Raw genomic sequence first — 57,671 nt, forward strand, 5'->3', positions numbered from 1 at the left:
AGCGGCACCGCCGACATCGGCAGCACCCGTCCCTGCACCCGGAGCAGGGCGGCCACCATGTCGAGGCCGGCGACCGGGTCGTCGATGTACTGCCACAGTCCGGCGATCAGCAGATTCCCGATCGAGTGACCGCCGAGCGGGCCGTCGCCGCTGAACCGCGACTGCAGCACCTCGGCCCAGGTGCGTTCGATGTCGTCGTCCCCGCAGAGCGCCGCGAGCGCCATCCGGAGGTCGCCCGGCGGCAGGACGTTGAACTCCTGACGCAGCCGGCCGGAGGAGCCGCCGTCGTCGGCCACCGTCACGATCGCGGTCAGCCGGTTGGTCAACCGGCGCAGTGAGCCGAGACTGGCCGCCAGGCCGTGCCCGCCACCGAGGGCGGTGACGGCGGGTTGACGCGATCCCGGGACGCTCATTCCAGCCCCAGATCCCGGTGCCGCACCGTGACGGCCAGGCCGTCAGCACGCAACCGGCCGGCGAACTCCTCGACGATCGCCGTCGAGCGGTGTTTGCCGCCCGTGCAGCCGAACGCCATCGTGACGTGCTGTTTGCCCTCCCGCCGGTAGCCGGGCAGCACGGTGTCGACGAGTTGCCTGAGGCTGGCCAGGAACTCGGCCGCCGCAGGCTGGGTCAGCACATACTGCGCGACCGCCTGGGCCAGGCCGTTCTGGGGCCGCAGTTCGGGTACCCAGAACGGGTTGGGCAGGAACCGGAGGTCGAACACCATGTCGGCGTCGATCGGGACGCCGTTCTTGAAGCCGAAGGACATCAGGGTGAACACGATCCGGTCGGGCCCGCCGCCGGCGGCCAGCTCGACCACCCGGTCGGTCAGGTCGTGCACGTTCAGGTCGGTGGTGTCGATCACCACGTCGGCCCGGGCGCGCAGATCGCCCAGCAGCCTGCGCTCGCGCCGGATGCCGTCCAGCAGCCGGTCGGCGCCCTGCAGCGGTAGCGGCCGGCGAACCGATTCCTGCCGCCGCACGATCACCTCGTCGCTGGCGTCGAGGTACAGGATGGTCGGCAGCACACCGGCCCGGCCGAGTTCGGCGAAGGCCGCCGGCAGCTGCTGGAAGGCCGACCGGGTACGGACATCCAGCACTACCGCCACCTTGGTGAAGTCCCGGTCGCGGGCGATCTGGAGCAATTGGGGCATCAACTCCGGCGGCAGGTTGTCGACCACATACCAGGAGTGGTCCTCCAGGGCGTGCGCGGCGGTGCGCCGGCCGGCCCCCGACACCCCGGTGATGACCAGAAACTCCACTGCTTCGGCGACCGGCTCCATGCCGTCATGATAGGGCCGCGCGCAGGCCCCGGCGCGGCCGACTACTGTTCGATGATCTCGCCGGTGGCGGTGTTGATCGCCTCCCGCGCGGGTTGGGCGGCGACCGCGTCATGGATCGCCTGCGCGGTCTTCAACCCGATCCCCGGCACCTCGGCGATCTGCTCGACCTGGGCCGCCCGGAGCTTCCGCAATGAGCCGAAGTATTTCAGCAGGGCCTTGCGACGCACCTCGCCCAGCCCGGGGACATCGTCCAGCAGCGACTCGACCATGGACGCCGAGCGACGGCCGCGGTGGTGGGTGATCGCGAACCGGTGCGCCTCGTCCCGGATGCGCTGCAGCAGATAGAGGCCTTCGCTGGTGCGCCGCAGGATCACCGGGTACTCCTCTCCCGGTAGCCAGACCTCCTCCAGCCGTTTGGCCAGCCCGCAGACCGCCACGTCGGTGACGCCGAGTTCGGCCAGCGCGGCCTGGGCGGCGGCCACCTGGGGCGCGCCACCGTCCACCACCACCAGGGCGGGGGTGTAGGCGAACCGGCGCGGGGCGCCGGTGGTCGGGTCGATCAGCAGCGGCCCACCCTCGTCCTCGTCGGTCAGGGAAGCGCGGTCGTCCCGCAGCCGGGAGAACCGCCGGGTGATCACCTCGTGCATGGCTGCGACGTCGTTGGACTCCTGGTTGCGGATGACGAACCTGCGGTAGTCGCCCTTGCGCGGCAGGCCGTCCTCGAAGACCACCATCGAGCCAACCACCTCAGTACCCTGCAGGTGCGAGATGTCATAGCACTCGATCCGCAGCGGCGCCTCGGGCAGCCCGAGGGCGTTCTGGATCTCCTCCAGCGCCCGGTTGCGGGTGGACAGGTCGCTGGCCCGGCGGGTCTTGTGCAGGATGAGCGCCTCCTGGGCGTTCTTCGCAACGGTCTCCAGCAGGGTGAGTTTCGGGCCGCGCCGCGGCACCCGAACGCGCACTTTCGAACCGCGCTGCTCGGTGAGCAGCTCGGCCAGTACTCCCCCGCTCGCCGGCTCGACCGGCACCAGGATCTCTGGCGGGATCGCTGCGGCCACCTCGGACTCCGCCACCGCCTCGCCGTAGTGGTAGAGCAGGAAGGACTCGACAAGCTGGGCGGTGTCGGCGTCGTCGGTGCGATCGGCCACCCAGCCGCGCTCGCCGCGCACCCGTCCGGCCCGGACGTGGAAGATCTGGACGGCGACCTCCAGCGGGTCCTCGGCCAGGGCGATCACGTCGGCGTCGGTGCCGTCGGCCAACACGATCGCATTCGACTCGGTGGCAGACGTGAGCGCTGCCAGCCGATCACGCAGCACTGCTGCCTTCTCGTACTCCATCGCCGCCGAGGCCTGCCGCATCTGGTGCTCGACCCGCCGGGTCAGCGCCGCGGTCTTGCCAGCCAGGAAGTCGCAGACATCCTGGACGAGTTCGCGGTGGTCGGCGGCGTCGATCCGTCCGACGCAGGGGGCCGAGCACTTGCCGATGTAGCCGAACAGGCAGGGCCTGCCACTGGCTTTCGCACTGCGGAACACCCCGGTCGTACAGGACCGCATCGGGAAGACGTAGAGCAGGGTATCGATGGTCTCCCGGATCGCCCAGGCCTGCGCGTACGGGCCGAAGTAGCGGTTGCCCTTGCGCTTGGCGCCACGGCCGACGAACACCCGGGGGAACTCCTCGGCCCAGGTCACCGCCACCCAGGGATAGGACTTGTCGTCGCGGTACTTCACGTTGAACCGCGGGTCGAACTGCTTGATCCAGGTGTATTCGAGCTGCAGCGCCTCGAGTTCGTTGCGGACGACCGTCCACTCGACCTTCGCGGCGGTACGCACCATCGTCTGGGTGCGGAAGTGCAGGGTGGCCGGGTCGGCGAAGTAGGAGGTCAGCCGCTGCCGCAGGTTGACCGCCTTGCCGACATAGATCACCCGTCCCTGGGCGTCGCTGAAGCGGTACACCCCGGGGTCGGTCGGGATCGAGCCGGTCTTCGGCCGGTAGCTCTGCGGGTCAGCCATCCAATCGTCCTGTCATCGCGTGGTCAGCATAGGACGCACCTCCACCAGCGGGGCGCTGCCAGGTGGACCGCGAGCTGGCGGCCCGCTGGTGCCGACGGCCTCAGCCAGGAGCGCCACAGCTCACAGCCGGTTGACAGCCAGCGTGGTTAGGCTGCCCGCCAACCCGATCAGGAGGTTCCGATGGCGTCCGACACTGTCCTTTCCCGCCGTGCCGTGCTGATCGGTGTCGGCGGCGGCGCGCTGGCGCTCTGTCTGGCCGGCTGCGGTGCCGCGACCGGCCCGCAGGACAGCAGTTCGGCCGGATCCAGCGCTGCCGCCGGCACTGCCACGATCGAGGTCGCCGACGTTCCGGTGGGCAGCGGCGCCATCGTTGGACAGTATGTGGTGACTCAGCCCACGCAGGGCACCTTCGTGGCGTTCAGCTACCTGTGCACCCACCAGAACCTCCCGGTGCAGGAGGTGAGCGACACCGCGATCGTGTGCGGCCGGCACGGCAGCACCTTCTCACTGGCCGACGGTTCGGTGATCACCGGCCCGGCCACCGAACCGCTCGCCGCGGCCACCGTGACCCGCACCGGCGACACCCTGACGATCAGCTGACCTGGGGCAGGGCCTCCTGCTCCTCCACCTCCACCGGCGGATGGGCGGCCAGCACCGGCTTGAGGAACTGCCCGGTGAACGAGTTCGGGTCGGCGGCCACCTGTTCGGGCGTGCCCTCGCAGATCACCAGGCCACCCCGTGAGCCGCCTTCGGGGCCCATGTCGATCACCCAGTCGGCGGTCTTGATCACGTCGAGATTGTGCTCGATCACCACCACCGTGTTGCCGGTGTCCACCAGCCTGCCCAGCACTTGCAGCAGCTTGCGGATGTCCTCGAAGTGCAGACCGGTGGTGGGCTCGTCCAGGACGTAGATGGTGCGCCCGGTGGAGCGCTTCTGCAACTCGCTGGCCAGCTTCACCCGCTGCGCCTCACCACCCGATAGGGTGGTGGCCGGCTGCCCGAGCCGGACATAGCCCAGCCCGACGTCCACCAGGGTGCGCAGGTGCCGGGCGATGCCCGGGATCGCCGCGAAGAACTCCACCGCCTCCTCGATCGGCATGTCCAGCACCTCAGCGATGGTCTTGCCCTTGTAGTGCACCTCCAGGGTCTCCCGGTTGTAGCGGGCACCGTGGCAGACCTCGCAGGGCACGTAGACGTCCGGCAGGAAGTTCATCTCGATCTTGATCGTGCCGTCGCCCGCGCAGTTCTCGCACCGGCCACCCTTGACGTTGAACGAGAACCTGCCCGGGCCGTAGCCCCTGACTTTGGCCTCCGGGGTCTCGGCGAAGAGCTTGCGGATCCGGTCGAAGACGCCGGTGTAGGTGGCCGGGTTCGACCGCGGGGTGCGGCCGATCGGCGACTGGTCGACGTGGATGCTCTTGTCGATGTGCTCGATCCCGGTGATCGAGGAGTGTTTTCCCGGCACTGCGCGGGCACCGTACAGCTGCTTGGCCAGGGCGGTGTAGAGGATGGCGTTCACCAGCGACGACTTGCCCGAGCCCGACACCCCGGTCACCGCGATGAACTGCCCGAGCGGGAACGAGACTGTGACATCACGCAGGTTGTTCTCCCGGGCGCCGTGCACGGTGATCTCGCGGCCGGTGGACGGCCGGCGGTGGGACGGCATCGGGATCGCTCTGCGGCCGGCCAGGTAGGCACCAGTGAGCGAGGTGGGGTGTTCCAGCAGCTCGCTCACCGGGCCGGAGACCAGCACCTCGCCGCCGTGCTCGCCCGCACCCGGGCCGATGTCGACCACCCAGTCGGCGGTCCGGATGGTGTCCTCGTCGTGCTCGACGACGATCAGGGTGTTGCCGAGTTCGCGCAGCCGCACCAGGGTCTCGATCAGCCGGTGGTTGTCCCGCTGGTGCAGGCCGATCGAGGGCTCGTCCAGCACGTACAGCACGCCGACCAGCCCGGAGCCGATCTGGGTGGCCAGCCGGATCCGCTGGGCCTCACCGCCCGACAGGCTGCCGGCCGAACGCGAGAGCGTCAGGTAATCGAGCCCGACGTCGAGCAGGAAGCGCAGCCGCTCGCGGATTTCCTTGATCACCCGCGCGGCGATCTGCGCCTCGCGCGCGGTCAACTCCAGGCTGCCCATGAACGCCGACAACTCGTCGATCGACAGCGAGGACAACTCGGCGATGTTCTTCTCGCCGATCGTCACCGCCAGCGAACTCGGCTTCAGCCGTGCCCCATTGCAGGTGAGGCAGGGCACCTCGCGCATGTAGCCGCCGTAGCGCTCACGGGCGTTGTCGGATTCGGCTTCGGCGTGCCGGCGCTCGATGTAGCCGATCGCACCCTCGTACTTGGCGTTGAAGGTGTGCTCGCGGCCGTGCCGGGTACGGGTGTGGACGGTGATCGGGTGCTTCAGCCCGTTGAGCAGCAGGCCCTGGATCCGGCCCGGCAGGTCGCTCCAGGGGGTGTCGGTGGCAAAGCCCTCCTGCTCGGCCAGCGCGGTGAACAGGGTCTGGAAGTAGCCGCCGATGTACGGGCTGGCCCAGACCGAGATCGCGTTCTCGGCCAGACTCTTGCTGCGGTCGGGCACCACCAGGTCGGGGTCGACCTCCAGCCGGACGCCGAGCCCCGAACAGGCCGGACAGGCGCCCCAGGGGGCGTTGAAGGAGAACTGCCGCGGTTCGAGTTCCTCGATCGAGATGTCGTGCTCGTTGGGGCAGGCGAGCTTCTCGGAGTACCGCCGTTCGCGTTGTGGATCGTCCGCCGGCCGGTCGACGAAGTCGATCGACACCACCCCGGAGGCCAGGCCGAGCGCGGTCTCGACCGAGTCGGTCAGTCGCTGTTTGATGCTGGGCTTCACAGCGAGCCGGTCGACGATCACGTCGATGTTGTGCTTCTTCTGCTTGTCCAGCGTCGGTGGCGAGGTCAGCTGGTGCACCTCGCCGTCCACCCGGACACGGCTGAGACCCTGACCGGCGAGCTGCCGGAAGAGGTCGACGTACTCGCCCTTGCGTCCGCGGACGACCGGCGCCAGCACCTGGAAGCGGGTGCCGTCGGCCAGCGCGAGCAACCGGTCGACGATCTGTTGCGGGGTCTGCCGGCTGATCAGCTCGCCGCACACCGGGCAGTGGGGATGGCCGATCCGGGCGTACAGCAGACGCAGATAGTCGTACACCTCGGTGATCGTGCCGACCGTCGAGCGCGGATTGCGAGAGGTCGACTTCTGGTCGATCGACACTGCCGGGGACAGCCCCTCGATGAAGTCGACGTCGGGCTTGTCCATCTGGCCGAGAAACTGCCGGGCGTAGGAGGACAGGCTCTCGACATAGCGCCGCTGGCCCTCGGCGAAGATGGTGTCGAAGGCCAGGCTCGACTTGCCGGAGCCCGAGAGCCCGGTGAAGGCGATCAAGGAGTCACGCGGCAGGCTGAGGTTCACATTGCGCAGATTGTGCTCGCGGGCGCCCCGGACGATCAGACGGTCATTCACGCCGAACATGGTAGATCGCGACGACGACAGTTCCGTCGCGAGCTTGCTCGCGGTCGAACGGAGGAGGAAGCGATCTGGAGCCGCAGGCGACAGATCGCCCTTCCGACAGTTCCGTCGCGGCACCCCGTGGACACGGGCGATCCGCGCGGACAGGTGGCACGGACCCCGCACTGGGACGTAGTTTGATCCCCATGACACAGCTCGGCGGTTCCCTCGCGTCCGAGGAGGTCCGCCTTCTGGAGCGCGATGCCAACCAATTGCTGCTCCACGACACCATCGGGATCCCCGAGGAGGTCTGGCGTGGTCAGAGCCTGTTGCCCGGCTGGTCACGCGCGCATGTCGCCACCCATGTGGCGCGCAATGCCGACCGGCTGCGACGGCTCACCGAAAGCGCGATCTCCGCAGAGCGGCCTGCCGAGCCTGGCCCGGAGGAGCGGTTCGAGGCACTGGAACGAGGAGCCGAGCGGTCGGCCCTCGAACTCCAGATCGACCTGGACACCTCGGCCGCCGCGCTGGAGGCGGTCTGGCACGACCAGACCGACTGGCACCGGCCGATCAACTTCCTGGGCCGCGTCCGTCCCCTCTCCTGGCTCCCGGTGGCCCGGCTGCACGAACTCTGCGTCCACCATCTCGACCTCGACATCGGCTTCACCGCCGACCAGATCAACCCCGAAACAGCCCACTGGCTGCTGACCTGGGTCTGCCAGCGGCTCGGAAGTCAGGCGGCTCCGGCGCTCGCCATCCAGAGCGATTCCGGCCAGCACGCGGTACTCGGCCAGGGCGAACCCACGATGACCGTACGCGGTAGCGACGCCGGGCTGTGGGCCTGGCTCGCCGGACGCGCCCCGCTGGTCGACCCGGACGGCATCGAACTTCTCCCTCGCCCCCTGCTCGCCTGAGGAACATCACCCGGCCGGTGGTGGCCCGTCGGTCCGCCCCGCCGCCCGGGCGTCGTGCCGGGACTTCGCCAGACTGGCCACCGTGGTGACTGCCAGGGTCGCCACGATGAACGACAGCGACACCCAGATCGCGATCTCGCCGTTGAAACCCAGTCCCACGTCCCAGCCGTACTCGTGCATGGCGTGCAGGACGAGCTTGACCCCGATGAACGCCAGAATGACCGACAGCCCGACCGAGAGGTAGACCAGCCGCTGCAGCAAGCCGCCGATCAGGAAATAGAGCTGCCGCAGCCCCATCAGCGCGAACACCGTCGCCGCGAAGACCAGGTACGGCTCCTGGGTCAGGCCATAGATCGCCGGAATGGAGTCGAGCGCGAACAACAGGTCGGTGCTGCCCAGCGCAACGATCACGATCAGCATCGGGGTGATCACCCGGCGTCCGTCCACCTTCGCCAGCACGCTGGTGCCGTGGTACTCGTCGGTGGACGGGAAGGCCCGCCGCACCCAGCGCAGGAGCAGGTTGTCGGTGGCCTCGTCGTCGCTGGAGTCCTGACTGCGATAGTCGAGGTAGAGCTTGACGGCGGTGTAGATCAGGAACGCGCCGAAGAGGAAGAACACCCAGCTGAACCGCTCGATCGCCGCTGCCCCGAGGGCGATGAAGATGCCCCGGAAGACCAGTGCCAGCACGATGCCGACCATCAGGGCGAACTGCTGCAACTGCCGGGGCACCCGCAGGTTGGCCATGATGATCACGAAGATGAACAAGTTGTCGATCGACAGGCTGTACTCGGTCAGCCAGCCGGCGAAGAACTCCGCGGCGTAGCGCGGGCCGCTGAAGAACCAGACTCCCAGCCCGAACAGGATCGCCAGCCCCGAGTACGCCCCGATGGCGATGCCGCACTCCTTCATCGACGGCTCGTGCGGGCGCCGGCCGATGATCAGCACGTCGACGACCAGGACCGCCACCAGGACCGCGATCGTGATGAGCCAGGCCTCAGCGGTCACATGCATGAAGGACGCCTCCCAGGGCGATCAGGTCGGGTCGCCGCAGCGACGACAGGATGCAACTGCCTGATTGTGACAGCCGTGACGCCACCCGCGCCAACCCACCGACACCGCTGGCCTTACTTGGTGGCCGCGAGCAACTGCCGCAGCATCTTCTTGATCTCCGACACCTCGTCCCGCAGCCGGGCTGCCACCTCGAACTGCAGCTCCGCGGCAGCGGCGTGCATCTGGTCGGTGAGTTCCTGGACCAGGTTGGCCAGCTCGTAGGCGGGCAGGGCGGCGAGGTCGCGGTCCTCGGTCAGTTCGGACGGCACCGGCGATGTCGGACGGCGGCCCGGCACTGTCTTCACCAGGTCCACGCTGTCTGCCTCCTCGCGGGCGAGCAGGTCGGTGATGTCGGCGATCTTCTTGCGCAACGGCTGCGGGTCGATCCCGTGCTCGGTGTTGTAGGCGACCTGCTTGGCCCGGCGTCGATTGGTCTCGTCGATCGCGGCGGCCATCGAGTCGGTGATCCGGTCGGCGTACATGTGCACCTGGCCGTCGACGTTGCGGGCCGCGCGGCCGATGGTCTGGATCAGCGACCGTTCGGAACGCAGGAAACCCTCCTTGTCGGCGTCGAGGATGGCGACCAGGCTCACCTCGGGCAGGTCGAGGCCCTCGCGCAGCAGGTTGATGCCGACCAGGACGTCGTACTCCCCCAGCCGCAGTTCACGCAGCAACTCGATTCGCTTCAGGGTGTCAACCTCGGAGTGCAGGTAGCGGGTCCGTACTCCGTTCTCCATCAGGTAGTCGGTGAGATCCTCGGCCATCTTCTTGGTGAGGGTGGTGACCAGCACGCGCTCGTTGCGTTCGGTGCGCAGCCGGATCTCACCCATCAGGTCGTCGATCTGGCCCTTCGTGGGCTTCACGATCACCTCCGGATCGACCAGCCCGGTCGGGCGGATCACCTGCTCGACTACACCGTCGCTGCGGGCGAGCTCGTACGGCCCCGGTGTGGCGGACAGGTAGACCGTCTGGCCGATCCGGTCGACGAACTCCTCGAACCGCAGCGGCCGGTTGTCAGTGGCGGACGGCAGCCGGAAGCCGTGCTCGACCAGGGTGCGCTTGCGCGACATGTCGCCCTCGTACATACCGCCGATCTGCGGGACCGTGACGTGCGACTCGTCGATGACCAGCAGGAAGTCCTCCGGAAAGTAGTCGAGCAGGCAGTTGGGCGCCGAACCGGGCCCGCGGCCGTCAATGTGCCGGGAGTAGTTCTCGATACCCGAGCAGGTGCCGATCTGGCGCATCATCTCGATGTCGTAGCTGGTGCGCATCCGCAGCCGCTGGGCTTCCAGCAGCCGGCCCTGCCCCTCCAGGTCGGTGAGCCGCTCGGCGAGTTCGGTCTCGATCGCGCCGAGCGCGCGCTCCATCCGCTCCGGGCCGGCGACGTAGTGCGAGGCCGGGAAGACGTAGAGCTCGGTGTCCTCGCTGACCACCTCGCCGGTGAGCGGGTGCAGGGTGGTCAGCGCCTCGATCTCGTCGCCGAACATCTCGATCCGGACGGTGTTCTGCTCGTACATCGGGAAGACCTCGATGGTGTCCCCGCGGGCGCGAAAGGTTCCCCGGGTACCGGCCAGGTCGTTGCGGGCGTACTGGATGTCGACCAGCTTGCGCAGCAGGGTGTCCCGGTCGATCTCGTCGCCCACCCGCAGCCGGACCATCCGGTCGACGTACTCCTGCGGGGTGCCCAGGCCGTAGATCGCCGATACGGTCGCGACCACGATCACGTCCCGCCTGGTCAGCAACGAGTTGGTGGCCGAGTGGCGGAGCCGCTCGACCTCCTCGTTGAGCGAGGAGTCCTTCTCGATGTAGGTGTCGGTCTGCGGGATGTACGCCTCGGGCTGGTAGTAGTCGTAGTACGAGACGAAGTACTCCACCGCATTGTCGGGGAAGAACTGCCGCAGTTCGTTGGCGAACTGGGCTGCCAGGGTCTTGTTGGGCTGCATCACCAGCATGGGGCGCTGCAGCCGCTCGGCGAGCCAGGCGACCGTGGCAGTCTTGCCGGTGCCGGTCGCACCGAGCAGCACCATGTCCGGTTCGCCGGCCAGGACACGCCGCTGGAGGTCATCGATGGCCGTCGGCTGGTCGCCTGCGGGGGCGAAGTCGGCGTGGACGACGAAGGGTGCCAGCTTGCGCTGCACATCGGTGACCGGACGCATGGAACCCAGCCTATGTCGGCCCGCTGACAGTCCGGCCGCCCCGGTGTCACGGGACGGCCGGACGGTGTCGGCGTGCTAGGAACTTGCCTGCGAGGACAGCGCCCCGTTCAGGATGAGGTTGATCCCGTCGAAGGACTCGTCCGGGGTCTTCTCGGTGAACAGGGCGGTCGCCAGCACGGCGAGCCCGTCCGAGGTGCGCACCGAGGCGAAGGTGATCACCCCCATCTGGAAGCTCTTGCCGCCCTGGGTCTCGGTGTAGGAGGCCGGGCAGGAGGCGACCGCCAACCGGTCGGTACCGACCTTTTCCGGCGAGGGGTCACCGATCTTGGCGTTCGGCACATCCTTCAGGACCGATTGGTTGAAGACCGTGCACAGCTCCTGGGGGTCGGTCTTCTTCTCCGCCTTGACGGTGCGCACCACCATGATCGCCTTGCCGTCGCTCAACGAGACGGCTCCGGGCGCCTGCTCGTCGACCGACCAGCCCTTCGGCACCGGCACCGCCACACCGGAGCCGAGGTCGATGCCGTCCGGGCCCGGCTCGGGCGCCCCGGTGGTCGGTGCCGGTTCCGGTGTTTCGCTGGTGGGCGCTGGCTCCGCGGTCGACGACGTCGGATCCGGTGCCGGGCTGCTGCTGGACGGCGTGGGCTCGGCCGGCGCCTGGCTGGCGGTCGGGGACGGGTCCACCGGCGGCGGGGTCGGAGCCGCGCGGTTTCCGGAAAGGGCGAGGAACACGCCACCGGCGATCGCCAGCAGTGCCACCGCGCCGACGACGATCCCGATCAGCGTGGCCGGAGACTTGCCGGACGCCGGCGGAGGCGTCACGTAGCCCTGAGGCGGGTAGCCACCACGCTGCGGGTAGGTCTGCTGGGGTGCGGTGTAGCCCTGCTGCGGGTACCCCTGCTGGACGTAGGGCTGCTGCGGGTAGCCCTGCTGACCTTGCGGGGGATACCCCTGACCCGGCTGGGGCGGATACCCCTGCGGCGGCTGGCCCTGACCCGGCTGGGATGGGTAACCCTGCGGCGGCTGAGGCGGATAACCCTGACCCGGCTGAGGCGGATAACCCTGTGGCGGCTGCTGACCTTGGGACGGCTGGCCCTGACCTGGCTGCTGCGGCTGGCCCTGACCTGGCTGGGGCGGGTAGCCCTGCGGTGGCTGCTGGTTCTGCGGACCGGGAGGCGGTGTCTGGCTCATTTCTCCTCCTCCGGGGTCTCGATCACGGTGGTCGCCTCGTCATCGGGGACCGGCGGTGGTGCCGACGCCGCGGGCGCGGGTGGTGGCGCCGGGGAGGCTGCCGCCGGGTCTGGCTCCGCCGCTGGGGCCACTGTCGCGGCTGCCGCCGTCCTGGCCCGGGGTGCGGCGGCAGCTGCCGCCTTCGGCCGGGCCCTGGTGGAGGCGCCACAGGCGCTGCAGAAGGCAGCCGACTCGATCAGCGGCATCTCGCACTGCGGGCAGAAGTCGAGCGAGGTGGTTTCGCCGCTGCCGCCGAGCGTCTCCGAGCGGGCAGCCGCCTCCAGCGCGCCCTCCATCAGGCCGACGTGGAGCACTGTCCGCAACCGCAGGATCAGCAGGCCGAGCAGGATCATGCCCCAGAACAGCTGGAGAACGACAGCCAGGTTGGGGTTGCCGACGAAGCCCAGCAGGTAAACGCCGGTGGCGTAGACGATGTTCGCACCGACCGCCAGCGCGACACCGACGTAGTAGCGCGGGGTGAAGCCGTCGTAGCCCTTGCCGAGGCCGGAGAACTCCGCCACGGCGAGGCCGGTCGCGGTACCCATCACGAGCGGCTTCACAAAGCCCTCCAGCAGGACCAGGGTGGCCCAGGTGCCCGGCTGCGGTTCGACCAGGCCGCCGGTCAGCAGCGCCCAGTGGCGGACGACGGTGTCGAAGGCCGCGTAGGCAACACCGCTGGCGATGCCGAAAGTGACCCCGTCCATCAGGTCGTCGAAGGCGGGACGGGAGGCGAGCATCACCGGCCCGAGTTGCCGGATGGCCTCACCGACGATGGGCACCAGGATCGCGATGATCAGGAACCCGCCAACGCTGGGGCCGGTCACGGGGGCACCGGTGACGGTGTCGCGCAACGAGGTGGAGACCGGGATCCACAGCTGCCACAGCCAGGTGAACAGGGCCGCCAGCACTCCTGTCATCCCGAACGCCAACCCGGTGACCGGCAGCGGGGAGTCCTCCCAGAGGTTCACGTCGTAGAGGTAGACCAGGTACACCACCGGAATCGCGAAGGCGGCGATCAGCACGGCGATCGGCAGCGCACCGAAGACCGCGGCGATCAGGGCCGCGGCCAGCGTGATGCCGAAGGCCAGCCGGTAGGTCTGCGGGTGGCGTCCGGCCTCCCGCGGCATGATCGACGAGATCAGCGCGAAGGACGCGATCGGCTCGTTCGGCTGGGCGGCGAAACGCTTCTTGCCACGTTCGCCGGCGGGAACGAGGTCCTGGCCACAGACCTGGCAGTAGTGAGCCACTTCGGGGACGCTGGATTGGCAGCGTGGGCAGATCATCGGGGTTCTCCTCCCTCACGAATGGCGTCAGCATAGGGCTCACAGGGGCAGACAGCCGAGAGGCCGGAGTCGATCAGGTGGGCACTGATCGCGTGGGGACCGGCCAGCTGAGGGGGGATCCAAGGGTGGATCGGTGAGGAATTATGCCGAACCGCGAACCCTGCGCCACAGCCGTGCCACCTGCGGAACCAGCCGGTTCCACGGACCGTTGTTGTCGATCACGGCGTCCGCCGAGGCCAGCCTTTCAGCCCGGCTGGCCTGGGCCTGGATCCGGGCCCGGGCCTCCGACTCGGGCAGGCCGTCCCGGGTGACGATGCGGCGCAGTTGCGTCGCCTCGTCGACGTCGACCACGACCACGAGATCAAAGGATCCCTGCTGTCCGGTCTCGACCAGCAGCGGGATGACGTGGACCGCCACCGCGGACGGCGACAGTGCTGCTTCGCGCTCCGCCGCGAGCCGGCGCACCTGGGGGTGCACGATGCCGTTCAACTGCGCCCGGGCGTCCGCGTCCGCGAACACCAGCCGTCCCAGTGACGGTCGGTCGAGCCCGCCGTCCGGGGCCAGCACTCCCGGCCCGAAGGCGTCCACTACTGCTGCCAGCCCGGGAGAGCCGGGCGCCACCGCCTCACGGGCCAGCAGGTCGGCGTCGATGATCACCGCGCCGTGCCCCGCGAGCAGCTCGGCCACCGCACTCTTGCCCGAACCGATCCCCCCGGTCAGCCCGATCCGCACCCGCCCTCCTGCCCTCAGTTGGCCCCACTCTGCCACACCCACCCCCGGCGCCACCGCTTGTGCGGAGTTCGGCGGGATTTGACGGGACTGTAGCCGTCCGAACCCCGCACAAACGGGACACAGAAACGCGCCCCCAGCCGAAGGGTGGGGGCGCGTTTCTGGGTGGTGCGTTAGCCGGCGCTGCCGGTCAGCTTCTCACGCAGGGCCTGCAGGGCCTCATCGGACGCCAGCGAACCTTCGGCGGGGGTGTCCTCGCCGGCAGAGTAGGTGGCGGTATTGGCGGCGGCCACCGCAGCCTCGACATCGGCTGTCTTGGCCTCGGCGATCTGCCGCTTGTGCGCCTCCCAGCGGGCCTGGGCCTCGGCGTACTGCTGCTCCCAGGCGCGCTGCTGCGCCTCGTAGCCCGGCTTCCACTCCTGGGTCTCCGGATCGAAGCCCTCGGGGTAGATGTAGTTGCCCTCCTCGTCGTAGGAGGCGGACATGCCGTACAGCGCCGGATCGAAGTCCTCGGCCTGGATGTCGACACCCTCGTTGGCCTGCTTGAGGCTCAGCGAGATCCGGCGACGCTCCAGGTCGATGTCGATGATCTTGACCATGACCTCGTCGTTGACGCTGACGACCTGCTCGGGGATCTCCACATGGCGCTCGGCCAGCTCGGAGACGTGCACCAGGCCCTCGATGCCCTCCTCGACCCGGACGAACGCGCCGAACGGCACCAGCTTGGTGACCTTGCCGGGCACGATCTGGCCGATCTGGTGGGTACGGGCGAAGGTCTGCCAGGGGTCTTCCTGGGTTGCCTTGAGCGACAGCGAGACCCGCTCGCGATCCAGGTCGACGTCCAGCACCTCGACGGTGACCTCCATGCCGACCTCGACCACCTCGGACGGGTGGTCGATGTGCTTCCAGGAGAGCTCGGAGACGTGCACCAGACCGTCCACCCCGCCGAGATCGACGAAGGCGCCGAAGTTGACGATGGACGAGACCACGCCCTTGCGGATCTGGCCCTTGGCGAGCTGGTTGAGGAAGGTGTGGCGCACCTCGGACTGGGTCTGCTCCAGCCACGCCCGGCGGGACAGCACCACGTTGTTGCGGTTGCGGTCCAGCTCGATGATCTTGGCCTCAAGCTCCATCCCGACGTAGGGCTGCAGGTCGCGGACCCGCCGCATCTCCACCAGGGAGGCGGGCAGGAAGCCCCGCAGGCCGATGTCGATGATCAGACCGCCCTTGACGACCTCGATCACCTTGCCGGTGACGACGCCGTCAGCCTCCTTGATCTTCTCGATCGTGCCCCAGGCGCGCTCGTACTGGGCGCGCTTCTTGGACAGGATCAGCCGCCCCTCCTTGTCCTCCTTCTGCTGCACCAGGGCTTCGATCTCATCGCCGACCTGGACGACGTCGAACGGATTGACGTCGTGCTTGATGGAGAGTTCCTTGGAGGGGATGACCCCTTCGGTCTTGTAACCGATGTCGAGCAGGACCTCGTCCCGATCGACCTTGACGACGGTGCCGGTGACGATGTCGCCGTCATTGAAGTACTTGATTGTCGCGTCAACCGCTGCCAGGAAGGCTTCCGGCGAACCGAGGTCGTCCACCGCGACGAGAGAGGCCTCAGAAGAGGAGGTCATGTAGTAGGGCTCCGATTGGTTGGTATCTGGGGTTGTGTCACACTCCGACCTGTTGGCTGAGAAACGACACGACCGAGATCCGACGGATACCAGCCACTGCCCGACCCACTCCGTCCGAGGACAGGCCAGTCGCAGTGCCCAAACAGCCTAACGACCACGTGCTGAGACGGTCAAACCGAAACAGGTCACGATACGGACACAATCCGCGGCGCTGCAGCCCGCTGCGCGCTGCGTCAGTGCGCGGCCTCGTGCCAGGAGCCTCCGGTCCCCACCGAGACCTCCAGCGGGACCGCGAGGTCGACAGCGTGGCCCATCTTGTCGCGCACCACGGTCTCCAGGGTGTCCTTCTCCCCCGGCGCCACCTCGAAGACCAGTTCGTCGTGCACCTGCAGCAGCATCCGGCTGGCCATGCCCTGGTTGACCAGGGCGGTTTCGACATCGAGCATGGCCACCTTGATGATGTCGGCGGCCGAGCCCTGGATCGGGGCGTTGAGCGCCATCCGCTCGGCCATCTCGCGGCGCTGCCGGTTGTCGCTGCGCAGGTCAGGCAGGTAGCGCCGCCGTCCGAGGATGGTCTCGGTGTAGCCCGAGATCCGTGCCTTTTCGACGATGTCCTGCAGATAGTCGCGGACGTGGCCGAAGCGTTCGAAGTACTCCTCCATCAGGCCGCGGGCCTCGGTCACCTTGATCTTCAACTGCTGGGAGAGCCCGAAATCGCTCAGGCCGTAGGCCAGGCCGTAGTTCATCGCCTTGATCCGGGCGCGCTGGGCAGGCGTCACCTCGTCTGCGGCCACCCCGAAGACCCGCGACGCCGTGACGGTGTGGAAGTCGATACCGGAGGCGAAGGCCTCGATTAGCCCGGCGTCCTGACTGGCGTCGGCCATGATCCGCATCTCGATCTGGGAGTAGTCGGCGGTCAGCAGGGTTTCATAGCCCGGGCCGACGACGAAGGCCTCGCGGATCCGCCTGCCGTCCTCGGTGCGGATCGGGATGTTCTGCAGGTTCGGGTCGGTGCTGGACAGCCGGCCGGTGGCAGCGACGGTCTGGACATAGGTGGTGTGGATCCGGCCGTCGTCGGAAACCGACTTCAGCAGGCCGTCCACGGTCTGCCGCAGCCTGATCTGGTCGCGGTGCCGCAGCAGGTGTTGCAGGAAGGGGTGCTCGGTGCGCTCGTAGAGGTTCTCCAGCGCCTCGGCATCGGTGGTGTAGCCACCGCTGGAGGTGCGCCGGGTCTTGGGCATCGCGAGTTCGTCGAACAGCACCGTCTGCAATTGCTTGGGTGAGCCGAGGTTGAGCGAGTGACCGATCACGGCGAAGGCATCCGCCTCCGCCCGGGAGACCTCGATGTCGAAGTCGGTGCGCAGCCGGTCGAGCCGGTCGGTGTCGACCGCCACGCCCACCTTCTCCATCGTCGCCAGGGTGCGCAGCAGCGGCAATTCGACGTCGCGGAGCAGCCCGGCCTCGCCGGACTCCTCCAGTTCGGCCTCCAGCGCGGCCGCAAGGTCGATCACGGCGCGGGCGCGTACCATCGCGTCCTGACCGGTGGTCTCGTCGAAGGCGAAGGCGAGCTGGTCTCCCGCGCCGGCTCCGCTGGCCTCCACGGCCAGTTCGCGCTTCAGGTGACGGGCGGTCAGGTCCCCCAGGTCGTAGACCCGCTGGTCGGGACGCAACAGGTAGGCCGCCAACTGGGTGTCGCTGACCAGACCGCCGAGTTCCCAGCCTCGCGCCCAGACGGCCAGCAGCGGGCCCTTGGCGTCGTGCATCGCCTTCGGCAGCGCCTCGTCGGCCAGCCAGGCCGCCAGCGCCTGGTCGTCGGCCGGGCTCAGGATAGCGGTGTCGATCCAGCAGGCGGCGCCGTCGGCGGCAGCCAGTGCCAGGCCGGTGAGGTCGCCCGTCCCGGCGCGCCAGCTGCCGTTCGGGTCGATCCCGACCACGCCGGCGCGGCCGTGGGCGTCCAGCCAGGCGGGAACCTCGTCCGGACCGAGGACGGTGCCGGCCACCGCGAAGCCGCCGGAGGGCCCGGTCTGTTCGGCCGGCAGGCTCTCCAGCAGCCGATCGCGCAGCACCTTGAACTCCAGGCTGTCGAACAGGGTGTGGACGGCCTCGCGGTTCCAGTCCCGCCGTTCGAGTTCGGGCACGGACACCGGCAGCTCCAGGTCGCCGACCAGGGCGTTCAGCCGGCGGTTGCGGGTGACATCGTCGAGGTGCTCGCGCAGCGAACCGCCCGCCTTGCCCTTGATCTCGTCCACCCGCCGCAGCAGGTTCTCCAGACCGTCGTAGCTGGCCAGCCATTTCGCCGCCGTCTTCGGGCCGACACCGGGCACGCCAGGCAGGTTGTCGCTGGTCTCACCGACCAGGGCGGCCAGCTCGGGGTAGCGCTGCGGCGGCACCAGGTACTTCTCCTCCACCGCTGCCGGCGTCAGCCGGGCCAGGTCGGAGACCCCCTTACGCGGGTAGAGCACGGTCACCTGGTCGGTCACCAGTTGCAGCGTGTCCCGGTCACCGGTACAGACCAGTACCTTCAGGCCCGCCTGGGCGCCCTGCCGAGCGAGCGTGGCGATGATGTCGTCGGCCTCGAAGCCGTCCCGCTCAACGTGGACGATGTTGAGCGCGTCCAGCACTTCCTTGATGAGGTCGACCTGACCCTTGAACTCCGCCGGTGAAGTAGCTCGGTTGGCCTTGTACTCGACGTACTGCTCGCTGCGGAAGGTCTGCCGGGAGACGTCGAAGGCGACCGCGAGGTGGGTTGGCTGCTCGTCACGCAGCACGTTGATCAGCATGGAGGTGAAGCCGTAGACGGCGTTGGTGTGCTGGCCGGTGGTGGTGGAGAAGTTCTCCACGGGCAGGGCGAAGAAGGCCCGGTACGCGACCGAGTGCCCGTCGATCAGCAGCAGCACACCCTCGTCGCTGGCACGCCCGGTTTCGGCTGAGGTCGTCACCCCATGAACCTTAGCGACCTCCGCCGACGGTTCGCCCGTTCCAGCCGGCCGGCGGAGCCGTGACCACGGCGACGGTGAGCTGGCCGGGCGGTTATCCTCGGTCGTTATGAACGTGCCCGACTGGTTCGCCGAGCTGTCCAGCGCTCTGGACACCAAGATGGGGATGGTGCTGGACGAGGTCACGGCCACCCGCGCCGTGGGCCGCTATCCGGTAGCGGGCAACACCCAGCCCTTCGGGCTGTGGCACGGTGGCGCGTCCTGTGTGGTGGCCGAGACGCTGGCCTCCCTGGCGGCGGCCGCCGAGGTGGGGCCGCAGGGCAGCATCACGGGGGTGGACATCAACGCCACCCACCTGCGTCCCGTCCGGGCCGGGTGGGTGACCGGGACCGCCACCGCGTTGCGGATCGGCGGCTCGCTGGCCACCTACGACGTGGTGCTCACCGACGATGCCGGCGAGCAGGTCTGCGCGGCCCGGATCACCGTCTTCCTGAAACGTCCGCCGACCGGTTAGGCGGCCTCGGCGTCGACCGCCTGGTTCCGCGCCACCAGGAACAGCCGCCAGGATCCGGTTCCCCATCACCACCCGAGGGGGATATTCCCTCGCCGGCCGGTCTGGGACCGGATATGGCGCCGGCCTGCGCCCAACTCAGGCGAGCGGCTTGTGCTTGCCGCCGGCCTTGGAGTGATCGATGACGCCCTCGGCGACCTCGCGCATCGACTTGCGGAGGTCCATCGCGGTCTTCTGGATCCAGCGGAAGGCCTCCGGCTCGGTCAGGCCGAGCCCCTCCTGCAGCAGGCCCTTGGCCTGGTCGACCGCCTTGCGGGAGGCGAACCGTTCCTCCAGGTCGGCGACCTCGGCCTCGACGGCGCGAATCTCCTCGAACCGGGCGCGAGCGATCTCGATCGCCGGGATCACGTCCGAGCTGTCGAAGGGCTTGACGACATAGGCCATCGCACCGGCTTCACGCGCCCGCTCGATGAGTTCGCGCTGGCTGAAGGCGGTCAGCATGACGACCGGGGCGATCCGTTCCTCGGCGATCGTCGCCGCTGCCGTGATGCCGTCCATCTTGGGCATCTTCACGTCCATCACAACCAGGTCGGGGGTCAGTTCGCGGGCCAGGGCCAACGCCTCCTCGCCATCGCCGGCCTCGGCGACCACGTTGTAGCCCTCGGCAGTCAGCAGTTCGACGAGATCGAGGCGGATCAGCGCCTCGTCCTCAGCGACAAGCACGCGTAGCGGTTCCGAGCCGTTCTCGGGACGGGTCGTCTTCGACTTGGAGGTCATGGGTCGCTTCCTGTTGGTCTTCGATCGGGTGGGGGCAGCACGAGATTATCGCGTTCGCGCAAGACCCGGCCAAGTGTGGCAGAATCAACCCGCTCGGCCCGAGTGGCGGAATGGCAGACGCGGGCGACTCAAAATCGTCTGTCCGGAAGGACGTGGGGGTTCGACTCCCCCCTCGGGCACCGACGTTGACTCAGCTACCCGCCCAGGTCGCGTCGCTGCCGGTCAACGAGGCACCGGCGCCAGCCGCACGCTGGCACGGCACGTCAGTCGACCGCCTCCGCGAGACAGAGAACCGCCGACTCCGGCAGTCCGGCCGGCTGCGCCAGCCCCACCGTGGCCAGCGTGGCACCGCTCAACTCCACCCCGAAGCGCTTGGTGGGGATCAGCCGCGACGGTCCGGCCTGGTCCGGCTGCTGGTAGGTCAGGTCCAGGTCGGAGCGGACTCCCCACCACGAGGGCGGCCGGACGGACGACAGGTACTTCACATCAACGGCGTCACCCGGTAGCGGCGCAGGGGATCCAGCCCCGGCAGCCGCACCCGGCCCCGCAGCACGACATCGGACCGCCCCACCTCAGCGAAGGAGTAGAGGGCGCGGCTGCGATCGGGGGCTACCCTGCCGCTGGCGAACTATGTCTTCCAGGGCCAGTACAACACTGACGACACAGTGGCCTTCGCGTCCTACCTGATGGCGATGGCGCCGCTGCTGCTGGTCTACATCTTCGCCCAGCGCTGGGTGATCTCCGGCGTGGTCCGCGGTTCCATCAAGTGACGACCCGGGCGATCCCTGTGACCCTCAGTGCGCGCGGTACTCCTCGTCGATCTCGGTGATCAGCCCCACCCGGTGGGAGTGCCGTCCGCCGGCCTCGAACTCGGCGTCCAACCAGCTGTCGACGATCATCTTCGCCAGATCGACCCCGACCACCCGTGCGCCCAGCGCGAGGACGTTGGCATCATTGTGGCGACGGGACATCTGCGCCGAGAACGGCTCGCTGACGCAAGCCGCGCGCACCCCCCTGACCTTGTTGGCGGCGATCGAGATGCCCACCCCGGTGCCGCAGATCACGATGCCCAACTCGGCGTCGCCCCGCACCACAGCCTCGCCGGCGAGCCGGCCCCAGACCGGGTAGTCGGTGCTCTGTGTCGTGTGGGCGCCGAGGTCGGTGACCTCGTGGCCGCGGGCCTCGAGGTGTTCCTTCAGCGCCTGCTTGAGATCGATACTGCTGTGATCTCCTGCGATGACGAGTTTCATCGTTTCCTCTCCACTGGTGCGTCCGGGTCAGCTACTTCGAAAACCCGTAGGGATGTCGTCTGCCCGGCCAGGCCGCCCGGGTTGCCGGCGGCGACCACCACCCGGTCCCCCGGCTTGACCACGCCCAGTTCGGTGAGCGCGCCGGAGACCGAGGCGACCATGACGTCGGTGCTGACGAACTCGGGGACCACATAGGTCTGCACGCCCCAGCACAGGGTGAGCTCCTGGGCGGTCTGCGGCACCGGGGTGAAGGCCATGATCGGCACTTCAGAGCGCAGCCGGGCCAGCCGGTGCGGGGTGTCGCCGGAGATCGTGAACGGCGCCAGGTAGGTCGCCTCCGTGCGCTCGGCCACCTCGACGGCCGCCTTCGCGATCACTCCGGAGATGGTGTGCGGGTTCCAGTCGAGCCGCCGGATCTGGTCCAGCCCGCCGGCCTCGGTCCGGCTGATGATCCGGGCCATCACCTCGACCGTCTCGATCGGGTACTTTCCGACCGCCGTCTCGCCGGAGAGCATCACGGCATCGGTCCCGTCCAGGATGGCGTTGGCCACGTCGGAGGCCTCGGCCCGGGTCGGACGGTGGGCGGTGATCATCGACTCCAGCATCTGGGTGGCGACGATCACCGGCTTGGCCCAGGCCCGGGCGGCGTCGATGATCTGCTTCTGGACGGTCGGTACATCCTCCAGCGGCAGTTCGACGCCGAGATCACCCCGGGCGACCATCAGGGCGTCGAAGGTGTCGACGATCCCGGCCAGGTTGTCGATCGCCTGTGGCTTCTCCAGCTTCGCGACCACCGGCACCCGGCGGCCCTCGTCCGCCATCACCTCCCGCACCGGCTCGATGTCGGACGGCGAGCGGACGAACGACAGCGCAACCATGTCGACCCCGTGCCGCAGCGCCCAGCGCAGATCGCGCTCGTCCTTCTCGCTCAGCGCGGGGACGCTCACCGCCACCCCGGGCAGGTTGATCCCCTTGTGGTCGGAGACCGGGCCGCCGATGACCACCTCGGTGACCACATCGGTGTCGGTGACCTCCAGCGCCCGCAGTTCGATGGCACCGTCGTTGATCAGGATCTGGTCACCGGGACGGACATCCTGGGTGAGGGTCTTCAGCGTGGTGCCGGCACGCTCGGCGGTGCCCTCCACCTCCTCGGTGGTGATCGTGAACCGCGCTCCCTCGACCAGGTCTGCCCCACCCCCGGCAAAGGTCTCCAGCCTGATCTTCGGGCCCTGCAGGTCGGCCAGCACACCCACCGGGCGTCCCGCCGCGCGCGCAGCGTCGCGGATCCAGCCGAGTCGCCTGGTCTGCTCCAGGTGGTCGCCATGGCTCATGTTCAGCCGGGCGACGTTCATCCCGGCCCGCACCAACTCAACGATCTTCTCCGGCGAATCAGTCGCCGGCCCGATCGTGCACACGATCTTCGCTCTACGCACGGCTACGACGATAGACGACGACCCCCACCGCTGCGCAGTCGCATCGGGCTCCGACCACGGCCCGAGCTCGTCCCGCAGGCGGAAAACCGGTCGGTCCGGGCGCGACCAGCGGCTCAACCCCGCACCAGATCGAGCGCATGTGCCAGATCGGGCGGATAGTCTGACCGGAATTCCACCCAGTCGCCGGAACCGGGGTGGGTGAACCCCAGCCGGACGGCGTGCAGCCACTGCCGGTCGAGGCCGAGCCGGGCAGCCAGCACCGGATCGCCGCCGTAGGTCGGATCCCCCACGCAGGGGTGCCGGATCGCCTGCATGTGCACCCGGATCTGGTGGGTACGCCCGGTCTCCAGATGCACCTCGAGCAGCGTGACGGCGGGAAACGCCTCCAGCATCGCGTAGTGGGTGACGCTGTGCCTGCCGCCGTCGATCACCGCCATCCGGTACTCCGCGCCGGGGTGCCGGCCCACGGGCGCGTCGATGGTGCCCTCGAAGGGGTCGGGATGGCCCTGGACCAGGGTGTGGTAGACCTTCTCGACGGTGCGCGCCTTGAACGCCCGCTTCAGTGCGGTGTAGGCGGGTTCGCTCTTGGCCACCACCATCAGCCCGGAGGTGCCCACGTCCAGCCGCTGTACGATGCCCTGCCGCTCGGCTGCTCCCGAGGTGGAGATCCGGAAGCCGGCGGCTGCCAGGTGCTCCACCACCGAGGGACCGTCCCAGCCCAGGCTGGGATGGGCTGCCACCCCGGCCGGCTTGTCCACCACCACGATGTCGGCGTCATCATGGACGATCCTGATCCCGGCCACCTCCCGCGGCGTCACCGCCAGCCGCGGTTGGCTGGGAAGATTCACCTCGAGCAGGTCGCCGGCGCGGACGCGGTCCGACTTGCCCACCACACGGGAGTTCAGCGCCACCGCTCCCTGGGCGATCAGCGCCTCCACCCGGCTACGGGTGAGCCCGCTGATCCTGGCGGCGGCGGCATCCACCCGCTCTCCGTCCAGCCCGTCGGGGACCAGCCAGACACTACTCATCAGCACCGGGGTCGACAGCGGCGTTACCGGTATCCTCGGCGTCGACGACCACGGACTCGGAGACGTCACCGGCGTCGGTGCCGGCCTCCGCGGTGTCACCACCGTCCTGCTTCAGCCGCACGCCGGACATCGTGACCTGGGTGACCAGCGACAGCCAGATCACCATCACGGCAGCGGCGGTGATGAACATGTCGGCGACGTTGAAGATGGCGAAGTACGGCAATTGCAGGAAGTCGATGACGTGACCGTGGAAGGGGCCGGGCTCGCGGATCAGCCGGTCGATCAGGTTGCCGACAATCCCCGCCAGCAGGCAGCCGGTGGCCACCGCCCAGCCGACATGTCGCACCCGGGGCACCATCCAGCCCGCAACGGCGATCATCGCGACGATCGCGATACCGGAGAAGACGACCGTGAACTGCTCGCCCATGCTGAACGCCGCGCCCGGATTGCGGACCAGTTGCAGGGTGAGCAGGCCGCCCAGTAACCGCGGCGGGTTGGCCGGGTCGAGGTAGGTCAGCGCGAGGTACTTGGTGACCTGGTCGAGGGCGATACCGACGACGGCGATCCCGACGGCGAGGAGCCGCAGTGCTGTCGCCGACGGACGCCGGACGGTCGTGGACTGGACTGTTATCGCCGTTCCTCCCGCTGCTTGCACGCCAGGCACATGGTGGCACGGGGGAAGACCTGCAACCGGTCCTTGCCGATCGGGTTGCCACAGGACTCGCAGTAGCCGTACTCGCCATTCTCGAAGCGTTTGTAGGCCAGTTGGGCCTGTTCGAGCATGTCACGCGCGTTCTGCACCAGGGACATCTCCTGGTCGCGTTCGAAGTTGGTCGAGCCGACATCAGCGGCGTCCCGTCCGGCACCCTCGGAGCCGTCGGAGAACAGATCGGCCAGGTCGGCCTCGGCCACCTCGACGGCGCGGGCCATCCGGGCGATGTCCGACAGCAACTCGTCGCGGACCTCCTCGACCTCTTCTTCGGTCCAGGGATCCTCGTCGTCGGCCACCGGGAAGGCCTCGGCCTTCACGACGGACGTCGCGTCTGAAGCGTCTCGGCGCAGCGTTGCCATGGAAGGCCCCTTCCTCTGTGTCGTGGCCGCCTGGAACGCAACCACGTGTCCTGCCGGGAACCGAACGCGCGCTGCGCGACCGTCCCAGCTGTTGCTGTCAAGGCAGGGAGAGTACCACCTGCCACGACACAAACAGGTGCCCTCGACGCGTTTCGCCGAGGGCACCTGTTCGTGTGGTCAGTCACCCAGCAGGGCGTCGAGTCTCGGCGTGGCCGAACTGGTGCCGGGCTCGCCCAGAATGGCCGGGGCTCCGCCCGGTTCGAGGGTGGCCTCGTCCAGTGCCCTGAGCTGCGTGTTGAGGTGGTTGGAGAGGTTGGCGCGGTAGTTCGACTCGAACTGCCGCAGATGGTCGACCTTCCCGCGCAGCGTGTCGCGCTCGGCCTCCAACTGGCTGAACAGCTCGGTACGGTGCTGCTCGACCTCCTGGTTGACCGCGTCGGCGCGGGACTGGGCCTCGCGGGTGACGTTCTCGGCGTTGATCCGGGCCTCGGACTCGATCCGGTCGGCGCGGGTACGCGCATCGGTCAGGGTCTCGTGTGCCTTCCGGTTGGCGTTGTCGATCACGGTCTCGGCCTCGCCACGGGCATCGGAGACCAGACGCTGCGCCTCGATCTGGGATTCGCCGACCAGGCGCTCGGCCTGCTCGGTGGCCATCTGCAGCAGCCGGGCGACGGCGGGCGACGCCTCGGAGGAGGTGGTGACGACGATGTTCTCGACCTTGCCCTTCGGGGAGTCGGACTGGTCGGCCGCCGACAGCCGGCTCAGATCGGCGGACAGGCTCTCGGCCTCGCGGGTCTTCGCGGCCAGTTCGGCCTGCAGCCGCGCGACCTCGTCGTTCTTGCCCTGCAACTCAGCCCGCAGGGCGTTCAACTCGCCGCGCACCGAGGTCAGCTCGCCCTGCCGGGAGCTGAGCTCGGAACGCAGACCGTCGGCCTCGCCGGAATCGCTGGGGACGAAGATGCTCGACGGCTCGCTGGAACTGAGCGCCTCGACCTGCTGCTTGAGGGTCTCGTTCTCCTCGGTCAGCTGGGACAGTGTCGCCTCGACCTTGTCGACGAAGTTGTCGACGTCGACCGGCTCATAGCCGTTCCGCCTCGCCAGATGAAAGCGGGTCTGCCGGACCTGCTCCAGAGTCAGGGTCATCGTTCACCTCGTGTTGTGACTGCCGCGCATGCCACCGTACTGGCAAGGCGATTCCGGGCCTCAGGCTAGTGCAGCGCCCAACCGAAGACCAAGACGGCCACTGCCAGGTTCAGGCACATCGCAACCCAAGGTTCAGACTTCGGCACCGGCTCAGGACTGGTTGAAGAATCCTCCGGCGATCCGCTCCTTGTCCTCGGCCGTGACCGTGATATTGGGCGGTGAGAGCAGGAACACCTTGTTCGTCACCCGATCGATGCTGCCCTGCACGCCGAAGATCAGGCCGGCGGCGAAATCGACCAGGCGACGGGCGTCGACGTCCTCCATCTCGGTCAGGTTCATGATCACCGGGATGCCGTCGCGGAAGTTCTCGCCGATGGTGCGGGCCTCGTTGAAAGTGCGCGGGTGGACGGTGATGATCCGGCTCAGGTCGGCGACCTTCGGCTGGCTGGCAGCCGGACGGCGGCTGGCGATCTCGGTGACCGTCGCGGGCACTGCCGGGCTGTCGGTGCGCTGCGGCACCTCCTCGGTCACATCCTCGACATTGCCCTCGTCCTCGGCGTAGTCGTGGTCGGACACCAGACCGAGCCACACGGCGGCCTTCTTCAACCGGTCAGCCATTTTTCGCCCCTCACTGCATGCCTGCCCACAGGCTAACCGGACGGTCGCTGCCCGGCCGGGGCGACACGCTGCCACCGCGCCGAAACCGGCGACCAGCAGGCACGCTCAGCCGGCGGGCAGCCAGACCAGGCCCAGCTGGCGGCCTGCCCCCGCCCCGTCGCGGCGGTGCGAGTGCAGGGTCGGCACGGTCAGTGTGCAGGGGTCGTGCCGGCGGACCTGGCAGCCCGCGGCCTGCAACTGCAGGTTGGCGGCCGCGCCGAGATCGAGCGCCGGGGTCCCCCAGGAGGTCGTGGTCGCCGCGCCCGGGAGCCGGGCTGCCAGTTCGTCCCGCATCGCAGCCGGCACCTCGTAGCAGGCGCCGCAGATGTGCGGCCCGATCCAGGCCGTCACGGCGGTGGCGCCGTGTTCCCGCATTCGGGCCAGGGTCGTGGTCAGGACACCGGCAGCCAGGCCCACCCGTCCAGCATGGGCGGCGGCCACCACGCCCGCAGCGGGGTCGGCGAACAGCACCGGGACGCAGTCGGCCACCCGGATCGCCAGGACCACCCCCGGCCGCGTGGTCACCAGCGCGTCCGCGACCGGCAGCCGGCGGGCACCCGGCACCGAATCGCCCAGCCAGGAGTCGTCCGTCCAGCCGGCCAGCAGGGCGTCGTCGACGTCCAGCACCTCGACTCCGTGCACCTGGTGGACGGCGACCACCGGCCCGACCCCGAGAGCGGTGCGCACCGCGGCCAGGTTGGCGCGTAGCGCTGCCAGGTCGTCCAGATCGGTCCGGCCGAGGTTGAGCGACCCGAGCATGCCGGTCGAGAAGCCGTCCTGGCGGTCGGTGAAGGCGACCCCGGCACCGTCGGTACCGGGGTCGTTACGGAAGCTGAACATCGGGAGGTGACAGCCGTCCGGCAGCGGACGGCGGCTACTTCAGGAAGTCGGGGACGTCCAGGTCGTCGTCGGCATCCAGCGGCGGCGGGGTGAAGACCGGCGTCGGCGGCTGGACGGTGGCATGCTGCTCGGTCGGCTCGTTCGCCGGCTGGGCGGGCTTCGCCGGCTCGGCGGTGACCGCAGGACGGGGACGCTGTTTGGGCGGCTGCCCGCCGTCGAAGCCGGCGGCGATCACCGTCACCCGTACCTCGTCGCCCAGCGAGTCGTCGATCACGGTGCCGAAGATGATGTTGGCGTCCTCGTGGGCGGCGTTCTCGATCAGCTGAGCGGCGGCCGAGACCTCGAACAGGCCCAGGTCGGAGCCGCCGGCGATCGAGAGCAGCACGCCGTGGGCACCGTCGATGCTGGCCTCCAGCAGCGGGGAACTGACCGCCATCTCGGCGGCGGCGCGGGCGCGGTCCTCGCCACGGGCCGAACCGATCCCCATCAGGGCCGAGCCGGCGTTCTGCATGACCGCTTTCACGTCGGCGAAGTCGAGGTTGATCAGGCCGGGGGTGGTGATCAGGTCGGTGATGCCGGAGACGCCCTGCATCAGCACCTGGTCGGCCGACCGGAAGGCGTCCAGGATCGCCACGTGGTGGTCGGTCATCTCCAGCAGTTTGTCGTTGGGGATGACGATCAGGGTGTCGACCTCTTCGCGGAGCGCCGCGATGCCGTCCTCGGCCTGGGTGGAGCGCCGCTTGCCCTCGAAGGAGAACGGCCGGGTCACCACGCCGATCGTCAGCGCACCCAGCGAGCGGGCAACCCGGGCCACGACTGGCGCGCCGCCGGTGCCGGTGCCGCCCCCCTCACCCGCGGTGACGAAGACCATGTCGGCGCCCTTGAGCACCTCCTCGATCTCGTCGGCGTGGTCGTCGGCAGCCTGGCGCCCCTTCGCCGGATCGGCGCCGGCTCCCAGGCCACGGGTGAGGTCGCGGCCGATGTCGAGCTTGACATCGGCATCGCTCATCAGGAGTGCCTGCGCGTCAGTGTTCACCGCGATGAACTCGACCCCACGCAGGCCGGATTCGATCATGCGGTTGACGGCGTTCACGCCGCCGCCACCGACCCCTACCACCTTGATGATGGCCAGGTAGTTCTGTGATGCGGTCCCCACCAGAAATCTCACCTTCTGCTTCATGTCTGGTGCCGTCGTGAGGTTGCGGACGAGTCCTGGGGAAGGGCAACACCCTTTCGGCGTGCAAGCAGGCTATGAAACCACGGGGGTGAAGTCCAAGTTTCGCCCTACCTTCGGCGTGTACCTCAACTGGCGGTTCAGGGTTCAGCGGCGGGTGGGGTGGGAGGGCGCCGAGACGTCGAACACCCGGCCGCCCTCGGGCAGCAGGGCATCGATCACCTCGGCCTTCAACGCGGACTGTTCAGCACTCCCCCAGATCACCCGCTGACCACCGCTGAGCCGCAGCGTGATCGAGTCCCGGCCGCGGGCCTCGATCGCCTCAACCTTCTTCGCGGTTCGCTCGCTGAGCGCGGAGTAGACGGTGCCGGCGTCCACCAGTCGCTGGCGGTCCGCGGGGTCGGCGTCGACCCGGATCAGGTCCTTCGGCAGCGACTTCGCGGTGTCGAAGACCACACCGGTGGCATCGGCCACCAGGTAGCCGGTACCCGAGCGGACGGCCAGCCTGGCCACCCGTTCGGTGACGGCGATCCGCAGCCCGTCCGGCCACTCCCGGGCCACCTCCACCTCGGCCACCGGCGGCAGCCCGGCGACTCGCTCGGCCACCCCGGCGGTGTCCACCCGGACCAGCGGGGTGCCCAGCCCGACCTGAGCTGCCGCGGAGACGTCCTTCCGGCTGGCCACCTCCGTGCCGGTGATCGTGACCCGGGCGACCGCCAGCACCGGGGAGAACCCGACCAGGTAGACCGCCGCGCCGATCAGCCCTGCCCCAAGAACCGCGACCAGCCAGGCCAGCCACCGGCGGCGCCGGTCCTTCCGACGCCGCAACTCCAGCCTGCTGGTGGCGTCGGCGACCCCGGCTCCGGTCACGACGCCCGGCCTTCCGCCAGCAGTTCAGCCAGCCGTGGCCCGACCTTCGTGACGTCGCCCGCGCCGAGGGTGACCACCAGATCGCCCGCGGTGACCAGACCGGCCAGCGCGGCTGCCGCCTGCGGCATCGCCTCGACGTAGTGCACCTCGCGGCCGGCCAGCCCGGCAGCCTCGGCCACCAGCCGCCCGGTGACGCCAGGGATCGGATCCTCCCTGGCCGGGTAGATGCCGAGCACCACCACGACATCGGCAGCCGCCAGCGCAGTGGCGAACTCGCCGGCGAAGTCACGGGTGCGGGTGAACAGATGCGGCTGGAAGCAGGCGACCACCCGGTGCTGCCCGGCGTACACCCGGGCGGCGGTGAGCGTCGCCGCCACCTCTGTCGGGTGGTGGGCGTAGTCGTCGATGATGGTCACCCCGGCGACATCGGCCACCCGCTGGAACCGGCGGTGGGTGCCGTCGAAGTGGCCGGCAGCGGTGCGCAGCGCCTCACCGTCCAGTCCGAGTACCCGGCCGACGGTGTAGGCCATCGCGGCATTGAGCAGGTTGTACCGCCCCGGCACGGTCAGCGCGAGTTCGCCGTCGTCGTCCCAGGCGTGCAGCCGGGCGTACGCACCGCTGCCGGAGAAGGCCAGCTGGTCGAGCCGGACGTCGGCGTCGACCGACTCCCCCACCGTCAGCACCTGTTTGCCGGACGCCCGCACCGGGTCGACCAGGGCCAGGGTGCCGGGATCGTCCGCGCCCAGGATGACGGTCTCGACCCCGGGCTGGGTGGCGAGCCGCTGGAAGCCGGCGGCGTAGGCCTGGGCTGTACCCCAGTTGTCGAGGTGGTCGGCCTCGATGTTGGTGACCGCCACGATCCGGCTGGGGTACTGCAGGAACGAACCGTCGGACTCATCGGCCTCGATGACGAAGGCCTCGCCGTGCCCGGCCTGTGAGCTCACCCCCGACGAGGTCAGCGGCGAACCGATCACGTAGCTGGGGTCGGCGCCGCTCTCGGTGAGCAGGACGGCGGTCATCGCCGAGGTGGTGGTCTTGCCGTGGGTGCCGGTCACCGCGATCCCCCGGCTGCCCAGCATCAGGGAGCCGAGCGCGGCGCTACGGTGCCAGATCCTCAACCCACGGCGGCGCGCCTCGACCAACTCCACGTTGTCCGGACGGATCGCCGTCGACACCACCACCGTGCCGGCCTGGCCCACCTGGTCCGGGTGGTGGCCGACATGGACCTCGATCCCCCGGGCGCGCAGGTCGTCCAGGACGGCCGAGTCGGCCTGGTCGCTGCCGGATACCCGGACGCCGAGGTCGGCGTACATCGCAGCGATCGGGCTCATGCCAGCGCCGCCGATCGCGATGAAGTGCACCGGGCCCAGCTCGGTGGCCGGCAGCAGGGGGACGGGCTGGATCAGCGGCACCGGTTCACGCCCCTGCCTGCAGGACGAGCTTCGCCAGCGCCTCGGCCGCCCCGGACGGCACCAGTTCGCGGCAACCGGCGCTCATCGCGGCCAGCCGGTCGGGATCACCGATCAGGCCGAGCACGGCGGCGGTGAGCGCGGGCGCGGTCAGGTCGGCATCCCGGATCAGCACGCCGGCACCGGTCTCGACCAGGAAACGGGCGTTGCGTTCCTGCTCCCCGTTGCCATGCGGCAGCGGCACGAAGACCGTCGGCAGCCCGACCATCGCGGTCTCCATCACCGTGCCGGCGCCGGACCGCCCGACCATCAGGTCGGCGGCGGCATAGGCGTCCTGCATCGCGTCCACATAGGCCAGCGGGTAGTACCCGGCACCGGTCGCGGGGTTCGTCCGGGGCACCGTCTGGTCGGTGACATTGCGCGGGCCCAGCACGTGCAGCACGTTCACCCCGGCGGCCAACAGGTCGTCAAGAGCGTCAGCCAGGGCGAGGTTGATGCTGCGGGCACCCTGGGAGCCGCCACTGACCAGCAGCACCGGGAGGTCATTGGCGATCCCGAACCGGGCCCGGGCAGCGGGCCTGGCAGTCGTCCGGTCGAGGCCGGCGATCGCCTCCCGAACCGGCAGCCCGACGAACTCGGCATGCGGCAGGGCGGTGTCGGCGAAGCTGACCGCGACGTGCCTGGCGAATCGGGCGGCCACCTTGTTGGCCAGCCCGGGGACGGCGTTCTGCTCGTGCAGCACCAGCGGCAGCCCGGCCCGGCGCGCAGCCAGGTAGACCGGCAGGGACACATAGCCGCCGAAGCCGACCACGACCTGGGCGCCGTGGTCACGCAGAATCGTCCGGGCCTGTCCGACCGCGCTCCAGAGCCGTCCCGGGACGGCGAACAGTTCGGGGGTGAGCCGCCGCGGCAGCGGCACCGGCGGGATCATCGCCAGCGGGAGCCCGGCTTCCGGGATCACCTGGGACTCCAGCCCCTTCGGAGTGCCGATACACAGCAGGTCGGCATCCGGATCAAGCCGACGGAGTTGCTGGGCGGTGGCGATCAGCGGCGAGGTGTGGCCCGCCGTACCGCCACCTGCGAGGACGATCTTCACGGCCGACAGGTTACCCGCGGCGGCCGGGAACCACCGCAGACACCTGCAGCGCCCGGCGGCGCTTGCGGCGGCCGGCCAGCGCCCGGGCGGCAGGTTCCTGCCGGGCGCAGGCCAGCAGGATGCCGATCGCGCACAGGTTCGCGATCAGCGCTGAACCGCCATAGGACAACAGCGGCAGCGGAACCCCCAGCACCGGCACCATCCGGAGCACCACCATGATGTTCACCAGCGCCTGGATCATCAGCCAGGAGGTCACACCACCGGCGGCGAAGCGGCAGAACAGGATGTCGGAGCGCATCGCGATCCGGAAGCCGGCATAGCCCAGCACCAGGAACAGCGCCAGCACCGCGAGGGTGCCGACCAGGCCGAGTTCCTCCCCGATCACCGCCAGCACGTAGTCGGTGTGGGACTCCACCAGACCGCCCCACTTCTGCCGGCTGGCGCCCAGCCCGAGCCCCCACCAGCCACCGGAGGCGAGTGCCATCAGCGCCCGGATCGGCTGGTGGTTGACGCCCAGCGGATCGGCGTCGGGGTTGAGGAAGCCGAGGATGCGGTCCATCCGGTGGCCGTTGGTGATCACCAGCGCGCCGACCGCTGCACCGACCACCGCCACCATCGAGCCGAGCACCTTCCAGGAGGCGCCGACGTACCACAGCACGGCGAGCACGATCGCGCCCAGCACCATGCCGGTGCCGAGGTCGCGCTGCAGCACCACCAGCCCGATCAGCAGCACCGAGACCGGGACGAAGGGGACGATCAGGTGGCGGGGCTGGTCGAGCAGCTTGTGCTTGCGCGCCAGCACGTCCGCCCCCCACAACACGATCGCCAGCTTGGCGAACTCCGAGGGCTGGATCCGTCCCAGGACACCGAGATCGACCCAGTTCTTGTTGCCGTTCTTCGCCCAGCCCAGGCTGGTGAAGGTCGCCAACTGCGCCCCGAAGGCGCCCACCAGGGTGATCCAGCCGACGATCTTCAGCCGTTGCGGCGAACTGGTCGCCAGCACCCACGCCGCCAGCCCACCCAGGACCAGGAAGACGATGTGGCGCTTCAGGAAGTAGTAGGCGTCATCGAACCGGACCTCGGCATACACGCTGGACGCCGACAGCACCATCAGGGTGCCCAGGCCCAGCAACAGCACTGCCGGTGCCAGGACCAGGAAGAAGCTGGCCTGGGGATGAGCGAGCCATTCGACCACGAGACTGCGTCGGCGGACGGTGCTGCCACCGGCGACCGACGACTGTCCGGGACGATCCCAAATCGGGGAAGCGGGGATCGCCACAGGCTGGGCCCTCCTAACTGTGTCTGTTCCTGGTCGCGCCCGCCACGACCCCGGTGGGGCCGGACGAACGCGCGAACTCGGCTCGGTTGGACGTCATGCGGACCTGCCCCAGGCCGTCACGGCGGCGGCGAAGGCATCGCCACGGGCGGCATAGTCGAGGTACATGTCCCGGGAGGCGCAGCCGGGGGCGAGCAGGACTACATCGCCGGGCACCGCCCGGGAAGCCGCCCAGTCCACCACCTGCTGCATTGCCCCATCATCGGTGCAATCGGTGACGAACACCGGGATCTCCGGCGCGTGTCGGGCCAGGGCGTCAGCGATCACCTGCCGGTCGACGCCCAGCAGCGCCACCGCCTGGAGCCGGTCGCGGAACCGCAGCACCAGGTCGTCGAAGCTGGTTCCCTTGGCCTGGCCCCCGGCCACCCAGACCACCGAGTCGAAGGCGGCCAGCGAGGCGGCGGCGGCGTGCGGGTTGGTCGCCTTGGAGTCGTCGATGAACCGGACGCCGCCGATCTCGGCCACCTGCTGGATCCGGTGGCCGCCCAGGGTGAGGTTCCGCAGCCCCTGGCTGACGGCCTGCGGCGGCACCCCGAAGGAGCGGGCGAGCGCGGCGGCAGCCAGCGCGTTGGCGATGTTGTGGGGGGCGTTCGGCACCACGTCGGCGACCTTGGCCAGTTCCACCGCCGAGTCCCGCCGCTGCGGGATGAAGGCGCGGTCCACCAGCAGCTCGTCCACCACACCGACCATGGACGGGGCCGGGATGCCGAGGGTGAACCCGATCGCCCGGGCACCCTCCACCACATCGGCCTCCACCACCATCTGCTCGGTGGCCGGATCCTGCACGTTGTAGACGCAGGCGTGCTGGGCGCGCTGGTAGATCAGCGCCTTGTCGGCGGCATAGGCCGTCATCGGGTCGGTGACGCCGCCCGGCCAGCCCTGCCTGTCGGAGTGCCACTCCAGGTGATCGGGAGCCAGGTTGAGCACGGCTGCGGAGTGCAGCGAGAGCGAGTTCGTCCAGTGCAATTGGAAGCTGGACAACTCAACCGCCAGGACGTCGTAGCTGACCTCGTCCAGCACCGCCTCGACGATCGGGCGCCCGACATTGCCCACCGCTGCGGTGGTCAGTCCGGCGGCGGCCAGGATCGACTCCAGCATGCCCACGGTGGTGGTCTTGCCGTTCGTTCCGGTCACCGCTAGCCAGGGCACGATCCGGTCGGGCCGGCTCATCCGCCAGGCGAGTTCCACCTCGCCCCAGACCGGCACCCCGCGCAGCGCTGCCTGGTGCAGCAGCGGCGAGGACGGCAGCCAGCCCGGCGAGGTGACCACCAGGTCGACCTCGGCAGGCAGGGACGCGGTCGAACCCGGGCCGAGCCGGACGGTCGCGTCGAGGTGCTCCAGCAGGGTGGCCTTCTCCCGATTGCCAGCGGTGTCGGCGTCGTCCAGCACGATCACCCGCGCGCCGAGGTCGAGCAGGCCGTCGGCCGCGGCAAAACCGGAGCTGCCCAGCCCCGCCACCACCACCTGTGCCTGCGGCCAGGGCGAGAGCCGGTCGGCGGCGGCGAGCCAGGGCTTCACGAACCGATCACCCATTCGGCGTAGAAGGTGCCCAGGCCGAAGGCCACGAACAGCCCCGACAGGATCCAGAACCGGATGGTGATGGTGACTTCGCGCCAGCCCATCAACTCGAAGTGGTGCTGCAGCGGCGCCATCTTGAACAACCGTTTACCGCCGGAGAGCTTGAACCAGCCGACCTGCAGCACGACCGACATGGTGATGATCAGGAACAGCCCGCCGATCAGCAGCATCAGCAGTTCGGTGCGGGTCATGATCGACAGCCCGGCCAGAGCGCCGCCGATCGCCAGCGAGCCGGTGTCGCCCATGAAGATCTTCGCCGGGCTGGCATTCCACCACAGGAAGCCGAAGCAGGCACCGGCTAGGGCGATCGAGACCACAGCCAGGTCGAGCGGGTCGCGGACGTCGTAGCAGGTCGGCCCGGCCGACAGCTGCGCGCAGGACTGGTTGTACTGCCAGATGTTGATGATCGCGTAGGCGGCGAAGACCATGGCCGCGGCGCCCGCGCAGAGCCCGTCCAGGCCGTCGGTGAGGTTCGCCGCGTTCGACCAGCTGGAGATGATCAGCACGATCCAGATCACCGCCAGCCAGATCGGGAGTTGCAGCCACTGCAGATCGCGCAGGAAGGAGACGAAGGCGCTGGCCGGGGTGACCCCGCGCTCGTTCGGGAACTGGAAGACCAGGATGCCGAAACCGGCGGCGATCAGCGTCTGCAGGCCGAGCTTGGCGTAGCTGTGCAGACCGAGCGAACGGGCGTGCGAGATCTTCATCCAGTCGTCCAGCAGGCCCACCACACCCAGGCTGGCGAACAGGCCGATCAGCAGCATGCCGCTGGCGGTCACCGGGCTGAGCGTGATCAGGTGCGCGGCGGCATAGCCCAGCAGCACGCTGAGGATGATCACCGTGCCGCCCATCGTGGGCGTGCCCCGCTTGGTGTGGTGGGTGGTGGGTCCGTCGTCGCGGATGAACTGCCCGTAGCCCTGCTTCACCAGGAACCGGATCGCGTACCGCGTGCCGAGCAGCGTGCCCAGCATCGCCACCGCTCCGGCGACCAGGATCGACCTCATGCCTGTACGCCTTCCGTCGGGGTCGCCGCGACCAGTCGTTCTGCCACGGTCTCCAACGCTAGCCCTCGGGACGCCTTGACCAGAACGACATCGCCTGCCGACACCAGACCGGCAGCTGCCCGTCCGGCCTCCTCACGGTCGGCGACCACCCTCGCCCGGGTATCGGCGGCCCGGGCCCCGGCGGCCAGGTCGGCAGCGAAACCGCCCACGGCGATCACCTCGTCGATCCCCAGCCGGCCGGCCAGTTCGCCGACCGCGGTGTGCTCGGCCGCCGCGCCCGGCCCCAGTTCGAGCATGTCGCCCAGCACCGCCACCAGCCGGCCGCCGTCCTGCCGCATCCCGGCCAGCGTCGTCAGGGCCGCCCGCATCGAGTCGGGATTGGCGTTGTAGGCGTCGTTGACCACCAGCGCACCGTCGGGCCGGCGGTGCACCTCCATCCGCCACTTCGAGGCCGGCGCGGCGGCGCCCAGCGCGGCCGCCAGCTGCCCGACCGCCATCCCGGCGACCAGGCCGACGGCGGCCGCCGCCAGCGCATTGGCCACCTGGTGCGCGCCGGTGACCAGCAGGCTGACCGGGGCGCTGGCAGCGTCGGTGTGCAGGGTGAACGAGTAGCGCTGCAGCGGTCCGGCCACCACGTCCTGCGCCCAGACCCGGAGTTCGCCGACCTCCGGCCGGCCGAGCGCGGAGAAGGTGGCGATCCGCGCGCTGGTGCGCGCGGCCATGGCGAGCACCAGGGGATCGTCGGCGTTCAGCACAGCCCAGCCTCCGGTGGGCACGGCCTCGACGAGTTCGCCCTTGGCCTGGGCGATCCCCGCCACCGATCCGAACTCGCCCAGGTGGGCATGGCCGACGTTGAGCACCAGGCCGATCTCCGGGGGGACGACGGCGCACAGTGCCCGGATGTGTCCCTGTCCCCGAGCACCCAGCTCGGCAATCAGGTAGTCAGTGGTGCGGTTGACCCCGGTGGCGGTGAGCGGTACCCCGATCTCGTTGTTGAACGACCCCACCGGCGCTACCACCGCACCGACCGTGGCCAGGACGGACGCCAGCAGGTCCTTGGTGCTGGTCTTGCCGGAGGACCCGGTGAGCGCGATGGTGCGCAACCCGCGGGCTCTCGCCCGCGCAACCAGGCCGGTGGCCAGAGCGGTCAGCCCGGCGAGGGGGTCGGGCACCACGAGTTGCGGCAGGTCGAGATCGAGCTGGTGGGACACCAGCACGGCACCGGCGCCGCGGGCGAGAGCAGCGGGCGCGTAGTCGTGGCCGTCGGCATGCTCTCCGGGCAGCGCGACGAAGATCGAGCCCGGCCCGGCAGCCCGGGAGTCGATCACCACATCGGGGCCCAGGACGGCCGCCGGGTCTCCCCACAGGTCCGCTCCGGCCAAGGCGGCCACCTCAGCCGCCGTCAGCTCATCCATGCCCGCCACCCTGCCTGATTGCCGCCCATTCCTGCTGCGCCACCGCCACGTCGTCGAACGGGGTGACCACACCCCCGATGTCCTGGCCGCGTTCGTGACCCTTGCCGAGGATCGCCACCCACTGTTCCGGGCCGGTCCGGCGCAGCGCCATCCGGATCGCGCTGCGCCGGTCACCGCCGTCCAGCACCTCGGCGCCGGTCTCGGCTGCCGCCCGGCGGGCGCCGGCCAGCACCGCCTGCCGGATTGCGGCGGGATCCTCGCTGCGCGGGTTGTCATCGGTGACCACCACCAGCCGGGCGGCTCCGGCGGCCGCTTCTCCCATCGGCTCACGCTTGGCCCGATCGCGGTCGCCACCGCAGCCCAGCACTGCCGTCACCGGGCCGCCGGGCAGCGACGCCAGCGCGGCCGCGACCGACTCGGGGGTGTGGGCGAAGTCGACCACCACATTCGGGGCGTCACCGGGCAGCGGCACCCGCTGCATGCGGCCCGGGATGGAGGCGGTGGCGAACCCGGCCAGCGCGGTCGCGAGTTCCACCCCGGCACAGTCCAGCATCGCCGCCGCGGTCAGGGCATTGCGGACGTTGAACTCCCCCAGCAGGCCGAGCACGAAGGCGTGCTCGCCGGACGGGGTCGCCAGCCTCAACCGGGTGCGTCCGTCGGCAAGTGGCTCCCGGCTGGTCACCCGGTAGTCGGCATCCGGGGTGCTGCCGGTGGTGCGGAACGGGGTGCCGTCGGTGCGCAACCGGTCGACGAGCCGGCGGCCCCAGACGTCGTCGGTGTTGACCACCGCGCGGCGGCAGCGACCGTCAGTGAACAGTCGCCGCTTGGCGAGGTAGTACTGCTCCTGGTCGTGGTGGAAGTCGAGGTGGTCACGTCCCAGGTTGGTGAAGCCGGCCACGTCGAAGGTGATCGCGTCGGTCCGGTGCAACGCCAGGGCGTGGGAGGAGACCTCCATCGCCACGGCGTCGGCGCCCCGGTCCCGCAGCAGCGCCAGCAGCGCCTGCAGGTCGGGTGCCTCCGGGGTGGTGATGGTGGACCGGACGGCGGGCAGCTCCTCGCCGCCGAGCCGGAAGCCGATGGTGCCGATCGTCCCGGTCAGCTTCCCGGCGGCAGCCAGGCCGGCCTCCAGCAGGAAGGTGGTGCTGGTCTTCCCGGTGGTGCCGGTCACCCCCAGCATCAGCAGCTGCGTAGCCGGCCAGCCGTTGACCGCTGCTGCCACCCGGGCGAGCTTTGAGCGCGGGTCGGGCACCGTCAGCACCGGTACCCCGAGGTCGCCGGCCAGCCCGGCCCCCTCGGCGTCAGTGAGTACCGCCACCGCTCCGGCGGCCACTGCCGCGGCGGCGAACCGTGCCCCGTGAGTGGCCTGCCCTGGCAGGGCGACGTAGAGGTCGCCGGGGACGATCCGGCGGGAGTCCAGCCCGACCCCGCTGATCCGCACCGCCGAGTCGACATCGAGCACCGAGGCCAACGCCAGCCACCCCGTCCCTCGGGGACGGGGTGCGGCGGGCGGCTCGGGCATCATGGCTTCCTGGTCAGGGCCCCACCGGCAGCTTCGGGGGCTTGGACGTCGACGGTGCCACACCATAGCGGGCCAGCGCGAGTTGCATGATGTCCTGGTAGGCGGGGCCGGCCACACTCTGGCCGGAGGCGCCGCGACGGGGATTGTCCACCACGACGTACACCAGTAGCTGGGGATCCTCGACCGGACCCACCCCGATGGTCGAGGTGACCAGGCCGGTCGTACGGCCGGTCTTCGGGTCGAGCTTCTGCGAGGTGCCGGTCTTGGCGCCGGTGCGGTAGCCGTCCACCGGGAACACCCCGGAGGAGTTGTTCACCACCATGGCCTCCATCAACGAGACCACCTCCTTCGAGGCCTCCTCGGAGATCACCCGTCGGGGTTCGGCGGTCGGGAACTCCTTCGCGGCACCCTCGGTATCGGTGCTGGCGGCGATGATCCGCGGCTGGTGGTAGACCCCACCATTGGTGACCGCCGCCACCGCGGCCGCCTCCTGGACGGCCGTCACTGCCACCGCGCTGCCGCCGAAGGCCAGGCCGTCACGAGAGTAGTCGGGCATGTCCGGCCCAGGCAGGATGCCCGCCGACTCGCCCGGCAGGCCGACCCCGGTCTTGGAACCGAGCCCGAAGGAGGTGAGATAGCGCTGCAGGTCGGCCTTCTTCATCTGCCGGGCCAGCAGGATGGTGCCGACATTGGACGACTTGGCCAGCACGCCGCGGGCGTAGTAGGTCAGCTCGCCGTGCGCCCAGGCGTCGGCAACCCAGTTGTCCCCGGACCGGACCTTGCCGGGCACCTTCACGATGTCGTCGGGCCGGACAATGCCGGCGTCCAGCATGGCGGCGAAGGTGAGGGTCTTCTGCACGCTGCCGGGGGTGTAGACGTCGGTGATCGCCCGGTTGCCCAGATCCTTGGTGTTGTACGAGCCGTAGTCATTGGGGTCGTAGCTGGGGAAGTTGGCCAGCGCGAGGATCTCGCCGGTCTTGACGTTCATCACCACCACGACGCCGGAGTTGGCCTCGGCCTTGCGCACCCGGTCGGCCAGCACCTGCTCGACCTCCCACTGCAGGCCGAGGTCGAGGGTGAGCTGGTAGTCCTGACCGTTGCGCGCCGGGGTCAGCACGCTGGTGCCGAGCGGGATCTTCCCGTTCGGCGAGGTCTCGTAGGCCTCCTCGCCATCGATCCCCTTCAGGGTCTTGTCGAGCGCCAGTTCCAGCCCGCCGGAGCCGACCCCCTCGGCGTTCACGAACCCGACCACGTTCGACGCCACGGTGCCGTTCGGGTAGCGCCGGGTGGGGGCGCTCTCCCGGTGGATGCCGATCAGCCCGGCCTCGTTCATCGCGCTGATCAGCTCGCCGTAGGCCGCCGCGGAGACGTTCCGGGCCACCACCGAGTACTTGCTGCCGGGCTTGGTGAGCCTGCCGAGGTAGTCGGCAGCACTGCCGCCGGCATAGCTGACCAGCAGGTCGGCGATCTGCTGCGCCGCGGTGGCCGCCACCTCGGTGTCGCGGGCGTTCATCGGGTCGTCGAACTTGCCGTTGGTCCGGATCATCTCGGGGTCGGCGACCACCGTGACGGTGTCCTCGGTGTAGGCCAGCACCTCGCCGTTGCGGTCGGTGATCTGGCCCCGGAAGGCGGGCAACACATGGGCGACGGTGATCTGCTCGGCGGCCTCGGCCGCGACCGCGTCGGCGTCGATCGCCTGGACCTGCACCGCCCGGCCGGCAGCCAGCGAGAACACCACGGCGACCGCGATCAGCATCGCCCGGAGCCGTTTCACCGACGAGGCAACCGGCAGCCGGCGCCAGGGACGGGGAGCTGCCGGCCGTGCGGGCTTGGCCGGCCTGGGCGTCCGGGGGGAGCGCGGTGCCGAGGAGCGGGCCCGTTCGTGGCCAGGCCCCCGGCCGCGGCCCGGGTTCGTACGAGTGCGGGACGACCCGGCGGTGGAATCACCGGGCGCGGACCAGAGCACGTCCTCGCCGTCCGGTTTCGGCGTACGGGCGGTCCGCCCGGTGGCACCGTGCCCGGCAGACTGTTTCTTCGCCGCGGTTGCGCCGGAGTTGCCGTAGAAGAACCTGTCGAGCGGCTTGCTCACTGTCGCTCCCCCGCCGACTTCGCGGGCTGCTGCGTCGCCTCCGCCTGGCTCGCCGCTTCTGCCGCCTTCTTCTTCGCCTCCGCCTCGGCCTTCTTCTTCGCCTTCGCCTCGGCCGCCGCCTTCTTCTTGGCTTCTGCCTCGGCCTTCTTCTTCGCTTCGGCCTCATGCCGCTGCTGGAGTTCCTTGGCCGCCTGCTGGGGCGTCACATAGCGCACGCTGGGCACCTCGCCGCCGACCACCCGGGTCGGCTTGCCGACCACCGTGCCGTCCGGCAGCCGCAGCTGCACCGGATAGGTGTTCGGCCGCATCCCCAGCTTCTGCGCCTTCACGCCGAGGTTCTGGATCGACTCGGCCTGGGCCAGCTGCGCTTCCAGGTCCGACACCCGGTTCGACAGCGACCTGGCCTCGGCCTGCCTGCGCTCCACCTCGAAGGCCTGGCCCTGCAACACGGTGGTCAGCACCAGCACGCCCACCATGCCCACGGCGAGCACCAGTGCCATCGCGACGACAAACCCGCCCATGCCGAGCTGCCGCCGTGGTGCCGGCACCGGCGTGAGGTCCGGACGGGTCGGGCGGTCGGGTGCCTGACGGGGAGAGAGCAGCGCTGTCATGCGGCGTCTTCCTTGTGCTCGATGGCGCGCAGCCGGGCGGCGGCAGCGCGCGGGTTGGCGGCGGTTTCGGACGGAGTTGGACGCTCCGCCCCGCGGGTGAGCAGGGCGAAGCGGGCCTGGAGGGCGGCCGGCACTGCCGGGAGGCCTGGCGGCACGTGGTCGCTGCTGGCCTCGGCGAAGGCGCGCTTGACCAGCCGGTCCTCGCCGGAGTGGTAAGCCAGGACGGCGAGCCGGCCGCCGGGGGCGAGCGCGTCCAGCGCCGCGGGCAGCGCCGCGGCGAGTGAGGTCAGTTCGGCGTTGACGGCGATCCGCAGGGCCTGGAAGGTGCGCTTGGCGGGATGCCCCGAACGGGTGCGGGCCGCCATCGGGATGGCCTGATCGACCAGGGCGACCAGGTCGGCCGAGGTGCGGATCGGGGCTTTCGCACGTGCCTCGACCACCCGGCGGACGATCCGGTCGGCGAACTTCTCGTCCCCGTACTCGCGCAGGATCCGCACCAGCTCGCCGGGGGCGGCGGTGTTCACCAGGGTCTCGGCGGTCAGGTCCTGACCGCTGTCCATCCGCATGTCGAGCGGGGCGTCGACGGCATAGGCGAAGCCGCGTTCCCGGTCGTCGATCTGCAGCGAGGAGAGGCCCAGGTCCATGCAGATCGCCTGCACTGACCTGGTGCCGTCCTCGGCCAGCACCTCGGCCAGCTCGTGGTAGACGGCCTGGTAGAGATGGACCCGGTTGCCGAAGGTGGCGAGCCGGCGGCCCGCCACCGCCAGCGCGGCCGGGTCACGGTCGATGCCCACCAGCCGGGCGTTCGGGCAACGGGCCAGCACCGCGGACGCGTGCCCGCCCAGACCGAGGGTGCAGTCGAGGTAGACCGAGCCGGGCTGGGCCAGGGACGGGGCGAGCAGGTCGACGATGCGGTCGCGCAGCACCGGCACGTGGCTGGGCTCGACTACCTGCTCCGGCACCACCATCTCGCCTGTGTCTCCTTGCCTCGACCGGCTCGTGACGATCCGGTTCCAGTCCGAGGGGCCACCTGGCACCGGGGAAGGTGCGCCAGGGGACGCCCATCGGGCTGGAGCCGCACCGCACGAGCCGGTGACGTCTCCCACGGGTCACCCCGCCGGGAAGAGCTCCTCGTCCAGGGAGGCGAACTCCTCTTCTGCTGCGGCGGAGTACTCCGCCCAGGTCGCCGCGTCCCACACCTCGAGGCGGTTGTACGCCCCGATCACGACGATCTCCTTGGTCAGGCCCGCGTACTCCCGCAGCGACTGCGGAATCGTGACCCGGCCCTGGCCATCGGGTGTGTCGTCCGACGCGCCCGAGGAGACCATCCGCTGGTAGGCCCGGACCCGCTGAACCGTTGACGGGCCGGTCGCCGCCTTCTGGACCTCCTCGGCGAACCGCTCGGGCTCCCAGATCGCCAGGCACCTGTCCTGTGCCCGGGTGATCACCAGACCCTCGTTGAGCTGTTCACGGAACTTGGCCGGCAGGAAGAACCGTCCCTTGTCGTCGAGCTTGGGGGTGAAGGTGCCGAGAAACATGGCATCCCTCCCTCCGGATCGCTCCACTTTCCACCACAGTACTCCACAACCCTCCACTGATGGCAAGCATCTCCACCACTTTCCCCACGGCTTCCCTGCTGGGTACGGTCACGTACTGTTAGGGCGAGGCCTATCTGAGAGGGGTCAGCGTGGAGGTCGCAGCTGCTGCCGAGGTCCAGGCCGTCCAGCAGACGGCACAGGCAATCCGGGAATCGGTCGCGCGGGTGATCGACGGCAAGGACGAGGCCATCCGCCTCGCCATCACCGCGCTGCTGGCGGAGGCACACCTGCTGATCGAGGACGTGCCCGGGGTCGGCAAGACCATGCTGGCCCGGGCCCTGGCCCGCTCGATCTCGGCCACATCCAGCCGGATCCAGTTCACTCCCGATCTGTTGCCGAGCGACATCACCGGCGTGTCGGTGTTCAACCAGCACTCCCGCGACTTCGAGTTCAAGCCGGGCGGCGTGTTCGCCAATGTGGTGATCGCCGACGAGATCAACCGGGCCTCGCCCAAGACACAGTCGGCACTGCTGGAGGCGATGGAGGAACGCCGGGTGACAGTGGACGGCACCACGCACCCGCTCCCCCGTCCGTTCGTCGTGGTGGCCACCCAGAATCCGATCGAGATGGAGGGCACCTACCCGCTCCCCGAGGCCCAGCGCGACCGCTTCGGCCTGCGGCTCGACATGGGCTACCCCAGCGCCGAGGCCGAGGTGGCCATGCTCGACCACCACGGCGAGGCCGAACCGCTGGAACACCTCACCCCGGTGACCGACGCCGAGACCGTGAACACCTGCATCGCCACCGTCCGCAGGGTCTTCGTCCACCAGGCGGTCAAGGACTACCTGGTCGGGATCGTCGCGCACACCCGGGCGATCAGCGACGTCCGGCTCGGCGCCTCCCCCCGGGCCAGCCTGCAGTTGATGCGCGCCGCCCGCGCCCAGGCCGCCATCGACGGCCGCAATTACGTGACCCCGGACGACATCCAGGCGCTGGCGGTGCCTACCCTCGCCCACCGCATCCTGCTCAGCCACGAGGCCCAACTGGGCCGCCGCAGCGTGGCCGACGTGATCGCGAACGCGATCGCGGAGGTGCCGCTGCCGCAGCGCCGGAGCTAGCACCTTGTCCTGGCTGCAGGGCCTGCTCCACCGGGCCGGGCTTCCCGGGACCCCAGGCCTGACCCTGCGCGGCTGGGTGATGCTGGCCGGTGGGTTCGCCTGGTGCGTGGTCGCCTGGCTGATGGGGCAGCGCGACCTGTTCTGGCCGGGCCTGTTCCTCACCCTCCTGCCGCTGGCCAGCTGGGCCGTGCTCGCCGCCGGCGGCGGGCGGCCCCGCCTGGTCCGGACGGTGACCCCGCTGGAGGTGGTCACCGGGGAGCCGGTGGTCGACCGGCTGCGGGTGACCTCGCGCGGCCTCACCCTCGGGGCCGCCGCCGAGTACGTCGACGAGAAGCCGGCAGCCGTCCTGGGCAGGGCAGTCGCCTCGTTCCCGTTGGGAGCCGGTCGCGGAACCCACCGGTTCAACCTGGTGCTGAGCCCGGCGTGGCGCGGCCGGCACACCCTGGGCCCGCTGCGCCGCACGCTGACCGACGGGCTCGGCCTGGCCAGGGCCAGCCGGGTACTGTCCGGCACTGCCGAGGTGCTCGCGCTACCGGTGACCGAGCCGCTCGCCCCGCTGCGGGACGCCTCCGGAGTGGGGACGTCGACCGACTCCACCCTGCTCAAGACCAGCCTGGTCGGCTCCGACGACGTGCTGATCCGGGAGTACCAGCCCGGTGACGACGTCCGCCGGATCCACTGGCGCTCCACTGCCCGGACCGGCGAGCTGATGGTGCGCCGCGAGGAGCGGGCCTGGGATCCGAGCGCGGTCGTCCTGCTGGACAACCGGGCGGCGGCCTACTCCCACGATCTGCCCGAGCGGAGGTTCGAGTGGCTGGTGTCGGCCGCCGGGTCGATCAGCGTCCATCTGCTCGGCAACGGGTTCTCGGTCGCCCTGACCGATACCGACGCGAAGGGCGACGACCCCGCCGAGCGCGCCCTGCTGGGCGCCCGCGGCATCCTGCGCCGGCTCGCGAGCACCGAGCTGAGCCAGACCGGCACGCTCTCCCAGGCGCTGTCGGCCGCCCCGACGGGGGTGCGCGGCCAGCTGTTGATCGCCCTGCTCGGCCGGCTCAACTACGAGGATGTGCCGGTCCTGGCCCAGGCCCGCCGCGATCACCGTAGTTGCTGGGCGCTGGTGCCGTCCCCGGGCTGGATCAGCCCGGATGCCACCCGGGTCCTGGAGGCCGCGGGCTGGCGCTGCCTGCAGGTGCCGGAGAAGACCAGCGTCGCCCAGGCCTGGGCACGGCTCGGCGAGGAATCGGCCGGATGAGCAACCCGAACCGGATGACCCTGGCAACAGCTGTGGCGACGTTGCTCACCGCCGGCTGCCTGCTGCCGCTCACCGAGGACCGTGACTACCTGCTGCTCACTGCCCTGCTGATCGGCGGCAGTGCCGTCATCGGCATCGTCGCACGCCGGCTGCGGCTCGCTGAGGGCGCGATCCGCCTGCTGCTGGTGCTCCCCGGGGTTCTGCTGCTGTTCTGGATCGGCTGGGACAATCTGGCCGACCTGATGGCCGGGACCGGCGAGTTCGTCCGGATCAGCGTGGCGCCGATGGCCGCGCACGAGGGGTTCAGCCTGATCAGCTCGTTCGTGCTGTGGCTGCTCTTCCTGGTGGCAGAGTCGATCACGGTCGGCCTGGAGCGGCCGGGCTGGGTCTTCCCCGTACTGGTGATCCCCTACCTGGTCCCGGCGATGGTGCTCCCCGAGGAGGCCAGTCCGCTGCTGTTCGTACTGGTGGCCGCCGGCTATCTGCTGGTGCTGGCGACCAGCACCTTCGGCGCGCACCTCGAGCGGGCGGAGAAGCCGGCGCCGTCAACCGGCCTGCGCCGGGGCGTGTTCCTGACCGCGACCGTGGCCGCGCTGATCGCCGGGCTGGGCACCGGCCTGATCTCCACCACCATCCCCGAGCGCGGCACCGCCTGGATCGGCTCGGGCGTGGGACCGGGGACGATCCAGCTGGGTGATCCCAGCCAGGATCTGGTCCGGAACATCCGGGCGAACAGCAACAAGGTGGTGATCCGCTACTCCGCCGCCGACGGCCACGGCCGCTACCTGCGGCTGACCGCGCTGTCGGCCTTCGACAGCACCGGCTTCCACCTGGTCGCCACCGACCTGATGCCCGGGACGCCGCCACCGGATCCGCGGCTGCGGGCTGTCCAGCCGGTGTCGATCCGGGTGCAGGTCGACGACTTCGGCAGCGAGTACCTGCCGCTGCCCTGGGTGCCCGGTTCCTGGGAGGCGGACGGCGACTGGCGCTACGACCCGCGCACCCTCTCGGTGGTCTCGGTGGACGCCGACCGCAAGCGCGCGACCCGCAACCTGGCCTATTCCGCCACCGTCCTCGACTTCCAGCCCGGCCAGCAGGAGATCGCCGCTGCCGGCGCCGGTGACCCCGGCGACAACGGGCTCACCCTCGACCTACCGGCGGAACTCGACCCCCAGGTGCGCGAACTCGCCACGACGATCACCCAGGACGCGACCACCGACGGCGAGCGGGTGCTGGCGCTGCTGACCTGGCTGCGCTCGGACGCCTTCAGCTACACCACCACCGCGGTCTCGGGTTCGACCCTCGACACCGTCTCCGACTTCCTGCTCAACAGCCGCTCCGGCTACTGCGAGCAGTTCTCCGGCTCGATGGCCATTCTGGCCCGGGTGCTGGGGATCCCCTCCCGGATGGTGATCGGCTTCCTGCCGGGCGAGAGCACCGGCAACAACAGCTTCGAGGTCAGCGTCCGGCAGATGCACGCCTGGACCGAGGTCTATCTCGACGGGCTCGGCTGGGTCGCCTTCGACCCGACCCCCACCGGGGCGGCGAACGCCTCGCCGCCGCCGACACCCGACGCCAGCACCACCGGGCCGGAGCCGTCGGTCCCGACCTCCACCCGGGCGCCGAACCAGCCGACCTCCGACCCGGCGCCGGAGAACACTGCCTCCGGCTCCCGCTGGACCGCATCGCTGGGCTGGGTCGCTGGCGGCATCGGGCTGGCAGCAGTGGTGGCGCTCTGCCCGCTCGCGCTGCGCTCCTGGCGGCGGTGGCGCCGGCTGCGGCCCGATCGCAACCCGGCCACCATGGCCGAGGACGCCTGGGACGAACTGCGCGACACCGTGCTCGACTCCGGGCTGGTCTGGCCGGCCGGGACGCCGCGTCAGACGGCCGCGGAACTCTCCGGTGTGCTGGGAGCCCAGGCACGTGAATCGGCGCAGGCGCTCGCCTGGGCGGTCGAGCAGGCGCGGTTCGCCCCGGAGCCGGCGCAGGTCACTGATCCCGCCGGGCAGGCTCGCGCGGTGGCAGCCGCGCTGCGGGAGAACCGGACCGGACGTGGCTGGTGGCGGCTGCTGCCGCGGTCGGTGATCCAGCCAGCGGCCTGGCTGCACCGGTCAACCGGAGCAGATCGAGCCGATCCGGAGCAGCCGACGATCCGGTAGTGGGCGATCCGGTAGCGGGCGGCAGGAGTCAGAAGCGGCAGGGAGTCAGAAGCCGTCGTCCTGGTTGTGGCGCCAGCGCTCTTCCATCCGATCCATGAAATCGCGTTCGGGGCGCCCGCCGGGCTTGCCCGGGTTGGCCGGCTGGCCGTCGGGATCCCGTCCGACGTACTGCCACGAACTGACCGCCACCACGGTGGCGACCAGCATGATGACGAAGCCTGCGATGCTCACCAGCGGGTTGATCTCCATCCCGCCGATCAGCGCCAGCACCCCGATCAGGAAGGCGAGTCCTGCCAGCGCCGCACGTCGACGGTGCACGCGTCGCGTGCTGGTGCCCCGAAGCGCGTTCGCGAGCTTCGGGTCCTCGGCCGCCAGGGCGGCCTCCATCTGCTCCAAGAGCCTCTGCTCGTCCTCCGAGAGGGCCATGTCACGCCTCCTGGGTCACTGGCTGGACGAAGTACACCCTCAGTCTAGGTGCGCGACCAATGTTAGGGAACAAAACGGCCCCGGCTGACCACTCCGCACTTCCACCCCGTCACCGTTCTCAGCCCCGATCCTCTGGTTCCGGCTCCGGCGGCGGGACCGAGATCGCCACCTCGGCGGCGATATCCCGGGCCAGGTCGTCGACCACCGCATGCTCCGCGTCCCAGTCTCCGTTGCGATGGGCGGTACGCGAGACCAGGTGCCCGGAGACCGGCGCGGTCAGCACCTGCATCAGGACCGCCAGGGAGAGGAAGGCGAACACCCGGCCGTCCCGCAGGCTCAAGGTCACCCCGGTGAGCACCAGGATCAGCCCGAACACCTGCGGTTTGGTGGCGCCGTGCATCCGGGTCAGCACGTCCGGGAAGCGCACCAGGCCGACTGCGGCGGCGAGGCAGAACAGGCAGCCCAGCGCCAGCACCACCGCGCCGGCCAGGTCGAGGATCTGCTCAGCTGTCATCGGTGTCCTCCGCGTCCATCGCCTGCCGCCGGTCGAAGGCCCGGCGGACCGATCTGCTCGACGCGATCAGCCGGGCCACTCCCACCGAGCCGGTGAAGCCGACCAGGGAAAGCGCGAGCAGGATCGGCAGCCCAGTGGCGTTGCCGGCCACCACCGTGTAGATCCCCACCCCGGCGATCATGATCGCCACCATCACATCGGCGGCGACGATGCGATCCAGTGGCGTCGGCCCCCTGACCATCCGGTAGAGCACCAGCCAGGCGGCTGCGAACAGCGATGCCGCCGCGATCCACAACGCCACTGTCATGGCCTGCCCGCTTCCTGCCCGGTCCGCTGGGCCAGGGCCCTGCGGTCGTCGGCACTGCCGAAGGCGCGGATCAGCCGGGCCTCGATCGCCAGGGCGTGCGCCCGTTGCCGCTTCACCGCGCCAGCGTCCGGGAGGTCGAAGACGTGCAGATAGAGCAGTCGCGGACGCCTCACCGAGTCCACCACCAGGGTGCCGGGCACGATCGAGATCAGCACGGCGACGGCCACCTGGAACAGGTCGCTGTTGGTGTGGAGCCGCACCTTGACGATCCCGGAACGCAGGGTGATCCGCGGACGAAAGGCCGTGGCCGCCAACTGGAAGGAGGCCACCGCCAGGTCGCGCAACTGTGTCAGCACGAGCAGCAGCACCCCACCGAGCCGGATCTCGCCGTAGTAGCGGATCGGCGGCAGCCAGAACACCACCGTCACCAACCAGCCCAGCACCAGCCCGTACAGGATGTTGAGCAGCGACGGCTCGCCCCACAGCAGCACCCACACCGCGGCGAGCAGCACCACTGCCCGGCCCTGGAACCGCCAGCGCAGCCGGAGACTCGGCCGGCTCATCAGCCCACACCTCCCAGCACGAGCAGCGCGTAGCTGCCGTCGAACAGCCCGCCGGCCGCCCGGGCCACGAAGTCGTACATCGGTCCGGCAGCGACGGTGAACACCAGCGCCAGCACACCCAGGCCGATGGTCGGGCCGAGCATCCGTGCGGGCAGCGCCGACGACTCCGGATCGGCGTCGTAGCGGTCGAACCGGTGGGCCACCCGCTCGGGCACCTCACCCCAGAAGGCCCGGGCCCATACCTTCGCCATCGCGTACAAGGTGAGCAGCGAGGTCACCACGCCACCGGCCACCAGCGCCCAGGCCATCGGAGAGCCGTCCTGGATGCCGGCCTGCAGCAGGGCGAGCTTGGCGATGAACCCGGAGAAGGGCGGGATCCCGGCGAGGTTGACCGCCGGGATGAAGAACAACAGGGCCAGCAGCGGTGCCGCCTTTGCCAGCCCGCCGAGCTTCTCCAGCGAGGTCGAGTTGCCGACCCGTTCCACCAGTCCGGCGACCAGGAACAGGGTGGCCTGGATGGTGATGTGGTGGGCGGCGTAGAAGATCGCCCCGGCATAGCCCTGGGGTGAAGCCAGGGAGATCCCGAAGATCATGTAGCCGATGTGGCTGACCAGGGTGAACGACAACAACCGTTTGAGTTCGGACTGTGCCACGGCGCCCAGAATGCCGACCAGCATCGTGGCCAGGCCGGCCAGGCCGGCGAGCACGGTGAGCGGTTGGTCAGGGAAGAGCAGGGTCTGCGTCCGGATGATCGCGTACACCCCCACCTTGGTGAGCAGGCCGGCGAAGACCGCCGTCACCGGAGCGGGAGCGGTCGGGTAGGAGTGCGGCAACCAGGCCGAGAGCGGGAACACCGCGGCCTTGATCGAGAACACCGTCAGCAACAGCAGGTGCAGGCCGAGTTGCACGGGGTCGGGAAGCTCGGCGAGCCGCACCGACAGCTGGGCCAGGTTCACCGTCCCGGTGGCGGCGTAGATGCTGGCCAGCGCGATCAGGAAGAGCGCGGAGCTGACCAGGTTGACCACCACGTAGACCGACCCGGCCCGGATCCTGTCGCGGGTGCCACCCATGGTGATCAGCACATAGGAGGCGAACAGCAGCAACTCGAAACTGACGAAGAGGTTGAACAGGTCACCGGCCAGGAAGGCGTTCGACACCCCGGCGACCAGCAGCAGGAAGGTCGGGTGGAAGATCGACACCGGGGTCTCGCGCTGCAACTCGTCGGCGTCCTGTCCGGCCGAGTAGATCAGCACGCCCAGCGAGACCAGCGAGGCGACCAGCAGCATGATCGCCGCCAGCCGGTCGGCGACCAGGACGATCCCGAGCGGACGCGGCCAGCCCCCCACCCACAGCACCAGGGTCTGGTTGTCGCTGAGCCAGACCAGCAGGCCAGCCACCGCCGAGACTCCCGCGACGGCGGTGATCGAGACCGCACGTTGCAGCCAGGGCACCCGTCCGGCGATGAAGGTGATCGCCGCCCCCAGCAGACACAGCAGCACCGGGACGGCCAGCAGGTTGTTCATTCGCTGACCACATCCTCTCCGGTGTCGCTGAACTGGATGTCCTCGAAGGAGGCGGACGCCTGGTCGGCTTCGGCCAGAGCACGGATCCGGGTGTCCTCGACGTCGTCCTGCACCTCATCGTGACCGTTGATCTGGAAGCTGCGGTAGGCCATCGTCATCACGAAGGCCGCCACGCTCAGCGTGATCACGATGGCGGTCAGCACCATCGCCTGCGGCAGCGGATCGCTCATCGCGTCCGGTTCGGTCACGCCGAGGATCGGGGCGCCGCCGGCCGGGCCGGAGGCGATCAGGAAGAAGATGTTGACCCCGTTGCTGGCCAGGACCACGCCCACCAGGATCCTGCTCAGCGAGCGTTCGGTAATCAGGTAGAGCCCGGTGGCGACCAGGACGCCGGCGACGATCGCCAGGGTGAGGTTGGCGCTCATTTCAGCCACCTCACTCCGGGCAGGGCCCGGGTCGATTCCGGTTCCGGCGTCGGGGTCAGCTGCGCGCGTTCGTGGGTGTCGATCCCGCCGCCGAGGCTGCGTCCCAGGTCGAGCATCATGCCGACCACCACCAGGTAGACGCCGATGTCGAAAGCCGTGGACGAGACCAGGTGGATGTCACCCAGCAGCGTCCAGGTTCCGAAGCTGGTGGTCACCTGCTCCCAGCCCGGCACTGCCAGATGGAGTTCGTAGCTCTGGAAGATCACCCCGCCGAAGGCCAGCGGGAGCAGCGCGGTCGCCACCGAGAGCGCCAGCCCCACGCCCAGCAGCACGCCGGCGGGGACGGGGAGTGCCTCGTCCAGTTCCTGCTGACCGGCCGCGAGGTAGCGGATCAGCAGCGCGATGCCGGCGAGCAGCCCGCCGACAAAGCCGCCGCCGGGCAGGTTGTGACCGGCCAGCAGCAGGTAGAGCGAGACCACGATCATCACCCCGAACAGCAGCCGGGTGACCACCTCGAACATCAGTGACCGGGCGGCTCGAGGAATGGTCCGGCTCCCCCGCAGCCAGCCTTCCAGCTTGCCTTCGGGCGCCTGCGGTGCCCGCCGGATCCGTCCCGACCGGGAGCGCAGGAAGATCAGGCTGGCGACCCCGGTGGCGGCGATGCTGAGCACCGAGATCTCGCCGATCGTGTCCCAGGCACGGGTGTCGACCAGGACAACGTTGACGATGTTGTTGCCGTAGCCGTACGACGTGGCGTACTCGGGGAAGGTCTCCGAGACCGGGTCGGCCACCCGGGAGCCGAGGGCGAGAATCGCCAGCAGGGTGACTGCCAGGCCGCTGCCGGCGGAGATCAGCACCCGCCACCAGCGCACCGACTGCAACGGCCGCTCGGTGAAGAACTTCGGTAGTTTGCGCAGCACCAGCAGGAAGACCAGCAACGAGACGGTCTCGACCAGCATCTGGGTGAGCGCCAGGTCGGGCGCGCCGTGGATGAGGAACAGCAGCGCCGTGCCGTAGCCGGTCACGCCCAGCAGCACCACGGCGCGCAGTCGGCCCCGCGAGCCGGCGACCAGGAAGGCGGCCACCACCATCACCGCGCCGACGGCTACCTGGGCCCAGCTGTCGGCGAGGTAGACGTCCGGCCAGACCGGCACGGTGGCCAGCGCGGCGAAGAGCAGCGAGGTCATCGTCAGCAGGATCGTGCCCACGTAGTAGGCCAGCGAGCCCCGCTGGGTGCGGTCGGTCACCTCGACTGCCAGCCGGTCCAGCCGCCGCATGGTCAGCCGGTAGAACTCGCCCGCCTCCATCACCGACGGGAAGGTCTGCTGCACCCGTGCGATCCGGTCACGCTGCCAGAACAGCACCACGCCCAGGGCGATCGCCACCAGGGACGCGGCCAGCGCCGGGGACCAGCCCGCCAGCAGCGCCATGCCGTGCCCGGGTTCACCGGTCGGCAGGCTGTCCGCGTACGGCTGCAGGGCATGGCCGAGCGGTCCGGCGACGAAGCCACCGGCCAGGCTGACCAGGCCCAGCAGGGCCGGGACGGCGACGAAGGCGGGCGCCGGCGGATGGCGAAGTTCGGCCGCCGGCACCGCCGGCTTCGTGGCGAAGGCACCCCACCAGAACCGCAGTGTGTAGGCCAGGGTGAGCGCCGACCCGACCACCACTGTCGCCAGCAGGAGCCAGCCCGGCAGTGGCGTCATGCCGGTTCCGTCGCCGGTGAGCGCCAGGTTGGCGATACCCTCCAGGCCGGCCTCCTTGGCCACGAAACCGAGGGTCGGCGGCAGCCCGGCCATCGATGCGCCGGCCAGTGCGGCGACGACCGCGGTGACCGGCAGTTTGCGTCCCAGGCCGCTGAGCTGGCTGATCAGGCGGGTACCGGCGGAGTGGTCCACCACCCCGACCACCAGGAACAGGGTCGCCTTGAAGGCCGCGTGGGCGATGACCATGGCGAGCCCGCCCAGAGCGGCGGCCTTCGTCCCGGTACCCAGCAGCAGCATCAGGAAACCGAGCTGGCTGACCGTGCCGTAGGCCAGCAGCAGCTTCAGGTCGTCCTGCCGCAGCGCCCGCCAGCCGCCGAGGAAGAGAGTGAGCGCCCCCAGCACCCAGATCGCGGGACGCCAGCCCGGGACGCCGGCGAGGATCGGCGCCAGGACCGCCACCAGGTAGACCCCCGCCTTCACCATGGCGGCGGCGTGCAGGTAGGCCGAGACCGGGGTGGGCGCAGCCATCGCGCCCGGCAGCCAGAAGTGGAACGGCACCAACGCGGACTTGCTCAGCGCGCCGACCAGGATCAGCAGTGCGGAGACGGTCAGCGCGGTCCCGGTGGGCGGATCCGCCAGGATCGCCTGCAGACTGTGGGTGCCGGATGCCTGCCCGAGCAGCAGGATTCCCACCAGCATGGCCAGACCACCGGTGGTGGTGACGATCAAAGCGGTCAGTGCGGCCGAACGGTTGGCCCGGCGGGTGGGGTCGTGGGCGATCAGCAGGTAGGAGAAGACGGTGGTCAGCTCCCAGAAGACATAGAGCACAACCAGGTCGTCGGACGTCACCAGTCCGAGCATCGCACCGGCGAACGCGGTCAGCAGGGCTGCCGGGCGGGCCTGGGGCGGGTCGGCGGCGAAGTACCAGCGGCAGTAGAGCAGCACCAGCGCGCCGATGCCGGTCACGATCAGGCCGACCACCCACTGCACCAGGCCGAGGTGGAAGGACAGCATCACGCCGAGGCCGGGAATCCACTGGTGGGCTTCGTCGAGGGTGCCACCGGACAGGACGAGCGGTGCGAGACTGACCAGCCAGCCGAAGCTCACCGCAGGTACCACCGCCACCAGCCAGAAGACCCGCTGCCCGAGCCAGCGAGTGAGTAACGGCGTGAGGACAGCCAGAACGAGGTGAGCCCCGACCAGCGTACTCAGCACCCGCACTCCCCTCGACCATGTTCCGGTGGAGCGCAGGAGCCCAGGCGTTCGCCGAACGGCGACGTCGTCAACGGTGCCCGGGAGCCGAAGCCCCGACGATCCTCAGGCGCCTACCCTACCGGGCGATCCATCCGGCAGAACACCATTCCGCTGGTCGCCGGCCCGGCCGTCCACCGGCTACCGGCGTGGCAGGACCAGCGGACGTCCCCTCGTCACCACAGCAGGTCGGTTCGCCTGGCGACCGGCGCCCCGGCACCGCGGAGGCTCGCTAGGCTGCCCCTGTGAAGCAGCGGCGGGACGCACAGCGCAATCGGATCCGGATCCTCGCGGCGGCAACCGAGATCTTCCGTGAACAGGGCGTCGAAGCTCCCCTGGAACTCGTGGCGAGCCGGGCCGAGGTGGGCCGAGGCACGCTGTACCGACACTTCCCCAACCGTGCGGCCCTGGTGGCGGCGCTGATGGAGCGCCGGCTCACCGCACTGGAGGAGTTCGCCGCCGCCCACACCGGTGAGGATCTGCTCGAGCACCTGATGGTGGAGATCAGCGAACTGCAGATCCGCATTCCCGGGCTGCGCAGTGTGGTGCGCGGGGGTCGCGAGACGCCCGAACTGTTCCATGCCGTCCTGGGCCGGACCAGGGCGCTGTTCGCCGGCGCCCTGGACGTGGCGTTACGAGAGGGAGCCGTTCGGCCCGACGTCACCGTGGACGACGTCTATCTGTCGATCGCGATGATCGACGGCGCGGTCGCGGCCGCCCGGACCAGCGTGGGACCGTCCAACCACGAGCGCGCGATCGCCCTGGTACTGCGGTCGCTGCGCAGCGAGCGCCGGCTCACGCTGCCCTCCCCTCAGCCCCAGGTGGACAAGAGCATGGAGGCGGCCGCCAGCTTCTGGACGGTACCGCCGCGCTGACCGCCCCGGAGCGTCCGCCTCAGGACTCCATCGCCTGGGCGACCCCCTGGTTGGCGAGCGTGTCCGCACGCTCGTTCCCCTCGTCCCCGGCGTGACCCTTCACCCACCGCCAGTCGATCCGGTGCCGCGCTGCCACCTCGTCCAGCGTCCGCCACAGGTCGTCGTTCTTCACCGGCTGTTTGGCGGTGTTCTTCCAGCCGTTCTTCTTCCAGCCGTGGATCCACTTCGTGATGCCGTCGATCAGGTAGCGGCTGTCGCTGTACAGCACCACGTCGCAGGGACGGTTGAGCACCCGCAACGCCTCGATCGCAGCAGTGAGTTCCATCCGCTGGTTGGTGGTGAGTTCGTCGCCGCCGAACAGCTCGCGGGTATGGTCGCCGCTGCGCAGCCACACTCCCCAGCCCCCCGGGCCCGGATTGCCCTTGCACGCACCGTCGGTGTAGATCAGCACGCCGGAACGCCCACTCGGCGCGTCGATGCTCGGGATCCCTGGTGTCACGCGCGGAATGCTAGCGGTTCGGCCACCCCTGCCCGGTTCGTGGGCACGGGCTGGATTTCAGCGGCGGGATCGCCGTCGGTGGACACCCCGGTCGCGCTCCGGCCACCCCCGGAATAGCCTGACCAGCGACGGTTTGGCGGTGATGCTCCGACTGACCGTCCACCGCCGGCGGTGGCGGCGAGGTTCCGACTCACCGGAGGTGTGCGATGACCAGTCCGCAACAGGCGCTGGCCGCGGCGGGCGTGGAGTTCAGCGTCCACAGCCACGCGGCGGTGCGCAGCGAGGCCGACCTGCACCTCACCGGACTGGACCAGTCCACCTCGGTCAAGACCCTCGCCTTCGAGCTCGCGGACGGGACGCTCGTGCTGGTCGGCGTGCCGGGCCCCTGGCGGGTGAAGTACGGCGCGATCGCGCAGGCCCTGGGCGTTTCCCGCGCGCAACTCCGGCCGGCGGCAGCCGAGCGGCTGGCCGCGCTCGGCATGGAACCGGGCGGGGTGAGCCCGGTCTGCGACGCTGGGGACGTCATCCTGGTGCTGGACGCGAGCGTCCCGGCGATGGGAAGGGTGTACTGCGGTGGCGGCAGCCCCGAGGCCACCCTCGAGGTGGCGGCTGCGGACCTCCTGCGGATGGCCGCCCGTCCGGTCGTCGCCGCCGTGGCGGAACCTCCCGCCGACGCGGGCTGACGGACGGCTCCGGTGCTGTTGGCCCGGCTCAGCCGTGCCGTTCCAGCCAGGCCAGCAGCGGTGCGGCCGCACGCCAGTCGTCGCGGACCGCAGCGACCAGCTCGGGGCTGTGGACGAGTTCCGCCGTCCCGTAGTTCCGGCTGACCGTGAGTGTCCGGTGCCGCAGCAGGTCGATCCGCGGATGGTCGGCGCTGAAGCCGCGCGGGCAGGTCTTGAGCATGTCACCGCCCAGCAGCAATCCCTTCCTGGCCAAGGATTTCACCGTCTTCTGCAGCGCCACGCCCGAGTGCTCGACGTCAATGGAGCGACGGATCCGGGCCAGTCGCTCCCCGGCGAGGTGGTAGGCGCCGGCAGCGACCAGCACGCCGTCCCCGGACAGCTCCACGTAGTAGCCGGTCGCCTCCCCGGTCGCGACGAACCCACCCTGATGGGTCTTGAACGGGGTCTTGTCCCGGCTGAACCGCAGGTCACGGTAGGGACGAAACAGCTTGGCGGTGCCGAACTCGGCGGCGAGGTCGTCGACCAGTTCCTGCATCGGCTGCCGCACGGCGGACTCGTAGACCTCCCGGTGCGCCTCCCAGAACTCCCTGGTGTTCTCCACCTCGAGGTGGTCGTAGAACTCCAGCGCTGCCGGCGAGAACCCGGAAAAGGTCATGCGCCGAGCGTAGACGCCACACCACCCGGCCCGCACCAGGACGGGGGTCGCCCTGCAGCCCGCCGCGCGGTGATCCACTGGCTCGCGCCGTCGAGGCGCGCACCGGTCCTCGGCCCCCCCCGGTTTACCGCACGAACCCCGGTTCTCGGCCTCCCACCCACCGGTCGTGAGCCACCCTGGCTCGCCGCCTCGCCACGAACCCCGTCAAGCACGGTGGTTCGGCCGCCGAGGACGGGTAACACGTGGATTGGACAGTGCTGCGGGTTTTCGTGCTGCTTTCCAGGTGGCGAGCTCCAGAGCTGGACCCGGTTGCCGGTATTGAGCGGGCATTTCGACGCGATTGCCGGCAGATCGGTCCAGCCAGAGCAAGAACCCACGGCTACGCAGCCGAGAACCAACAGATTCGTCCAGGTTGCCCGACGCTCAGTGCAAACCCCGCGGCTCCTGCCGCCCGATCGGTCAAGCCCCGCACAGGTGTTGTCCGATTGTTGTCGGCTGGCGACCAGACCGGGTCGGCAGCCGCCCAGGTGGACCACCCTCGGATGATGCGAACTCCAAGACCCTGGCCGCTCCCGCAACAGCCCGCCAGCCGCGCCCAGCTCCAGCCGCTCGGAGTCACCCGGGCGATGATCGAGACCCAGCTTCGAAACGGTGCACTCCTGCGGCTGCGACCGGGGGTGTACTTGGAT

The 57,671-nt window shown here is 69.9% G+C and carries 52 protein-coding genes and 1 tRNA gene (2 of these 53 running past the window's edge); 10 read left to right on the forward strand and 43 right to left on the reverse strand.

Annotated features, from left to right (window positions below; all coding sequences use genetic code 11):
- The 3 genes in view from VB080_RS00940 to uvrC are tightly spaced (at most 41 nt apart) and all read right to left on the reverse strand, a layout consistent with a single transcriptional unit that may run on beyond the window.
- Positions 1-413, reverse strand: partial view of a uridine diphosphate-N-acetylglucosamine-binding protein YvcK gene (locus VB080_RS00940; RefSeq protein ID WP_323416535.1) — the start only. The gene continues 544 nt to the left of window position 1, outside the view; the window shows 413 of its 957 coding nt (coding positions 1-413); it begins with the start codon at positions 411-413; its stop codon lies off the left edge, out of view.
- On the reverse strand, positions 410-1,279 hold the full coding sequence (rapZ, locus tag VB080_RS00945) for an RNase adapter RapZ (RefSeq protein ID WP_323416536.1): 870 nt from the start codon (positions 1,277-1,279) through the stop codon (positions 410-412). The genes VB080_RS00940 and rapZ overlap by 4 nt, the downstream gene beginning before the upstream one ends.
- Before the next feature lie 41 nt (positions 1,280-1,320).
- A complete protein-coding gene (gene uvrC, locus VB080_RS00950) occupies positions 1,321-3,288 on the reverse strand; it encodes an excinuclease ABC subunit UvrC (protein WP_323416537.1) in 1,968 nt (655 codons plus the stop codon).
- Between the two features lie 180 nt (positions 3,289-3,468).
- On the opposite strand from uvrC, the gene VB080_RS00955 reads away from it, so the two are divergent.
- Positions 3,469-3,888, forward strand: coding sequence for a Rieske (2Fe-2S) protein (locus tag VB080_RS00955; RefSeq protein ID WP_323416538.1), 420 nt, complete (start codon positions 3,469-3,471; stop codon positions 3,886-3,888).
- On the opposite strand, the gene uvrA is transcribed toward VB080_RS00955, so the two are convergent.
- Positions 3,881-6,778: an excinuclease ABC subunit UvrA gene (gene uvrA / locus VB080_RS00960; protein WP_323416539.1), complete on the reverse strand. Its 2,898-nt coding sequence runs from the start codon at positions 6,776-6,778 to the stop codon at positions 3,881-3,883. The genes VB080_RS00955 and uvrA overlap by 8 nt on opposite strands.
- A gap of 182 nt (positions 6,779-6,960) precedes the next feature.
- On the opposite strand from uvrA, the gene VB080_RS00965 reads away from it, so the two are divergent.
- Complete coding sequence (locus VB080_RS00965) at positions 6,961-7,668, forward strand: maleylpyruvate isomerase family mycothiol-dependent enzyme (RefSeq protein ID WP_323416540.1); 708 nt, start codon at positions 6,961-6,963, stop codon at positions 7,666-7,668.
- A 6-nt stretch (positions 7,669-7,674) separates the two neighbouring features.
- Here the strand turns inward: VB080_RS00965 and VB080_RS00970 are convergent, their stop codons facing one another.
- The 7 genes from VB080_RS00970 to polA all read right to left on the reverse strand — a co-directional run bounded on the left by VB080_RS00970 (position 7,675) and on the right by polA (position 18,683).
- Positions 7,675-8,679, reverse strand: coding sequence for a TerC family protein (locus tag VB080_RS00970; protein ID WP_323416541.1), 1,005 nt, complete (start codon positions 8,677-8,679; stop codon positions 7,675-7,677).
- A gap of 113 nt (positions 8,680-8,792) precedes the next feature.
- Positions 8,793-10,874, reverse strand: a complete 2,082-nt coding sequence (uvrB, locus tag VB080_RS00975; RefSeq protein WP_323416542.1) for an excinuclease ABC subunit UvrB — start codon at positions 10,872-10,874, stop codon at positions 8,793-8,795.
- Positions 10,875-10,949: 75 nt separating this feature from the next.
- Positions 10,950-12,065 carry a hypothetical protein gene (locus VB080_RS00980; RefSeq protein WP_323416543.1) on the reverse strand — a complete coding sequence of 372 codons (1,116 nt, stop codon included), beginning with the start codon at positions 12,063-12,065 and terminating at the stop codon, positions 10,950-10,952.
- On the reverse strand, positions 12,062-13,351 hold the full coding sequence (locus VB080_RS00985; RefSeq protein ID WP_323416544.1) for a zinc ribbon domain-containing protein: 1,290 nt from the start codon (positions 13,349-13,351) through the stop codon (positions 12,062-12,064). The genes VB080_RS00980 and VB080_RS00985 overlap by 4 nt, the downstream gene beginning before the upstream one ends.
- A 177-nt stretch (positions 13,352-13,528) precedes the next feature.
- Positions 13,529-14,119 carry a dephospho-CoA kinase gene (gene coaE / locus VB080_RS00990; RefSeq protein WP_323416545.1) on the reverse strand — a complete coding sequence of 197 codons (591 nt, stop codon included), beginning with the start codon at positions 14,117-14,119 and terminating at the stop codon, positions 13,529-13,531.
- Positions 14,120-14,289: 170 nt separating this feature from the next.
- Positions 14,290-15,744 (reverse strand): 30S ribosomal protein S1, encoded by a 1,455-nt coding sequence (rpsA, locus tag VB080_RS00995; protein ID WP_323416546.1) that lies wholly within the window; start codon positions 15,742-15,744, stop codon positions 14,290-14,292.
- Positions 15,745-15,977: 233 nt separating this feature from the next.
- Positions 15,978-18,683: a DNA polymerase I gene (gene polA / locus VB080_RS01000; RefSeq protein WP_323416547.1), complete on the reverse strand. Its 2,706-nt coding sequence runs from the start codon at positions 18,681-18,683 to the stop codon at positions 15,978-15,980.
- Positions 18,684-18,789: 106 nt separating this feature from the next.
- Between polA and VB080_RS01005 the strand changes: the two genes are divergently transcribed.
- On the forward strand, positions 18,790-19,194 hold the full coding sequence (locus VB080_RS01005) for a PaaI family thioesterase (RefSeq protein ID WP_323416548.1): 405 nt from the start codon (positions 18,790-18,792) through the stop codon (positions 19,192-19,194).
- A gap of 135 nt (positions 19,195-19,329) precedes the next feature.
- Here VB080_RS01005 and VB080_RS01010 read toward each other — a convergent pair whose 3' ends face one another.
- A complete protein-coding gene (locus VB080_RS01010) occupies positions 19,330-19,968 on the reverse strand; it encodes an ANTAR domain-containing response regulator (protein ID WP_323416549.1) in 639 nt (212 codons plus the stop codon).
- A 96-nt stretch (positions 19,969-20,064) separates the two neighbouring features.
- Between VB080_RS01010 and VB080_RS01015 the strand changes: the two genes are divergently transcribed.
- Positions 20,065-20,147, forward strand: a tRNA-Leu gene (locus VB080_RS01015).
- Positions 20,148-20,231: 84 nt separating this feature from the next.
- Here the strand turns inward: VB080_RS01015 and VB080_RS01020 are convergent.
- The 22 genes from VB080_RS01020 to mraZ form a co-directional block, all read right to left on the reverse strand.
- Positions 20,232-20,453, reverse strand: coding sequence for a hypothetical protein (locus tag VB080_RS01020; RefSeq protein ID WP_323416550.1), 222 nt, complete (start codon positions 20,451-20,453; stop codon positions 20,232-20,234).
- A gap of 309 nt (positions 20,454-20,762) precedes the next feature.
- Positions 20,763-21,218 carry a ribose 5-phosphate isomerase B gene (gene rpiB, locus VB080_RS01025; RefSeq protein WP_323416551.1) on the reverse strand — a complete coding sequence of 152 codons (456 nt, stop codon included), beginning with the start codon at positions 21,216-21,218 and terminating at the stop codon, positions 20,763-20,765.
- On the reverse strand, positions 21,215-22,651 hold the full coding sequence (gene pyk, locus VB080_RS01030) for a pyruvate kinase (RefSeq protein WP_323416552.1): 1,437 nt from the start codon (positions 22,649-22,651) through the stop codon (positions 21,215-21,217). The genes rpiB and pyk overlap by 4 nt, the downstream gene beginning before the upstream one ends.
- 113 nt (positions 22,652-22,764) lie before the next feature.
- Entirely contained in the window at positions 22,765-23,679 is a 915-nt protein-coding gene (locus tag VB080_RS01035) for an RluA family pseudouridine synthase (protein ID WP_323416553.1), read from the reverse strand.
- Entirely contained in the window at positions 23,672-24,310 is a 639-nt protein-coding gene (gene lspA / locus VB080_RS01040; protein WP_416339574.1) for a signal peptidase II, read from the reverse strand. Before lspA ends, VB080_RS01035 begins: the two co-directional genes overlap by 8 nt.
- The gene (locus tag VB080_RS01045; RefSeq protein WP_323416555.1) at positions 24,307-24,750 is read right to left on the reverse strand and encodes a TraR/DksA family transcriptional regulator; all 444 of its coding nucleotides are present in this window, start codon (positions 24,748-24,750) and stop codon (positions 24,307-24,309) included. Before VB080_RS01045 ends, lspA begins: the two co-directional genes overlap by 4 nt.
- A 177-nt stretch (positions 24,751-24,927) precedes the next feature.
- Positions 24,928-25,893: a DivIVA domain-containing protein gene (locus VB080_RS01050; RefSeq protein WP_323416556.1), complete on the reverse strand. Its 966-nt coding sequence runs from the start codon at positions 25,891-25,893 to the stop codon at positions 24,928-24,930.
- A 150-nt stretch (positions 25,894-26,043) separates the two neighbouring features.
- Positions 26,044-26,511: a cell division protein SepF gene (locus VB080_RS01055; protein WP_323416557.1), complete on the reverse strand. Its 468-nt coding sequence runs from the start codon at positions 26,509-26,511 to the stop codon at positions 26,044-26,046.
- Between the two features lie 105 nt (positions 26,512-26,616).
- Entirely contained in the window at positions 26,617-27,390 is a 774-nt protein-coding gene (locus VB080_RS01060; protein ID WP_323416558.1) for a laccase domain-containing protein, read from the reverse strand.
- Between the two features lie 34 nt (positions 27,391-27,424).
- Positions 27,425-28,546 (reverse strand): cell division protein FtsZ, encoded by a 1,122-nt coding sequence (gene ftsZ / locus VB080_RS01065; RefSeq protein WP_323416559.1) that lies wholly within the window; start codon positions 28,544-28,546, stop codon positions 27,425-27,427.
- Positions 28,547-28,711: 165 nt separating this feature from the next.
- Positions 28,712-29,434, reverse strand: a complete 723-nt coding sequence (locus tag VB080_RS01070; protein ID WP_323416560.1) for a cell division protein FtsQ/DivIB — start codon at positions 29,432-29,434, stop codon at positions 28,712-28,714.
- Entirely contained in the window at positions 29,431-30,846 is a 1,416-nt protein-coding gene (murC, locus tag VB080_RS01075) for a UDP-N-acetylmuramate--L-alanine ligase (protein WP_323416561.1), read from the reverse strand. Before murC ends, VB080_RS01070 begins: the two co-directional genes overlap by 4 nt.
- Before the next feature lie 4 nt (positions 30,847-30,850).
- Positions 30,851-31,939: an undecaprenyldiphospho-muramoylpentapeptide beta-N-acetylglucosaminyltransferase gene (gene murG / locus VB080_RS01080; RefSeq protein ID WP_323416562.1), complete on the reverse strand. Its 1,089-nt coding sequence runs from the start codon at positions 31,937-31,939 to the stop codon at positions 30,851-30,853.
- A 10-nt stretch (positions 31,940-31,949) separates the two neighbouring features.
- Positions 31,950-33,134, reverse strand: a complete 1,185-nt coding sequence (gene ftsW / locus VB080_RS01085; protein ID WP_323416563.1) for a putative lipid II flippase FtsW — start codon at positions 33,132-33,134, stop codon at positions 31,950-31,952.
- 177 nt (positions 33,135-33,311) lie between these two features.
- On the reverse strand, positions 33,312-34,808 hold the full coding sequence (gene murD / locus VB080_RS01090; RefSeq protein WP_323416564.1) for a UDP-N-acetylmuramoyl-L-alanine--D-glutamate ligase: 1,497 nt from the start codon (positions 34,806-34,808) through the stop codon (positions 33,312-33,314).
- Positions 34,790-35,857: a phospho-N-acetylmuramoyl-pentapeptide-transferase gene (gene mraY / locus VB080_RS01095; protein WP_323416565.1), complete on the reverse strand. Its 1,068-nt coding sequence runs from the start codon at positions 35,855-35,857 to the stop codon at positions 34,790-34,792. Before mraY ends, murD begins: the two co-directional genes overlap by 19 nt.
- Positions 35,854-37,263, reverse strand: coding sequence for a UDP-N-acetylmuramoyl-tripeptide--D-alanyl-D-alanine ligase (locus VB080_RS01100; protein WP_416339575.1), 1,410 nt, complete (start codon positions 37,261-37,263; stop codon positions 35,854-35,856). Before VB080_RS01100 ends, mraY begins: the two co-directional genes overlap by 4 nt.
- A 1-nt stretch (position 37,264) precedes the next feature.
- The gene (locus tag VB080_RS01105) at positions 37,265-38,794 is read right to left on the reverse strand and encodes a UDP-N-acetylmuramoyl-L-alanyl-D-glutamate--2,6-diaminopimelate ligase (RefSeq protein WP_416339572.1); all 1,530 of its coding nucleotides are present in this window, start codon (positions 38,792-38,794) and stop codon (positions 37,265-37,267) included.
- A 10-nt stretch (positions 38,795-38,804) separates the two neighbouring features.
- The gene (locus VB080_RS01110; protein ID WP_323416568.1) at positions 38,805-40,880 is read right to left on the reverse strand and encodes a penicillin-binding protein 2; all 2,076 of its coding nucleotides are present in this window, start codon (positions 40,878-40,880) and stop codon (positions 38,805-38,807) included.
- Entirely contained in the window at positions 40,877-41,491 is a 615-nt protein-coding gene (locus VB080_RS01115) for a hypothetical protein (RefSeq protein WP_323416569.1), read from the reverse strand. The genes VB080_RS01110 and VB080_RS01115 overlap by 4 nt, the downstream gene beginning before the upstream one ends.
- Positions 41,488-42,459, reverse strand: coding sequence for a 16S rRNA (cytosine(1402)-N(4))-methyltransferase RsmH (gene rsmH, locus VB080_RS01120; protein ID WP_323416570.1), 972 nt, complete (start codon positions 42,457-42,459; stop codon positions 41,488-41,490). Before rsmH ends, VB080_RS01115 begins: the two co-directional genes overlap by 4 nt.
- 141 nt (positions 42,460-42,600) lie before the next feature.
- A complete protein-coding gene (mraZ, locus tag VB080_RS01125) occupies positions 42,601-43,029 on the reverse strand; it encodes a division/cell wall cluster transcriptional repressor MraZ (RefSeq protein ID WP_323416571.1) in 429 nt (142 codons plus the stop codon).
- A gap of 149 nt (positions 43,030-43,178) precedes the next feature.
- On the opposite strand from mraZ, the gene VB080_RS01130 reads away from it, so the two are divergent.
- The 3 genes from VB080_RS01130 to VB080_RS01140 are packed head-to-tail and all read left to right on the forward strand — an operon-like array spanning position 43,179 to position 47,558.
- Positions 43,179-44,147, forward strand: coding sequence for a MoxR family ATPase (locus VB080_RS01130; RefSeq protein ID WP_323416572.1), 969 nt, complete (start codon positions 43,179-43,181; stop codon positions 44,145-44,147).
- A gap of 4 nt (positions 44,148-44,151) precedes the next feature.
- On the forward strand, positions 44,152-45,399 hold the full coding sequence (locus VB080_RS01135) for a DUF58 domain-containing protein (protein ID WP_323416573.1): 1,248 nt from the start codon (positions 44,152-44,154) through the stop codon (positions 45,397-45,399).
- Entirely contained in the window at positions 45,396-47,558 is a 2,163-nt protein-coding gene (locus tag VB080_RS01140) for a DUF3488 and transglutaminase-like domain-containing protein (protein ID WP_323416574.1), read from the forward strand. Before VB080_RS01135 ends, VB080_RS01140 begins: the two co-directional genes overlap by 4 nt.
- A 45-nt stretch (positions 47,559-47,603) precedes the next feature.
- On the opposite strand, the gene VB080_RS01145 is transcribed toward VB080_RS01140, so the two are convergent.
- The 7 genes from VB080_RS01145 to VB080_RS01175 form a co-directional block, all read right to left on the reverse strand.
- On the reverse strand, positions 47,604-47,984 hold the full coding sequence (locus VB080_RS01145) for a DUF3040 domain-containing protein (protein WP_323416575.1): 381 nt from the start codon (positions 47,982-47,984) through the stop codon (positions 47,604-47,606).
- Positions 47,985-48,102: 118 nt separating this feature from the next.
- Complete coding sequence (mnhG, locus tag VB080_RS01150; protein WP_323416576.1) at positions 48,103-48,498, reverse strand: monovalent cation/H(+) antiporter subunit G; 396 nt, start codon at positions 48,496-48,498, stop codon at positions 48,103-48,105.
- Entirely contained in the window at positions 48,488-48,805 is a 318-nt protein-coding gene (locus tag VB080_RS01155; protein ID WP_323416577.1) for a monovalent cation/H+ antiporter complex subunit F, read from the reverse strand. Before VB080_RS01155 ends, mnhG begins: the two co-directional genes overlap by 11 nt.
- Positions 48,802-49,368, reverse strand: a complete 567-nt coding sequence (locus VB080_RS01160) for a Na+/H+ antiporter subunit E (protein ID WP_323416578.1) — start codon at positions 49,366-49,368, stop codon at positions 48,802-48,804. The genes VB080_RS01155 and VB080_RS01160 overlap by 4 nt, the downstream gene beginning before the upstream one ends.
- On the reverse strand, positions 49,368-50,891 hold the full coding sequence (locus VB080_RS01165) for a Na+/H+ antiporter subunit D (RefSeq protein WP_323416579.1): 1,524 nt from the start codon (positions 50,889-50,891) through the stop codon (positions 49,368-49,370). Before VB080_RS01165 ends, VB080_RS01160 begins: the two co-directional genes overlap by 1 nt.
- A complete protein-coding gene (locus VB080_RS01170; protein WP_323416580.1) occupies positions 50,888-51,316 on the reverse strand; it encodes a Na(+)/H(+) antiporter subunit C in 429 nt (142 codons plus the stop codon). The genes VB080_RS01165 and VB080_RS01170 overlap by 4 nt, the downstream gene beginning before the upstream one ends.
- Positions 51,313-54,234: a Na+/H+ antiporter subunit A gene (locus VB080_RS01175; RefSeq protein WP_323416581.1), complete on the reverse strand. Its 2,922-nt coding sequence runs from the start codon at positions 54,232-54,234 to the stop codon at positions 51,313-51,315. Before VB080_RS01175 ends, VB080_RS01170 begins: the two co-directional genes overlap by 4 nt.
- A gap of 281 nt (positions 54,235-54,515) precedes the next feature.
- On the opposite strand from VB080_RS01175, the gene VB080_RS01180 reads away from it, so the two are divergent.
- Positions 54,516-55,145: a helix-turn-helix domain-containing protein gene (locus VB080_RS01180; protein WP_323416582.1), complete on the forward strand. Its 630-nt coding sequence runs from the start codon at positions 54,516-54,518 to the stop codon at positions 55,143-55,145.
- A 19-nt stretch (positions 55,146-55,164) separates the two neighbouring features.
- Here the strand turns inward: VB080_RS01180 and rnhA are convergent, their stop codons facing one another.
- On the reverse strand, positions 55,165-55,644 hold the full coding sequence (rnhA, locus tag VB080_RS01185; RefSeq protein ID WP_323416583.1) for a ribonuclease HI: 480 nt from the start codon (positions 55,642-55,644) through the stop codon (positions 55,165-55,167).
- A gap of 206 nt (positions 55,645-55,850) precedes the next feature.
- Here rnhA and VB080_RS01190 point away from each other — a divergent pair, with 206 nt between their 5' ends.
- Positions 55,851-56,327 carry a YbaK/EbsC family protein gene (locus VB080_RS01190; RefSeq protein WP_323416584.1) on the forward strand — a complete coding sequence of 159 codons (477 nt, stop codon included), beginning with the start codon at positions 55,851-55,853 and terminating at the stop codon, positions 56,325-56,327.
- 28 nt (positions 56,328-56,355) lie between these two features.
- Here the strand turns inward: VB080_RS01190 and VB080_RS01195 are convergent, their stop codons facing one another.
- Positions 56,356-56,982 carry a DUF2461 domain-containing protein gene (locus VB080_RS01195; protein ID WP_323416585.1) on the reverse strand — a complete coding sequence of 209 codons (627 nt, stop codon included), beginning with the start codon at positions 56,980-56,982 and terminating at the stop codon, positions 56,356-56,358.
- A gap of 545 nt (positions 56,983-57,527) precedes the next feature.
- Between VB080_RS01195 and VB080_RS01200 the strand changes: the two genes are divergently transcribed.
- Positions 57,528-57,671 carry the start of a DUF559 domain-containing protein gene (locus VB080_RS01200; RefSeq protein ID WP_323416586.1) on the forward strand. It continues 837 nt past the right edge of the window, so the window shows 144 of its 981 coding nt (coding positions 1-144); its start codon is at positions 57,528-57,530; its stop codon lies beyond the right edge, outside the window.

Source organism: Propionicimonas sp. (genome assembly GCF_034927565.1).
Classification (GTDB): Bacteria; Actinomycetota; Actinomycetes; order Propionibacteriales; family Propionibacteriaceae; genus Propionicimonas.

Coding starts and splice junctions, on each gene's coding strand:
- rapZ (WP_323416536.1), bottom strand. CDS start 1,279: ATGGAGCCGGTCGCCGAAGCAGTGGAGTTTCTGGTCATCACCGGGGTG.
- uvrC (WP_323416537.1), bottom strand. CDS start 3,288: ATGGCTGACCCGCAGAGCTACCGGCCGAAGACCGGCTCGATCCCGACC.
- VB080_RS00955 (WP_323416538.1), top strand. CDS start 3,469: ATGGCGTCCGACACTGTCCTTTCCCGCCGTGCCGTGCTGATCGGTGTC.
- uvrA (WP_323416539.1), bottom strand. CDS start 6,778: ATGTTCGGCGTGAATGACCGTCTGATCGTCCGGGGCGCCCGCGAGCAC.
- VB080_RS00965 (WP_323416540.1), top strand. CDS start 6,961: ATGACACAGCTCGGCGGTTCCCTCGCGTCCGAGGAGGTCCGCCTTCTG.
- VB080_RS00970 (WP_323416541.1), bottom strand. CDS start 8,679: ATGCATGTGACCGCTGAGGCCTGGCTCATCACGATCGCGGTCCTGGTG.
- uvrB (WP_323416542.1), bottom strand. CDS start 10,874: ATGCGTCCGGTCACCGATGTGCAGCGCAAGCTGGCACCCTTCGTCGTC.
- VB080_RS00980 (WP_323416543.1), bottom strand. CDS start 12,065: ATGAGCCAGACACCGCCTCCCGGTCCGCAGAACCAGCAGCCACCGCAG.
- rpsA (WP_323416546.1), bottom strand. CDS start 15,744: ATGACCTCCTCTTCTGAGGCCTCTCTCGTCGCGGTGGACGACCTCGGT.
- VB080_RS01005 (WP_323416548.1), top strand. CDS start 18,790: ATGAACGTGCCCGACTGGTTCGCCGAGCTGTCCAGCGCTCTGGACACC.
- VB080_RS01010 (WP_323416549.1), bottom strand. CDS start 19,968: ATGACCTCCAAGTCGAAGACGACCCGTCCCGAGAACGGCTCGGAACCG.
- rpiB (WP_323416551.1), bottom strand. CDS start 21,218: ATGAAACTCGTCATCGCAGGAGATCACAGCAGTATCGATCTCAAGCAG.
- VB080_RS01035 (WP_323416553.1), bottom strand. CDS start 23,679: ATGAGTAGTGTCTGGCTGGTCCCCGACGGGCTGGACGGAGAGCGGGTG.
- VB080_RS01045 (WP_323416555.1), bottom strand. CDS start 24,750: ATGGCAACGCTGCGCCGAGACGCTTCAGACGCGACGTCCGTCGTGAAG.
- VB080_RS01050 (WP_323416556.1), bottom strand. CDS start 25,893: ATGACCCTGACTCTGGAGCAGGTCCGGCAGACCCGCTTTCATCTGGCG.
- VB080_RS01055 (WP_323416557.1), bottom strand. CDS start 26,511: ATGGCTGACCGGTTGAAGAAGGCCGCCGTGTGGCTCGGTCTGGTGTCC.
- VB080_RS01060 (WP_323416558.1), bottom strand. CDS start 27,390: ATGTTCAGCTTCCGTAACGACCCCGGTACCGACGGTGCCGGGGTCGCC.
- murD (WP_323416564.1), bottom strand. CDS start 34,808: ATGGGTGATCGGTTCGTGAAGCCCTGGCTCGCCGCCGCCGACCGGCTC.
- mraY (WP_323416565.1), bottom strand. CDS start 35,857: ATGAGGTCGATCCTGGTCGCCGGAGCGGTGGCGATGCTGGGCACGCTG.
- VB080_RS01105 (WP_416339572.1), bottom strand. CDS start 38,794: ATGATGCCCGAGCCGCCCGCCGCACCCCGTCCCCGAGGGACGGGGTGG.
- VB080_RS01115 (WP_323416569.1), bottom strand. CDS start 41,491: ATGACAGCGCTGCTCTCTCCCCGTCAGGCACCCGACCGCCCGACCCGT.
- rsmH (WP_323416570.1), bottom strand. CDS start 42,459: ATGGTGGTGCCGGAGCAGGTAGTCGAGCCCAGCCACGTGCCGGTGCTG.
- mraZ (WP_323416571.1), bottom strand. CDS start 43,029: ATGTTTCTCGGCACCTTCACCCCCAAGCTCGACGACAAGGGACGGTTC.
- VB080_RS01140 (WP_323416574.1), top strand. CDS start 45,396: ATGAGCAACCCGAACCGGATGACCCTGGCAACAGCTGTGGCGACGTTG.
- VB080_RS01145 (WP_323416575.1), bottom strand. CDS start 47,984: ATGGCCCTCTCGGAGGACGAGCAGAGGCTCTTGGAGCAGATGGAGGCC.
- mnhG (WP_323416576.1), bottom strand. CDS start 48,498: ATGACAGCTGAGCAGATCCTCGACCTGGCCGGCGCGGTGGTGCTGGCG.
- VB080_RS01155 (WP_323416577.1), bottom strand. CDS start 48,805: ATGACAGTGGCGTTGTGGATCGCGGCGGCATCGCTGTTCGCAGCCGCC.
- VB080_RS01160 (WP_323416578.1), bottom strand. CDS start 49,368: ATGAGCCGGCCGAGTCTCCGGCTGCGCTGGCGGTTCCAGGGCCGGGCA.
- VB080_RS01165 (WP_323416579.1), bottom strand. CDS start 50,891: ATGAACAACCTGCTGGCCGTCCCGGTGCTGCTGTGTCTGCTGGGGGCG.
- VB080_RS01170 (WP_323416580.1), bottom strand. CDS start 51,316: ATGAGCGCCAACCTCACCCTGGCGATCGTCGCCGGCGTCCTGGTCGCC.
- VB080_RS01190 (WP_323416584.1), top strand. CDS start 55,851: ATGACCAGTCCGCAACAGGCGCTGGCCGCGGCGGGCGTGGAGTTCAGC.
- VB080_RS01195 (WP_323416585.1), bottom strand. CDS start 56,982: ATGACCTTTTCCGGGTTCTCGCCGGCAGCGCTGGAGTTCTACGACCAC.